Genomic DNA, 57671 nt, shown 5'->3' with positions numbered 1-57671 from the left:
ACGGCCTCCAGGATCCGGCGCTCCCGCTGGCCGATGTCGAGACCGTCCACCCCGGGCAGAGCGGCCCCGACCGCGTCGAGCGACACGGTGCGGCCCGCCGAGCGCAGGCTGCTGCGGTAGCCGTTCACGACCGAGCGGTACGCGTAGGGCGCCGGGTCCTCGATGCTCTCCCACCGCACGCAGAGCCGCGTCAGCACATCGCCGACGACGTCCTCCGCCTCGGCCCTGGTGGCACCGAGCCGCATGACCGTGTAGACCAGCTTCGGGTATTCGGCACGGAAGAACTCCGCGAAGTCCTTACGCCCATCGTCTGCTTCCTCCATCAGCTGCGCACTGCCTTCTCCGTCGGCGGGCATGGTGTCCAGAGCGGAGGGGGCGATCCCCGCGAGGCCGGCCTCCGCCACCACCGCGGCCGCCGGGTCGTGCCTGCCGGAGAGCAGGTACGCCCCGGCCAGCACGGCGGCCACCGCTCCGCCGACCCCGGTCAGCCACAGCGAGCTGGTGGCCGCGTACATCCCGGCGAGCCCGACCAGAGCCACGTTGAAGATCCCGACCGCCCCGACCACATCGGACCGCCGCGACCGCGGCGCCTCCTCGACAGTCATGTCGCCTCCCGCCTTCTGCTCCAGCTCCGGACACGAACGTCACGCGCCAGACCCCAGAGGCGTGCAAACACGATTTCCGGCCACCACGGATCGGAGTAATCGTGGCCCACGCCGGCCAGCGCGGATAGGCGCTGATAGAGGAGTTCCCCTCCCTGCCGGTGTCTCATGGGCGACACCGGGGTGCGGGCGGCGACCACCGGCGAGGGCGGCGGAGCGGCAGGGCCGGCCGTCGGCGGTCCTCGGCGCCGAGAGCGGGACGGTTCGGACGACGTGGGTGTCGCCTCTCCACTGTCGGCGACACTCGGGCGGGGCCGTCCCGCCGGTCCAGGCGTGGCCCGCTCAGCGTCACCTGCCGACAGCGGGGCAGGATGGGCACGTGGACATCGAGCCGGTCGACGCCGCACCCGGGCAGGCGTTCCCGCGGACGTTCCTGCGGCAGCGCTGGGACGATCTCACGTTCCTGCACTGGGCGGTCGCGCCGGAGCGCGTCGCGCCGCTGCTGCCCGCGGGAACGCGTCCCGACACGCTTGACGGGGTCAGCTACGTCGGGCTGATCGGCTTCCGGATGGTGGGGCTGGGCCTCGGCCGGGGGCCGGGGGTGCCGTACTTCGGCAGCTTCTGGGAAACCAACGTCCGGCTCTACTCGGTCGACGACACCGGCCGGCGTGCCGTGGTGTTCCGTTCCCTCGACGCGTCGCGGCTGGTCCCGGTGCTGGTCGCCCGGGCCACCCTGCGACTGCCGTACCTGTGGTCGGCGATGCGGCTGGAGCGCGACGGCGACCGCTACACCTACCGGTGCCGGCGCCGCTGGCCCGGCCCGGCCGGTGCGACGAGCCGGATGGTGGTGCGGGTGGGGGAGCCCATCGCCGAGCCGACCCCGCTGGAGCACTTCGTCACCGCGCGGTGGGGCCTGCACACCCGGGCGTACGGGCGGACGCTGCACCTGCCGAACTGGCATCCCCGCTGGCCGCTGCACCGCGCGGAGCTGTTGCACCTGGACGACGAGCTGGTCGGAGCCGCCGGGCTGCCGTCGCCGGTCGGGGCGCCGGCCAGCGTGCTGTACTCACCGGGCGTCCCGGTCCGGTTCGGTCCGCCGGTCACGCTGCGCCGGGCGCGTCCTGCCTGAGCCAGGCACCTACCGGTCAGGTGCGGGCGGGCGCCCAGCCGGCGGGAACGAGCCGGGCGGCGTCGCCGCCCTCGCCCTGGAAGAGGGGTCCGTCCCCGTCCGCCGCCAGGATCCGGTCGACGTAGACGCCCCGCCCCTGGCTGGAAGCGTCGGTGGCGCTGCTGAAGCGCAGGTGGGTGGCCCCGTCGGGCAACTCGACCGAGACCTGCCACCAGACCCGGCCGCCGAAGCCGGTGACCGTGCCGTCACTGGTCCACCGCTGGTCGGCGTGGCGCAGCAGCATCCGTCCCGGCGCCCAGGTCGCACCCCCGTCGGTGGAGACCTCGAACCGGGCGCTGTCGTAGCGGGGCTCGGTGTCGTACCAGAGCAGGAAGCTCGCCGTGCCGCCCCGCGCGGCCCGCCGCAGCGGGGCGGTGAGGGTGGCCGTCGCGGCATCGCGCGGTCCGGCCCGCCAGGCCTCGCGGGACCGGGGTCGCACCGGCATCGCCTCGGCGAGTTCGCGCGCGACGGCGCGCCGGGCGACGTTGTTGCCGCCCCAGCCGCGGTCGGGGTGGACCCGGTTGCTGAGCAGGACGACGAACGAGTGGGAGAGCGGGTCGACGACGATCGACGTCCCGGTGAAACCGGTGTGCCCGAACGCCACGGGGGAGGAGAGCCCCATCATGTACCAGTGCTTGTCGAGCTCGAAGCCCAGCCCGCGGTCGCTCTCCGGGTAGGCCTGCTCCAGCGGGGCGTTCTGGTTGACCAGCATCGCGCGCACGGTGTCGGGGCGCAGGATCCGCCGCCCGCCGTACTCGCCGCCGTTGAGCAGTGCCTGGCAGAGCACCGCCAGGTCCGCCGCGGTGGAGAACACCCCCGCGTGCCCGGCCACGCCGCCGAGCGACCACGCGTTCTCGTCGTGCACCTCACCCCAGACCATGCCCCGACCGGCGTACGGCTGGTACTCGGTCGCGGCGATCCGCGAGCGCCGCTCCGGTCCCGGGTTGTAGCCGGTGTCGGTCATGCCCAGCGGCGCGGTGACGCCGTCGGAGACGAGCGTGGCCAACGGCCGGCCGGTCACCCGTTCCACCAGCACGCCGAGCGCGATGAGCCCGAGGTCGGAGTACACGTAGCGGGTACCGGGCCGTGCCCCGGGCGCGAGCGGCGTGGCGAGTGCGGCGGCGAACCGCTCCGCCGGCGTCGGGTACCTGCTCCACAGGGGCGTGAAGGCGGGCAGGCCGGAGGTGTGGGTGAGCAGCATCCGTACGGTGACCGCCTCCTTGCCGCCGGCCGCGAACTCCGGGACGTACCGGGCGACCGGCGCGTCGAGGTCCACCCGTCCCCGCTCGACCTGCTGCATGGTCACGATGGCGGTGAACAGCTTCGACACCGAGGCCAGGTCGAAGATGGTGTCGGGCCGCATCGGGATCTGCCGGTCGGCGGGGAGTTCCACCCCGACCAGCCCGGGCGGCGGGCCGACGGCGGCGTACTTCACCGCGGAGCCCACCGCGGCGTGCTGCACGACCACGCCGTCCTTGGCCGCCAGGACCACGGCGCCCGCGTACGTGGGATGGCCGGGGTGATCCGGTGTCGGTTCGAGGTACGCCGCCAGGTCGGCGGGCAGGCGGTCCACGCGTTCGGGGAGCAGACCGACCTCGTCGGCGTGGCCGGGCCGCAGCGTGTCATGGCGGAAGTGGATGTCGGCGGGGGTGACGACCGGCGGCGCCGATCCTGCCGGCGGCGGCGCGGCCCCGGCCCCGGTGGCCGGAAGGGCGGCGCCCAGGACGGCCACGACCAGGCCGAGCGCGAGGGGACGGAGCGCGGGCGGGCGGTGCCGACGCAGCGACGACATGGTGGGTTGCCTCCTACCAGCTCATGCCGTGGCCGTAGGGGTAGAGCACGGTGCCCGCGCCCTCGGCCGTGGGGATCGTGACGGGAAGCCGTCCCCGGGGGGACAACTCGCCGTGCAGCGCGCGGACGAGGGCGTCCATCGCCGCCCGGGTGTACGAGTAGGTCGCCAGGTAGGTGGTCACGCCCGGCAGGTACGCGACGTCGTAGGGATCCCGGACCGCCGCCACCACCACGGGCCTCCCGGTGGCGAGCAGCGCGGCGACGAGCCGCCGCTGGGTGCCGCGGGGATCGGTGACGGTGGTGTCCCACGCCTTGTTGGTCAGCACGACGGTGAGATCGTGCTCGGCCGCCAGGGCGGCCGTCGTGGCGATCGCCTGATCCGACGGCAGGGTGGCGGGCCGGGCGGTGGCCCGGGCGCCGCGGGCGGTGAACCCGCCGGCAACCGCCTCGACCGGTGCGAAGGCGGCGCTGTTCCAGCCGGTGACCAGCACCGACCGCCTGCCCGGGCCCAGCGGCAGCAGCCCCGCGTCGTTGCGGACCGCGGTGAGGGTCGGGTCGGTGACCCGCGCCACGGCGGCGAGGTGCGCGGGCGCTCCGACCGTGCGTACGGCCTGCTCGACGTCGACCAGCGGCGAGCGGGCCAGGCCCTGCCGGTACTTCATGGCGAGGATGCGCCGGACCGACTCGTCGATGCGCCCCTCGGTCAGCTCGCCGGTGGCGACGGCCCGCAGCACCGCGTCCCGGGCCAACCGCAGGTCCGGCGGCATCAGGAGCTGGTCGGCGCCGGCCTTGAGCGCGAGCACGGGCACCCGCTCGTCGCCGTACTTGCGCCGCACGCCGGCCATGTTCAGCGCGTCGGTGACGATGACTCCCCGGAAACCGAGCTCGCCGCGCAGCACGCCGGTGAGGATCGTCGGCGACAGCGTCGCCGGGTCGCCGGAGGGGTCGAGCGCGGGCACCACGATGTGCGCCGTCATGATCGATTCGACGCCCGCGCTGATCGCCCGCCGGAACGGTGGCGCGTCGATCCGGTCCCACTCCTGCCGGCTGTGGTCGATGACCGGCAGGTCGGTGTGGCTGTCGGTCGCCGTGTCACCGTGCCCGGGGAAGTGCTTCGCCACCGCGGTGACGCCGGCGCCGTCCTGGAACCCGGCGACCTGGGCGGCGGTCAGCTCGGCCACCAGGGTGGGGTCGGCGCCGAAGGACCGTACGCCGATCACGGGGTTGCCGGGGTCGACGTTGACGTCGGCGATCGGCGCGTACGGCTGATGGATGCCCACCGCGCGCAGCTCGCGCCCGGTGATCTCCGCGGCCTCGTGCGCGGCCCGGGCCGACCGCCCGGCACCCAGGGCCATCGACCCGGGGAACTGCGCGGCGGGGGCGGGCATGCGTAGCACCACGCCCTGCTCCTGGTCGGTGGAGATGAGCAGGGGCACCCGCCCCTTCGTGCCGTCGCCGACGGCGGCCCGCTGCAACCCGTTGGAGAGGGTGGCGATCTGGCGGGGGCTGTCCAGGTTGTGCGACCACGAGAAGTAGCAGACGCCGCCCAGGTGGAACTGGTCGACGACCTCGGCCGGCGTCTCGACACCGAACGCCGCGCGGTTGGCGGCGCGGTCGGCGGCGGAGGGCCCGGTGGCGTCAGCGCCGTAGACGTACGTGGCGAAGAGTTGGCCGACCTTCTGCGCCAGGCTCATGTGCCGCAACGTGGAGGTGACCCAGCCGTGCTCACCGGCGGGCGGGCGCTCGGGCGCGGCGGAGGCCCGGACGGGCAGCGGCGCGAGGGTGGTCGACAGGGCGGCAACCAGGACGGAAGCGGTAACGAGTCGGGCCTTCATAGACGACGACCTCTCAGTCCGGATGCGCTGAAACTTAGCTACGCATCGATGAATCGTCAAGAAGGTTTGCTACATGTCCGGCGGAGGTCCGTCCCGGGCGCCGGCCGGCGGAAGGATGTCGGCCGGGCGCGACGGCTCCCGCACGCCGTGGAACCCGCAGGGCGCGGGCGGTGTCATGAAGGTGTCCCCACCGGAGGTTCCCCTGAACGACGAAGACCTCGTCACCCGCGCCAGGGCGGGCGACCTGGCGGCGTACGAGCTCCTGGTCGCCCGGCACACCGCATCCGCACACCGGACGGCGGTGCTGCTCGGCGCGGGTCCGGACGCGGAGGACGTCATCCAGGAGGCGTTCGTGAAGGGCCACCGGCAGATCTCCCGCTATCGGGGGGAGTCGTCGTTCCGGTCGTGGCTGTTGGCGATCGTGGCCAACGAGACCCGCAACCTGCACCGGTCGCGCAGCCGGCGCGACGGGCTCGTCCTGCGCGCGGCCGTGGCGAACCCGCCTTCGGAGACCGGCGAGGACGCCGCCGTCGAGACCGTCCTCGCCGGGGAACGCCGCGCCGCGCTGCTGCGGGCCCTGCGCCTGCTGCCGGTGAAGGACCGCGAGGTGATCGTGTGCCGGTTCTTCCTCGACCTCACCGAGGACGAGACGGTGACCATGCTGGGCTGGCCGCGCGGCACGGTGAAGTCGCGGACCTCCCGCGCGCTGACGAAGCTCCGCGGCCTGCTCGACGTCGCGGAGGTGCGCCGTGGATGACCTCGAACGCGAACTGCGTGATCTCTCCGCCTGGCTGGAGACGCCCGACCCGCCCCACGTGGCCGCCCGGGTACGCGCCCGGCTCGCCGCACCCGCGCCGAGGCCCCGCCGGTGGCGTCACCTCCTCGCTGCGGCGCTGACCGTCGCGGTCGTGGCGGTGCTGCCGCCGGGACGCGCCGCCCTCGCCGACGCCGCCGCCGGGCTGCTGCGCTTCGCCGGGATCACGATCGCGACGACGCCCGATCCGGCGCTGCCCACCGGCGCCGCGTCGGCACTGCCGTCGCAGCGACCCGCCACCGTGGTCGAGGCGCAGCGGAAGGTGCGCTTCCCCATCCGCACGCCGACCAGGCTGGGCCCGCCCGAGCAGGTGCTGGTCGCCGACCCGGACGGCGCGGGCTTCTGCCGGGTGGCGACGCTGCTCTACCGCGGCGGCGCGCTGCGCATCGACGCCTTCGACGGCCGCCTCGACCTGGCCTTCCACAAGGGGGCCAGCACGCCCGGAGCCACGTGGGTCCGGGTCAACGCCGACTTCGCCGTCTGGATCGGCGCCCCGCACGCCGTGTCCTACGTGGACCGCGAAGGCACCGTCCGGAGGGAGACCGCGCGGCTGGCCGCCTCGACCCTGATCTGGCAGCAGGCCGGCGTCAGCTACCGGATCGAGGGCGAGCTCACCAGGCCCGAGGCGATCGAGATCGCCAGTTCGCTGGGCTAGTGGTACGTCGCTCACGTGGCGATCCGCTCGTGGTCTCGCTGGGCTGGCACACCACCAGGCGCGGCGCGTGCCGGTGCGCCCGGGCGCGGCCGGCCGCCCGGAGGGCCCGGGTCGGGAACCCGGGGGAGCCCGCCGGTGTCCTGACAGTGGAAATGCACGAGCGGGTCATCGGGAGGCGTGAGATGGGTTCAGGGCGCAGGGTGTTGCTGGGGGCGGTGGTCCTGTTGGCCGGCTGCACGACAGCGGGGCGGCCGGCCCCGCAGGCCGCCTATCCGGCCGCCCCGCAGGCCGCCTCTCCGGCCGCCACGGCGTCGGCGACCGCGGCGTCCGCCCCGCAGGCCGCCTCGGCGTCGGCGAGCGCGGCGTCGGGTCCCACCGCCGGCTGCGGCTCCCGGGTCGAGACGGGGCCGCTGCCCGACTGGGCGGACGCCGGGTTCAGCGGGAGCACCCGGATGCCGCACGTCCTGGGCGCGCGCGGCCAGATCGTCGCGGTGCTGTTCGGGCACCCGCTGGCGCAGGCCAGGGAGGGCAGGCCGACCAACAAGATCCTCTGGGTCGCACGCCCCGCCACGGCACCCTCCGACGCCACCGTCCCGCAGGCCCTGCGGATCACCGCGACCCTGCACGGCACCGGCACCCGGGTGACCCGGGAGGTCGCCGGCGGGCCGGGCCCGTCGATCGTCGACATGCCGCGGGCCGGCTGCTGGCGCCTCGAACTGCGCTGGTCGGGGCGCACCGACTCGATGGACCTCGTCTACGCCGACAGCTAGTACGGCAGCCGCCGTTCGGGGCCTCGCCGCTCGTCGGCGTACGGGTCGACGTGCGCAACCAGGGGCAGCTGGACGCCCCACCGCCGCGCGGACGGCGCAGGCGCGCCCGAGCCTCCGACCGCGGCGATCCGGCCGGCGGATTCGACGAGACCCCACAGGAACGCACGGGCGGTCATGGTGATGTTCTGTCACCGGCGGGCCGGTATCGACCTATGGTGTCCGCCACTGCCGAATGGACACGGTCAGCGTTTGCGAGTCTCCCAGACCGGCTCCTGAGGCTCGTCGTTGTGCACGATGATGTCGACGTGATCGGTCGGGCGGACCGTAGCGAAGTACAGTTGCTGGGAGGGGATGTAACGCTCGCGCCAGCGCCGTTCGACCTCAGCCCGGGATGACGCCCCGCGCTCTCGGACCACGGCACGATCCACTGTCTTCTCGAGCGCGGTTGACACGAAGATGCGCAGATCCCACCTGTCGATCAGCTCCGGGCGCATGAGGAAGACGCCGTCGAAGACCAGCACGGCGTCGGCGGTGGCAGTGGTGGCCGGCGGGGACAGCGCAGTATCCGTTGTGCGGTCGTAGACCGCGCATCGATAGCTTCGATTTCCGCCCGGGCCGAGCGGATCAAGAAGAACCCGGTTGAGCGAGTCGTAGTCGTGGGTGTCGAAGTAGCAACCTTCGGCCGAGTACTCGCCGCGGGGATAGCGCTGTGCCCGGGGGAAGAGGAAGTCGTCGATCGTCGCGCGGATGACGTCGCGGCCCTGGTCGCGCAGGATGACGGCCAGCTCGTCGGCGAGGGTGGTCTTGCCGGCGGCGGGCGGTCCGTCGATGGCGACCCGCGTCGGGTGTGCGACAGTGATGGACCCGACGGCCTCAGCCAGGCGGCCGAGCACCTCGTTGCGGCTGCCTTGGCTCATGTCCTGTCCCGTCCTGTTCTCGCGGAGGTCGCCGTCTCGAGTCGACCTCATGCGCGTCGGCCTTTCCGCGCCCGCCACTCCCCGGTCGAGCGAGACTGCCGCGTGCGCAGGTGGCCGCGGTCGCGGCGCAAGGGGCAGCAGGACGCGGTCTGGACGACACCCTCATCCGCCGCGATCCGCGCGGCAGCCCGGACGGCGGCTGCCGTACCAGGCCCTCGAACACCGACGCCACGGCGAGGGCGGCCGGGTCGACCGGGGCGGGCGGCGGCGTCGCCGCTGCCCGCCCTGGGTCGACGGGCGTCCTCGCCGTGGCGCGGTGCATGTGCAAGGGGCTGCGGTCAGGGGGCGCAGCCGGCGAGTTCGGGGCTGGAGGGAGTGCCGGTGGAGGGTCCGAAGAAGAGCAGCGCGCAGGCGCTGAAGAAGGTCGGGTTCTCCTCGGGGATCCAGTGGCCGGTGTCGGGGGCCACGACGGTGCGGACGTCGCTGGCCACCTGCTGGTAGGAGGCGGCGACGGCCGGCCCGAAGACGGACTGGGCGCCCATGGCCATCACGGGAATGGTCAGGCGCTTCGCCTGCGCGTGGGCCTGGTTGTCGGCGGCGTCGGCCTTGAGCGCCCGGTAGTACTCGTATCCGGCCGTCCGCCTGACGGGGTCGGAATACGCGCGGTAGTAGACGCTACGGTCGATCGCCTCCGGGTGCTGCGAACGGTCGAAGAGCATTCCCAGATAGGTCGGGACGTCCTCGTTGTCCATGATGCGTTCCGGGATCGGCGCGGGGGAGGCGTTGAAGAGGAAGTGCCAGCTGACCCCGTAGAAGTTCTCCAGACCGAATCCTGGCAGCGGGCTCTCCACGACGCCGATCCGGGTGACCTCGGTGGGGAAGTCGCGGGCGTAGTTGTACGCGACCATGGCGCCGAGGTCGTGACCGATCAGGGCCACCTGGGTGAAGCCGAGCTGGTTGACCGCCTGCCGGATCCGTCGCGCCGTGGTGGCCTTGTCGTAGCCGCCGGTCGGGACGGCGGAGCCGCCCAGGCCCGGCAGGTCGAACGTGATCACGGTGTGCTGCTGGGCGAGGGCGGGCAGCACCTTCTGCCACGCCCACGACGTCTGCGGCCACCCGTGCAGCAGCACCAGCGGCGAGCCGCTCCCGGTGCTGGTGTAGCGCAGGGTCGCGCCGTCGACCGTGACGCTGCCCTGCCGTACGGTCTGGACGCCGACGGTCGCCCCGGCCGGCTCCGGCGCCGGCGCGACGGCCGCGGCACCGGCGCCCGCCCCGCCCACGAGTGCCACACCGAGCGCGGCCACGACGGCGATCCGCCTGCCCCGACGACGCGAATCACGGCCGACAGCTGTCTTCACCGCAGAACTCAACGCAGACAATTGCATGGACACTTCGCTTTCCGTGAGTTGGCGACCGCTTCGGGCGGTCGGATCAAACAAAGCGGAAACGGCGGCGTTCGCAAGCGCGCCTCGGATGCCGATCGAGCGGCTTCGAAAATGTTACAACGGATGTCAAGACGTCGATCGATTGTGACTTTCCGGGGAAACGCTCCGGTCCGTGTCGCCGTCGAGAACGTCGATGTCCGCCTCCACCGTGGACGTCCTGCGGTGACGGTCGCGAACCAACCGTGCCGCCGGGGCGCGCCAGGGGGCGCAGTCGAGGGTTAGGGCAGCTTTGCCGGGGCATTGGAGCGCGTGGCAGGATATCGACCATGACAAGCGACGAGCAGGTGAAAGCCAGCCACCGCAACACCCCCACGAGCGACGCATTCCGCGCTTTCATCGCCTCCGGTTGGGCCACTCCGGATGCGGCACCTGTCCCGCGCGCGGAGGTCGCGGACCACGCGGCCCGTCGCCGGGCGGCCTTGTCACGGCGGTTCCCGGGCGAGCGCCTCATCATCCCCGCCGGCGGGCTCAAGGTGCGCAGCAACGACACGGACTACACCTTCCGCCCGCACACGGCCTTCGCCTGGCTGACCGGTCTCGGGTTCGACACCGAGCCCGACAGCGTCCTGGTGATGGACCCGAAGCCCGAGGGCCACGAGGCGATCCTGTTCTTCCGGCCGCTCGCCCCGCGCGACAGCGAGGAGTTCTTCGCGGACTCCCGGTTCGGTGAGTTCTGGGTCGGCCCCCGCCCGACGATGGGCGAGCTCGAGCAGCGGCTGGGCCTCGCCACCCGGCACATCGACTCGCTTCCGGACGTCCTGGCCAAGGACGCCGGTGCGACCGTGGTGCGCGTCGTGCGGGGGGCCGACGGCGAGCTCGCCCGGCTCGTCGACGAGACCCGGGCCCAGGCGGCGACGTCCGCGTCGGTCACGCAGCAGCACGAGGCGGACGAGGAGCTGGCCCGCCATCTCTCGGGGATGCGACTGTGCAAGGACGAGTGGGAGGTGGGCGAGATGCGCAAGGCGATCGCCGCCACCCACCGGGGCTTCGAGGCGATCATCGCCGGGCTGCGCGAGGCCGTCGGCAAGGAGCGCGGCGAGCGGTGGGTCGAGGGCCTCTTCGGCCTGTACGCCCGCCACGACGGCAACGGGATCGGCTACGAGACCATCTGCGCGTCCGGCGACCACGCCAACACCATCCACTGGACGAAGAACACCGGGCCGGTCCGCGAGGGCGACCTCATCCTGGTGGACGCCGGTGTCGAGGTCGACTCCCTCTACACCGCCGACATCACGCGCACCCTCCCGGTGACCGGTCGCTTCACCGACGTGCAGCGCAAGATCTACGAAGCGGTCCTGGAGGCGCAGGAGGCCGGCCTGGCGGCGGTGAAGCCGGGCAACAAGTTCAGCGACATCCACGCCGCCGCGAACGTCGTCATCGCCCGGCGGCTGCACGAGTGGGGGCTGCTGCCGGAGGGGGTGACCCTGGAGCAGACCCTCGACCGCGAGCGTGGCGGCTGGCACCGCCGTTGGATGGTCCACGGCACGTCCCACCACCTCGGCATGGACGTGCACGACTGCCAGATGCTGCTGCGTCAGGACTACATGGACGGCGAGCTGAAGCCGGGCATGATCCTCACCGTCGAGCCCGGCCTGTACTTCAAGGCGGACGACCTGCTGGCACCGGAGGAGTTCCGCGGCATCGGCGTCCGCATCGAGGACAACGTGCTGGTCACCGAGGACGGTCACGAGAACCTGTCGTCGGCCATGCCGCGTACCGCCGACGACGTCGAGGCCTGGATCGACCGGGTGCGGTCCGGCGCGGGCGCCTGAGCGCGCCCGCACGTGCCGGCCCCTGCGGTCGGCGTGTCCCGCTGCCACCTGCCGGGCACCGGATCCCGGTGCCCGGCAGGTGGCGGTACGGGCGCGCCGGCTGACCGCCGCCTCCGCCACCCGCCCACGGGGTCGACGGCGGGCGCTCAGCCGCCGTGGAAGGTGCAGCCGATCTTCGCGCCGCCGGCCATGCTGACCACCCCGACGCCGGGGTCGGTGCTGCCGCGCACGAGGCAGCCGGCGTACCCGTCCTCGTCGACGACGTCGCGGTCGGCCAGGTAGACACCCCAGTTGAGGTAGAGGTCCTGCACGCCGCCGGCCCCGTCGGGGAACGGCTCGGCGGCGGGCCGCACCCGGCGTTGCAGCACGAACGGGCCGCCCACCGCGGCGTCGAGCCGGGCCTGCCACTCGTCCCCGCCCACCGTCCAGCCGGCGAGGACGCCGTTGCCGCCGTGCAGCAGCGTCGGCTTCAGGATCAGCTCCTCCTGCCGGGCCCGGGCGTAGGCGAGCAGGTCGACCTCGGCCCCCTCGGGGTCGGTGCCGCGCGGGCGTACGTGCCGGGTCCATGGCAGGATCCGGTCGAGGCAGGCCAGCTCGTCGGCGTCGAACAGGCCCCGGTGCCGGTCGTCGGAGAGCATGGCCAGGGTGCCCTTGTTGCCGTAGAGCTCGGCGTCCAGGCGGCTGAACAGCCCGACCTTCCCCTGCTCCGCCGCGACCAGCAGGGGCTCCACCTGGGCCGCCGCCGCCGGGTCGGCCAGGTCCTCGGGCAGGAAGTACCGCAGGACGACGTCGACGGCGCGGCCCGCCACGGTCGGCCGGCCCTGCGGGTACGTGAACTGGCCGAGGTGGCAGCCGATGCCCTCGATCCCGTAGCCGGCCAGCATCTCGGCGAGCACCTCGAGCCGGGAACCCACGATCGGGAAGTTCTCGATCGTGTCGACCACGGCGACGACGGGCGGCCGGTCCGCGGGGATCATCGCGGCGCACTCCGCGTACATGGTCCGCACGATGCAGCCCAGCGTGTCCCGGTACCGGAGCCGGTGCTCGTCGGCGAACTCCCGCAGCGGCGGGTACGCCAGCATGGCCCGGTTGATGTCGGCGCTCTCGAAGCCGCCGAGCGCGCTGGTGATGTTGAACTCGAGCAGGCGGAAGCCCGCGCCGTCGTGGTAGAGGTCGGCGCGGCCCAGTGGGGCGAGCGACCCGGCGCGGGCGCCGCGCGTGATCAGCGCCGTCTGGAGGGGATCCATGCCGACGGCCTGCGCCAGCGCGGTGAGGTCGCCGTCGAACACCCGCTCCGGCAGGGCGCGCAGCAGGTCGTAGACGGTGCGCAGGTCCCGGGCGACGGACCGGCTCTCGGCCGCACCGAGGAAGGCGGGGCCGTTCATGAGCCGGTCCCGGTACGGCTCGAGGGTGGCCGACTTTCGGACGGCGGCGACCGTCATCCGTCGCCGAGCGAGCTGTGCCGGCGGCGCGGCCGACGAATCATTCCGTACCCTTTTCGCTCTGCCGCTCCACCGTCGCCGACAATTCGACCGGACCGTCCGAAAATGTCAGCACGGTGGAGCCGAGGAAGATAGTCGCAAATGGTCGTGGCGGCGTCGACGGCGCAGTGCCGGCGGTGCGGCACGGCGGATCCGACGACCCGCCGGAGGGCGGCGCGGGTCGGGCGGGAAGGGCGCCGGAACGACCTCACGGACAACGCGCCCGAAGGTGTGCCAAAGCGCAGTAACCCGGCCGACCGGTGCCGCGCCACGGTGGGTCGCCGGGATTTCTGTGACAGTTCACACTCCAGCGTGGACTGTCGTGAGAGCGACGCAACAGCCGGGTCCACTCGGCGTGGCCATCTGATAGCTTCGATGCCGGCGGAGCGCTGCGGCTGACGGAAGCGCAACGGCCGCATTGACTGTCGTGCATGTAGACGGGGGCTCTTTCGGTTATTGCGTCGAGACTTCTGAGATCCAGCTATATGTCCGATTGTCGCTCGACGGCGCGGCAATTCCGGCCGACCGGAATCCGCCGAACGACTCCCGGTCACGACGTGTCCCGACATCCGCCCGGCACCCCCGCCGCCCGGCGACCCACCGACCGCGACGCCCAGAGGGCAGCCGCGTCGCCGTGGGCGTCGCGCGTGTCGTCGGGGCACCCGCGGCCGGGGCCGGCGCGGCCGGACGGCGACGTCCGGGACGCCGACCCTGGGCAGCCGGTTCCCGTGGTGCCGCGGGGTCCGGTCGGGCCGCTACCGGTGGTGCGCACATCGAATGGTGAGGACGACGTACATGAGAACCTACGACCCGGATTCCGCGAGCCACGCGATCCGCGACCCCCGACCCCTCGCCCGGCGGTCGTGGATCGGCCGGCTCCGGTGCCCTGGAGGCACGCCTTGACTCTCACAGCGGACGTGACCGACGCCGATGTCCGCGTCGTCGAGCCCGCCACCGTCGCCGTCATCGGCACCGGGGCGATCGGCCAGGACCTGATCAGCAAGATCCACCGTTCTCCGCTGCTGGACTGCCGGCTGGTGGCCGGGCGCAACCCGGCCTCGGCGGGGCTGCGGCACGCCGAGCGGTTCGGCTACCCCGTCACCGCCGACGGGATCGACGCCGTGCTGGCGGCGGGGGACGCGTTCGACGTCGTGTTCGACGCCACCAACGCGGCGTCGCACCTGCGGCACTGGTCGCTGCTGGAGCCGCTGGGCACCCTGGTGGTCGACCTGACGCCCAGCAGGGTGGGGCGGATGGTGGTGCCGACCGTCACCGGGGTGGAGGCGACGACCGGGCGCAACATCAACCTGATCAGCTGCGGCGGTCAGGCGTCGATCCCGGTCGCGCACGCGCTCGCGGCCCGCTTCCCGGTGAGCTACGTCGAGGTCGTCTCGACGGTGGCCAGCGACGTCGCCGGCCGTGGCACCCGGCTGAACCTCGACGAGTACGTGGCGACCACCCGGCACGCCATCACGACGTTCTCCGGCGTGCCCCACGTCAAGGCGATCCTCAACATCAGTCCGGCGGTGCCGCCGGCGACCTTCCGGACGGCCGTCCACGCGCGGATTCCCGGCGCCGACGTCGCCGCGGTGCGCGCGGCGGTCGACGAGGTGGCCGAGCAGGTGCGTTCGTTCGCCCCCGGCTACGCGGTGACCGCCTGCACGGTGGTCGAGGACCGGGTGACGGTCGCCCTCCAGGTCACCGCGCACAGCGACGTCCTGCCCCGGTACGCCGGCAACCTCGACATCATCAACTCGGCCGCCATCCTGGTCGCCGAGCAGCACGCGGCCCGGCTGGGCCGGACCGCCCGGACGGAGGCGGCCCGATGAGGAACGTCGTGATCCACGACCCGACGTTGCGCGACGGCCAGCACGCGGTCCGCCACCAGCTCGGGGCGGTCGCCCTGCGCCGGTACGCGGAAGCGGCGGACGCGGCGCGGATCCCGGTCGTGGAGGTCGGCCACGGCAACGGCCTCGGCGCGTCGTCCATGCAGGTCGGTCAGGCCGCGGTGAGCGACGACGAGATGCTGTCGACGGTCCGGGAGGCGCTGCGGCACAGCCGGATGGGCGTGTTCATGCTGCCCGGCTGGGGCACCTCCGACGACCTGCGGCGGGCGATCGACCACGGTGCCGACGTGGTGCGCATCGGTGTGCACGCCACCGAGACGTCGCTGGCCGAGCGTCACCTGGGCGTGCTGCGGGAGGCCGGCGCCGAGGCGCACTGCGTGCTGATGATGAGTCACATGGCGTCCCCGGGCGAGCTGGCCGAGCACGCCGCGCAGGCGGTCGGGTACGGTGCGCAGGCGGTCGGGATCATGGACTCGGCGGGCCACTTCCTGCCCGCCGACGTCACCGCGCGGATCGGCGCGATGGTGGAGGCCGTCGACACGCCGGTGATCTTCCACGGCCACGACAACCTCGGCATGGCCGTCGCCAACTCGGTGGCCGCGGCGGAGGCCGGCGCCGGCATCATCGACGGTTGCGCGCGGGGCTTCGGCGCCGGGGCGGGCAACACCCAGCTCGAGGTGCTCGTCCCCGTGCTGGAGCGCAGCGGGTTCGCGACCGGCATCGACCTGTACGCGCTCCTCGACGCCGCCGACCTCGCGGAGCGCGAACTCATGCCCGCGCCTCCGGTGACCGCCTCGATGTCCATCGTGAGCGGGCTGGCCGGGGTGTTCTCGGGGTTCAAGCACCGGGTGGTCGAGCTGTCCAGCCGCGCCGGCGTCGACGCGCGTGACGTGTTCTTCGAACTCGGCAGGCGGCAGGCCATCGCGGGCCAGGAGGACCTGATCGTGGACGTGGTGGCGGAGCTGAGCGCCCGCAGGGCCACCACGTGACCGGCCGCGGACCGCGGCCCTCAGCAGTGAGGAAAGGCGACATGGGAGTTCCGGACGCAGTGTCCAACGCGAACGGGTCGGCGGGTGTCCCCGTGGCCCGGATGACGTTCGACGAGTTCATGGCCGTCGGCCCCGGCGGGCTGTTCAAGGCCGACGTGCCCGTGGTGATCGCGCTGCCGGGTGACGTGCAGGGGCTCGGCCGGGAGGGCGTGGCGAGCCGGCTGGCCGACATGACCGTCACCCTGTTCACCGAGCCGGGCGACAAGAACCACCCGGGGCGCTGGGAGACGCGCGACATCAAGCTCCGCGACTTCTTCGCCGACGAGCGCCACCTGACCACCCCGGGCACCTGGCACCGGGTGGTGTCGAACATCCGCAACAGCCCGGCCGACGTCAACGCCGTCATCGGCTTCGACGCGGACAGGTTCTTCGGCTACGGCGACTCGCTCTACGCGGCGAACCTGTGGATCAGCCACCAGGGCGTGTTCACCAAGAACCACTTCGACGAGTTCGAGAACTTCAACATCGCGCTGGAGGGCCGCAAGCGCTTCATCATCGCCCCGCCCGGCTCCCGCGAGTACTACCCGCGCTCGGTGCTGCGCGGGTTCGGCGACAAGTCCCAGGTGTTCGACCTGGACAACGTCGACCTGGCGCGTTTCCCGCGGCTGGCGCCCAAGCTCGCCCAGCGTCGCGACTTCGTCCTCGAACCGGGCCACATGCTCTACCTGCCGCTCGGCTGGTGGCACCAGGCCGAGTCGCTGGACGAGATGAACATCAACGTCAATTTCTGGCTGAAGTCGAAGAAGATCCTCCGCAGGCCGCACGCGCTCGGCGTCGCGCTGTACACGTACGCCTACCGGAGGGTCAAGGGTGTCTACAGCTACAAGCCCACCGAGGTGAACTCCTGATGAGCGAGCGCAAGACCATCACCCCCACCCACCGCTACCGCAACAACGACAAGCTCATCGGCGTGGGGAACACGTTCTGGAACATGTCGGAGGAACACGGGGTCGCCGGCATCGTCGGCGACCTCTCCGACGGTGTGTTCCGGATGGCCGACGGCCACGAGTTCGTGAACTTCACCGTCTGCTCGTACCTGGACCTGGACACCCATCCCAAGGTGATCGACGGGGCCGTCGAGGCGCTGCGCCGCTTCGGCGTGCTGGACCACTGCATCCCGCGTACCCGCGTGCAGACGTCGGTGCTGCTGGAGCTGGAGGAGTCGCTGGGCGAGCTGTTCGACGCGATGGTGATCAGCGCGATCTCCACGGCGGCGGCCAGCACCGGCCTGCTGCCGCTGATCGCGTCGGGACACCTCGGCAACGGCACCCGCCCGCTGATGGTCTTCGACAAGAACGCCCACGTGTCGATGGCCAACGCCAAGCCGAGCTGCGCCGACGAGACCGAGGTCGTCACCTGCCGCCACCACGACCTCGACTACCTCGAGGACATGTGCCGCACCTACGAGCGCGTCTGCTACGTCGTGGACGGTTCCGACAGCCTCGGCGGCTACGCGCCCGTCGAGGAACTGGCCGTGTTGCAGGACAAGTACAACCTCCTGGTCTTCTACGACGACTCGCACTCGCTGTCGGCGTACGGCGAGCGCGGCATCGGCTACGTCCGCTCGCACTGCCCCGTGCGGGACGACCGGACCATCACCGTCGCGACCCTGAGCAAGGGTTTCGGGGCGGGCGGCACGGCCATCCTGCTCGACGGCTTCCCCAAGGAGACGCGGCGGATCATCGAGCGCTTCGCGGGCCCCCTGGGCTACTCGCAGAAGATGAACGCCGCCGCGGTGGGCGCCGCGCTCGCCTCGGCCGAGATCCACCGTACCGAGGAGCTGACCCGGCTGCAGGGCCGGCTGCGGTCCAACATCGCGCTGTTCGACTCGCTGCTCGCCACCGAGCAGTCCGGCAGCACGTACCCGATCCGGGTGGTGCCGATGAGCGACGAGACCGTCGTCGAGGCGGCCCAGCGGGTCTTCGCGGCCGGGTTCTACACCTCGCCGGTGTTCTTCCCGATCGTCGCCCGCGGCACCGCCGGCCTGCGGGTCATGCTGCGCGCGGGCCAGACCGAGGAACAGATCACCAGGCTGTGCTCCGTGCTCGTCGAGGCGGGCGCCCGCCCGGCCGCCGCGCTGCCCGAGCCGGTGGCCCCGTGACCGGCGCCGCGCGGGCGATCCCGCGCAGCATCCTCTACACCCCGGCGCTGTCGCTGGACCGGGTCGTGAAGGCCTGGTCCTACGACGCGGACGTCCACCTGATCGACCTGGAGGACTCCGTGCCGGCGGCCGAGAAGCCGGCCGCGCGCACCGTGTGCCGGGCCGCGCTGGAGAAGGCGCCACGGCCGGAGAACGTCGCGGTCCGCATCAACCAGCTGGGCAGCGTCGCGGCGGTGCAGGACCTGGTGGCCCTCACGGAGTGTTCGGTGCGGCCCGGCATCGTCATGATGACGATGGTGACCTCGGCGGCCGAGGTGGCCCTGCTGCGTCAGATCCTGGCCAGTGCGGACGCGCATCCGGAGATCTACGTGACGGTGGAGACCGTGGAGGCGGTCGCGGAGATCGACGCCATCGCCGGGGCGAGCGACGGGCTCGTCCTCGGCTCGGCGGACCTGGCTGCCACGCTCGGGGTCGAGATCAGCTGGGAGGCCATGCTCGCCGCCCGGCAGGCGATGGCGCTGGCCTGCGCGCGGCACGGCACCGCCTGCATCGACACCGCCAACTTCCGCCTCGCCGAGCCGGCCGTCCTGGCGCAGGAGACCGCCCGGGTGCGGGCGCTCGGCTTCCACGGCAAGGCGACGGTGCACCCGGGCGAACTCGACGAGATCAACCGGGTGCTGCGTCCCCAGGCCGACGACCTGCGCCTCGCGCGCAGGGTGGCCGAGGCCGTACGGACGGCCAGCGGTGGGATAGCCGTGCTGGACGGGAACATGGTCGGCCCGCCGTTCGCCCGGATGGCCCGCGCCACCGTGGCGCGCGAGGACGCCTGGGCGGCCCGGTTCAGCACCAGCGGAGCTGCCGGGTGACCGGGCCGGTGACGGTCGGCGCGGCGCAGATGGCGGGCACGCCGCAGCTGATCCGGGTGATCGACGCGCTGGGCGAGATGTTCGCGGACCTGGCCGCCGGCCGGACCGACTCCCCGGCGCGCACCGTCATCGAGCACGGTCCCCAGCGGGTCCTGCTGGTCAGCCCCGCGGTCTGGGAGCGGCGCGGGGTGGGCAGCGTCAAGATCACCACGCTCACCCCCGACAACCCCGGGCGCGGGTTGCCGCTGATCCACGGGATCGTCGCGCTCACGGACCTGACCACCGGGCAGATCACGGCCCTGCTGGACGGCGCGGAGCTGACCGCCGTCCGCACCGGCGCGGTCGCCGCCCTGGCGACCCGCTGGTGCACCGCCGACGACGCCGAGGACCTCGCGGTCATCGGCGCGGGGGTGCAGGCGCGGGCCCTGGTGCGCGCGGTGGCGGCGGTGCGCCGCATCCGCACCGTCCGGGTGTTCTCCCGGACCCGGAGCAGGGCCGAGCAGTTCGCCGACTGGGTGCGCGACGCCGTGCCCCACCCGGTGCACGCGAGCGTCTGCGACAGCGCGAAGGCCGCCGTCGCCGACGCGGCGGTCATCTGCACGGCGACCTCGACCAGCGACAACGCGCCGCTGGTCGAGGCGGACTGGGTGGCGCCCGGCGCGCACGTCAACGTGATCGGCGGCACCCACCCGGACGCGATCGAGCTCGACCCCGCCCTCCTGGCCGACGCCGTGGCCGTGGTCGAGGAGCGGACCGCGGCGCTGGAGGGCGCCGGCGAGGTGCGGGCCGCACTCGCGGCCGGTCTGCTCGGCGTCGACGACCTGTGCGAGCTGGGCGCGCTGGTCACCGGCGGGGTCCGCGTCGGCGGCCGCACCTCCGTCCTGCGTACCGTCGGAATGGCCATCGAGGACACCGCCGCCGCGGTGGCGCTGCACGAGGGGGCGGTGGCCGTGGCGTAGGTCAGGAGGAGCTCTCCCGGCAGCGGACCATGAACGAGCGCTCGAAGACGATGACGGTCTCGCCGGTGGACTTCGTGCCCGTCGTCTCCACCGTGATGATGCCCTGGCCGGGCCGGGACCGACTCAGGCGCTTGTCGAGGATCCGGCTGGTGGCGTACAGCGTGTCCCCGACGAACACCGGCTCCCGCAGGCGGACCTTGTCCCAGCCGAGGTTGGCCACCGCCCGCGCCGACAGGGCCTGCACGGTCATGCCGCCGATCAGGCACAGGGTGATCCCGCTGTTGACGAGCACCCGCCCGTACTCGCTGCCCGCGCCGTAGTGCTCGTCGAAGTGCAGCGGGTGCTGGTTCATGGTGAGCAGGGTCAGCCAGGTGTTGTCGGTCTCGGAGATGGTGCGGCCCGGCCAGTGCCGGATCACCATGCCGGGCTCGAAGTCCTCGTAGTCCCCGCCGTGCTCTTCGCGGTACTCGTTGCCCTGGACGTGACGCAGTGTCATCGGCAGCCCTTCCGTGTCGCGTGTGGACGGATCGGCGCGGTCCACGTCGGACGTGAATGTTAGTCTATGTCGATCATCGTTTCGGAGATACCGGCCCGCGGCGAGCACGCTCCGGCGCCCGGCCCGACGTGCAACTCCGGGGGAGCGTCAGATGACCGTGCGCGAGGACGTCAGCAGTACGGGGCCGGCCGGGCATCCGTGGTTCGGCACCCACCGCCTCACGCCGGCCGCGCCGGCGGAGACGATCCGCGGGATGCTCCGCCACGAGTTGCGCGACACGGGCTGGCCCTACCAGCGGCTGCTGCCCGCGGCGCCGATAGCCATTCCGCGCGCGTCCTACGCGGAGATCTTCCGGGCGGCCGCCGCGCTGGTCGACCTGCTCCGCCGCACCGCCCTCGAGACGGCCCCCACCACCGAGGGCCGGCTGGCGGCCTACCGCATGCCGCAGAGCGAGAACCAGCTGTTCGTGCGGGACCCGTTCGTCGAGGAGCGCTACCCGGACTGCGTCGTACGGCCGGACGTCGTCATCGGCCCGGACGGGCCCCGGTTCCTGGAGTTCAACGTCAGCGGCGCGCTCGGCGGCGTGGTGGAGACGCGCAGCCGCCTCGAGGTGTGGCGCAAGCTCCACGCCGACGCCGAGGGCAGGACCCCGTTCAGCTACCCGGACCCGTTCGCCGTGCGCGCCGAGATGTACCGGTCGCTCTGCACCGAGCTGGGGCTGGCGCCGCGGGTGGCCATCGTCGGCAGCGCCCGGGTCTACGGCGTGCAGAGCCGCTACTTCCAGCTCGAGGCCGACTACCTCAACAACCACGGCCTCACCGCGCGGTTCTTCGAGCCGGAGGAGCTGCCGGAGGCGTGGGACTGCCCACCCCACCTGCGCTACCCGATCGGGCTGCGCAACTTCACCATCCCGGACTGGCTCGACGCCGGCCTCGACACCAGCTACGTGCAGGACGCGCTGGACAACGGCTGCCTGCTCGTGGGCACCCAGACGTCGACCTTCATGCACAGCAAGCTGACCATGGGCCTGCTGTCGGAGGGCCGGCCGTGGATGAGCGCGGCCGACCGGAGCCTCGTCGACAGGTACGTGCCGTGGACGCGGATCCTCTCGGACCGCAGGACCACCCGCGAGGGCCGCGAGGTCGAGCTGCTCCCGTTCGTCCTGGCGAACCGGGACCTGCTGGTGCTCAAGGCAGGCCTGGGCGAGAGCGGCAAGCAGGTGGTCATCGGCGGCGAGGTCGACCAGGCGACGTGGGAGTCCGCCGTCGCCGAGGCCGCGGCCGACGGCACCAGCGTGGTGCAGGACTTCGTGACGCCGCGGACCTGCCGGGTCGCGCTCGTCGCCGACGGTGCCGACGAACCCCACGACGTCGAGGTCGCCCCGGTGATCGGGCCGCTGCTGTTCGGCGGCCGCCCGGCGGGCCTGTTCTGCCGCTACTACGGCGACGGCTCCGCCGGGATCGTCAGCGCCCGGGGGCGCGACAGCGGCTCCGACAACTGCATGGTGGCGGTCTGACCGCGGCCGTGCTCCGGGAGGCCGACCCCGGCCCGGGGGCCTGACCGCCGGGCCGCGCGTCAGGTGCCCGGCCGCCGGGGCGCGTCGTCGTCCGGCGACGGGCCGCGACGCCACGAGGGGCCGCGACGATAGGGGTTCGCGCCACGAATGAGGTGTTGTCGCGCCCCGGGCCCCGTGTCACGATCGCTGCCACCGGAAGCCCCCTGCCGCCCGACCCCGCCGTCGGCCGGCGAGCTGTCGGCCGCGCCGCCGTCGAACGGAAGGACCCGCCATGCCTGCCGACTCCGAGGTGCACGGACGGCCGGCCGGGTGGGATCCCGCCCGGGCGGTGCCCGCGCTGATCTGGGCCGCCGCGCCGCGTGCCGGCCAGCGGACGGCCGTCGTCGGCGCGGACGCGACACTGAGCTACACCGAGCTGCGGCACGCCGTCGCCGGCCTCGCCGACCTGCTGCGGCGCCACGGGGCGGCAGCGGCCCCGGTGGCCGTCCTGGCCCACCGGGGCGCCGCGCAGTTGGTGGCCTGCCTGGCCGGGCTGCACGCCGGGGCCGGCTACGCCTGCGTGGACGCCAACCAGCCCCGGGCCCGGATCGAGAGCCAGCTGCGCGGCTGCGGGGCCGCCGTCGTGGTGACGGATCGCGACGACGCGCCGGTGACCGGGCTGGTGGTGCTTCCCGTCGACCTGGCCGGCTGGATCGCCGCGGGGGCGGCCGCCGAGCGCGCCGGGGCGCTGCCCGCCCCGCTGCCGGTGACCGGGGACCAGCTCGCCTACACCGTGTTCACGTCCGGCTCCACCGGCGTACCCAAGGTCGTCGAGATCCCCCACGCGGCCCTGGCCAACTACGCGGCCTTCGTCGCCCGGCTGGTCGGGCCGGAGCGCACCGACGGCGAACAGCTGCGCTTCGCGTCGGTGACCAGCCTCGCGACCGACCTCGGGCACACCGCGGTCTTCCCGGCGCTGGTCCAGGGAGACACGGTCCACCTGGTGCCCACCGAGACCGCGACGGATCCCGACGACTTCGCCGACTACCAGGACGCGCACGCCATCGACGTCCTGAAGATCACCCCCTCGCACCTGGCGGCGCTGCTCGACGAGGCCGAGGAGCGGGTCCTGCCCCGCCGCATGCTGATCGTCGGTGGCGAGGTGTGCCGCTGGGAGCTGGTGGACCAGGTCCGCGAGCTGTCGGACGTGCGCATGGTCAACCACTACGGTCCGACCGAGACCACCGTCGGCGCGCTCACCTTCGAGGTGCCGGCCGACCCGGCGGCGCGCCCGCGGACCGCCACGGTGCCGATCGGCCGGCCGATCGACAACGCGCGGGTCGCCGTCGTCGACGCCGACCTCCGGCCGGTCGCGCCGGGCGTCGAGGGGGAGTTGCTGATCTTCGGGGCAGGGCTCGCCCGGGGCTACCGCGACGACGCCGGGCTGACCGGCGAGATGTTCCCCACCGGGCACCCCGAGGGCCGCTGCTACCGCACGGGCGACCTGGTGACCCGGCATCCCGACGGCCTGGTGGAGTTCCACGGCCGCCGGGACGGCCAGGTCAAGATCCGCGGCCACCGCGTCGAGTTGGGCGAGGTGGAACAGGCGGTACGGCGGTGTGCCGGGGTGCGCCGGGCGGCCGTGGTGCCGGTCGGCGGGACCGGCTCCGCCCCGCGCCTGGTGGCGTACGTCGTGCCGAACACGCCGCCCGGTCCGACCGCCCGCGAGCTGCGCGACCAGCTCCGCGAGACGCTGCCCGACTACCTGCTGCCCGGCGCCGTGGTGTGCCTGGACGAGCTGCCCCGCACGCCGAGCGGGAAGCTGGACGTGCGGGCGCTGCCGGCGCCCGGCCGGCCCGGCGCGGCCCCCGCCGCGCGGTGACGGTCCCACCGGGCCGGGGCACGTGTTCGCCACGGAGTCCCGTCGCGCCTTGTGGTGCGGCGCTGGACGCACCCGACGCGGGGCGCTAGCGCGGTTCTACCCGGGGCACGGGAACCCGGACACCAGCCTCAGGACGACGCTGGGTGCCGGTGACGAACGTGCCACCAGCCCGCCAAATCGTTGATCTTGCTTCGGGGTGGTGCGCGGCGGGTGGCGGGGTGCTCAGGATGATCGCTGGCGAGCCGATCCTCCGCCCGTGGGACGAGCCGCGCGTCGAGCCCGACCGGCCGCCCGCAACGTCTTCCGACACACGGCCCAGCCGTCGCGTAGGACCTGGTGCCGAGGAGATCGGAACGGACGTCAGTGCGCCGGGAGCAGGTCGGTGAGCAGGGCGTCGATGCGGGTTTTGATCTCGTCGCGGATGGGGCGGACGGCTTCGATGCCCTTGCCGGCGGGGTCCTCGAGTTTCCAGTCCTCGTAGCGTTTGCCGGGGAAGACGGGGCAGACGTCGCCGCAGCCCATGGTGATGACGACGTCGGAGGTTTCGACGGTGTCGTATTCGAGGAGCTTGGGGGTCTGGTCGGTGATGTCGATGCCGATCTCGCGCATGGCTTCGACGGCGGCGGGGTTGATCGTTTCGGCGGGGGCGGAGCCGGCGGAGCGGACCTCGACGCGGTCGCCGGCGAGGTGGCGTAACCAGCCGGCGGCCATCTGGGAGCGGCCGGCGTTGTGCACGCAGACGAACAGCACGCTGGGCTTGTCAGACACGAGAGCTTTCCCTTATCGGTCGGTGTGGTGGTCGGTGAGGTCGGCGAGCAGGGCCCGCACGCGGGTGTCGATGTCGTCGCGCACGGCGCGTACGGTGTCGAGGTCGTTGCCGGCGGGGTCTGCCAGGTTCCAGTCGAGGTAGCGTGTGCCGCTGATGACGGGGCAGGCGTCGCCGCAGCCCATGGTGACCACGACGTCGGCGGCGCGCAGCACATCGTCGGTCAGCGGTTTGGGGAACGCGTCGTCGAGGTCGATGCCGACCTCGGCGAGGACCGTGGCGGCGGACGCGGACACCGTGGCACCGGGTGCGGAGCCGGCGGAGCGGACGTTGACCCGGCCCTGGGCGTGGTGGGCCAGGAGCGCGGCGGCCATCTGGGAGCGGCCGGCGTTGTGCACGCAGAGGAACAGCACTTCGGGCACGGGCTTGCCGATGGCGCCCTTGGCTTGCGCGAGGGCGGTGAGCCGGTCGGTGGCGAAGCGTTCGGTCAGCGCGGGCAGGTGGTGGTCGAGTCGGGCGGTGCGGTAGAGCGCGACGTAGGACTCGTTGACGTAGCGGCTGATGGTCTCGGGGTTGAAGACGCCGGAGAACTTGTCGGCCAAGGCGGCGGCCACCCTTTCCAACACGGCGTCGACGTCGAGCAGGGTCGGCATCTGGTTCATCATCGACTCCCGGAGCTGAGGGCGGGCCGGGCGGTGGCTCCGGCCGGGAACAGGCGCCGACGCAGGGCGAGGCTGACGTAGACCAGGCCGACCAGGACGGGCACCTCGATGAGCGGGCCGACGACACCGGCGAGGGCCTGGCCGCTGGTGACGCCGAACGTGCCGATGGCCACGGCGATGGCGAGTTCGAAGTTGTTGCCGGCGGCGGTGAACGCGAGGGTGGTGGTGCGCTCGTAGTTCAAGCCGATGGCCCGGCCGAGGGCGTAGGAGCCGGCCCACATGATCGCGAAGTAGGCCAGCAGCGGCACGGCGATCAGGACCACGTCCCAGGGCCGCGACGTGATGGCGTCGCCCTGCAGGGCGAACAGGATGACGATGGTGAACAGCAGCCCGTAGAGGGCGACCGGTCCGATCTTCGGCAGGAAACGGCTCTCGTACCAGCTGCGGCCCTTGGCCCTCTCGCCGAGACGGCGGGTGAGGTAGCCGGCGAGCAGGGGGACGCCGAGGAAGATCAGCACGTTGACGGCGATGTCCCAACCGGACACCTGCAACCGGGCTCCGGAGAGGTTCAGCCAGTCCGGCAGCACGGACAGGTAGAACCAGCCGAGCATGCCGAACGCCAGGACCTGGAACACCGAGTTGAGGGCGACCAGGACGGCGGCGGCTTCGCGGTCGCCGCAGGCCAGGTCGTTCCAGATGATGACCATGGCGATGCAGCGGGCCAGGCCGACGATGATCAGGCCGGTGCGGTACTCGGCGTGGTCGGCGAGGAAGATCCAGGCGAGGGCGAACATGAGGGCCGGGCCGAGGATCCAGTTGAGCAGCAACGAGGACAGCAGCAGCCGCCTGTCGCCGGTGACGGTGTCGAGCCGGTCGTAGCGGACCTTGGCCAGCACCGGGTACATCATGATCAGCAAGCCAAGGGCGATCGGCAGGGAGATGCCGCCGATCGTGACCGCTTCCAGGGCGGTGTTCAGGCCGGGGATGAGCCGCCCGAGCAGCAGCCCGGCGGCCATGGCCAGACCGATCCACAGCGGGAGGAACTGGTCGAGGCGCGACAGGCGCGCGACGACCGCCGGCGGTGCGTCGCCGGCGGTGGCGGTGTTCGTCATGTCAGCAGGTCCTGAAGTTCTCGGAGTGGGCCCGTGCCTGCGCGGCGAGGTCGGCCAGGTGCAGTGCCGCTCCCTGCAGGGCGTCGGGGATGAGCCGGTAGTAGGTGAAGCGCCCGCGCGGCTCGGCGGTCACGACGCCGGCTTCGCGTAGCAGCTTGAGGTGTCCGGACACGTTGGGCTGCTTTGCTCCGGTGTCCGCGACCAGGTGCGACGTCGTCGCCGGGCCAGCGGCGAGGATCCGCACGATCTGCGCCCGCAGCGGGTCCGCCAACAACCGCACCACATCAGGATCAGCTGATATCACCGCGTCCTGATGTGACTCGGCGCGGGTACGGACCACCAGCGAGCCCACTGCGGATTCGGGTTCAGGCATCACGTCAGCGCTGCCCGTCAGCAGATTGCCGAGCATGCTCAGCGCCTCCGCGCGCACCCGGTAGTAGACCCAGGTGCCGCGACGCTCGCAGTCGACCATGCCGGTCTCGCGCAGCACCCGCAAGTGGTGCGAGATGGTCGCCCCGGTGACGTCGAACGCGTCGGTCAGGTCGCAGACGCAGACCTCCGTGGTGGAGGCGATCAGTGACAGCAGGCGCAGCCTGATCGGGTCGCCCAACGCCTTGAACAGCGGCGCTATCTCGCTGGCGACCTGTGGCGCGAGGGCCTGTGCCGACAGGGGAGGGCAACAGCCCTGCGCCACCGTGGTGTCCAGCACGGGTAGAACCGACATGCGTCTAGCTTGACGGATGTCTAGCTGTGATGCAAGGCGGGGCGTCCGGTTCGACGAGAATCGAGACACCGATCAGTGGGCGTTGATGTCACCCGGTGCGAAGCGGACCCGGGGGCGCCGGCCGACCCGCGTGGCCGAGTCGGGCGCTGTGTCCGGCGACGCGTGTTTACCCACGTCAGAGAAGCAACAGGGGGAGTCGTCCCATGAGCGAGGACCAAGCCGCCGTACCGTGCTGCGGCACCGCGCAGGCCGCCGGGCAGGCCGACGCCTGCTGTGACCCGGCTGCGAGGACCGAGGCGGTAGCTGCCGGCGCGAGCCGCTGCGGCATTACCGGCGCATCAGTGGAAAGTGATGACAGGATGGTTGCGTAGCCGGTCGAGGCGGCTGGCTACGCGTGGGCAGGCTCATGCGGGTTCTCCGTGGGAGCGGTCGGCGGTGCCAATAATCAGGGCTCGGCCAGCAGGCCGCGGCGTTCGTAGTAGCGCAGCGTCTGCAGGTTGACCCCGGCTGCGGCGGCGACCTGGCTGCTGCGCAGCCTGGTCACGCCGCCGCCGTCGCGACCGCGCGGGCGGTGAGCGCGTCGAGGACATCGACGTGCGCGACCGGCACCTCGACCTCCAGTTGCAGTGCCCCGCCGTTCGCCGAGAAGGTGAAGGAGAAAAAGGAACAGCAGGTGCTCTCCCGGCCGGTCAGGTTCCGGGCTTTTGCCTCGGCGGCCGGGTCGAGACGCCATCGCAGCGCCGTCGGCGAGAGCCGCTGTTGCGCGCGCAGGGCGGTGGCTAACAGGCCGTCGAACTCGGCCAGCCGTAGCGGCCGGTCCACGGTCGGCAGGGTGCACACCTCGGGCACCCACGCCAGGTCGTCGCTGGTCATGCCATGACGGTAAGCCTGTACCCGAGTACAGGACGCAAGTCGTCTCGTGGGCGGTCGCCACCGTACCGAGGGCCGACCGCCGGCATCGGCTGCCCGGGCAGGAACGGGGGAGGGCCGGACCGGCCGGCCGCACCCTCCGGTCCGGCCCCCGGCCCCGGGGCGGTCGGTTCTCCTCGCCGCTCGTATCCGGTCTCCCAGTCGGCAGGTCGGTGCTCAGTCGGCGAACGGGTCGAGCCCGAGCGCGACCCGCCCGATGAACGGGTAGCCGTCCAGGGACCCGAACGGCTGCATGAAGCCGCCCGCGCGCGCGTCCCGGTACAGCCGCGACAGGGGGTGCCGGCTGCTGAACGAGGCCCCGCCGCAGATCGTCATGGCCCGGTCGACCGTGCTCACCGCCGTACGGTTCGCCAGCAGCTTCGCGGCCTGCCAGCCCCGTACGACGTCCCGGACGGCGGTCTCGGACCGCTCCGCCGGGTCGGCGGCGAAGTGGGCGTCCACCAGGCGCCCGGAGCGCTCCAGCACCCCCCGGGCGGCAGCCAGGTCGAGCTCCATCGTGGCGATCTCCCGCTGCACGGACGGGTGGTGCGCCGGCGCCGCCCGGCCGGGCTGGCGCGGCGTCCTGGTGGCGTGCTCCACGGCGATCTGGTAGGCCGCCTCGGCGATCCCGAGCGAGGCGCCCAGCAGGGGGAAGTTGACCGCGCAGGAGCGCGTCAGGTCCTCCGACGTCGGCGGGCCGAACGGCTCGCCGACGGTGACCCGGTCGGCGGGGACGACGCACTCCTCCAGCAGGATCCCGTGGCTGCCGGAGCCGCGCATGCCCAGCGCGTCCCAGTCGCCCAGCACGGTCAGCCCGGGCGTGCCGGCCAGGACGACGGCCTCGGCGTGCCGCCACCCGCCGTCGGAATCGGCGACCCGCACGGAGATGTTGAACGAGTCGGCGACGGCCGAGTTGGTGACGAACGTCTTGCGCCCGGTGATGACGTACTCGTCGCCCTTGCGGACGGCCTCGGTGAGCGCGGCGTTCCACGACGCGCCCGGTTCGGTGGAGGCGCCCGCCATGATCAGGTCGGAGCCGCCCAACGCCTCCAGGATCGCGTCCAGCTGTGCGGCCCCGACCCGGTCGCCGGCCGCCTCGGCCCGCTCCCATCGGCGGACCTGTCCCCACACCGAGGCCATGTGCATGTTCGCGCAGATGGCCGTCGACCCGCAGCCCCGGGCCAGCCGGGAGACGGCCACCAGCACGTCGTACAGGGAGCGGACGCCCAGCCCGCCGTGCCGGGTCGGGGCGCAGGCGGAGAGCACCCCGCTGTCCCGCAGGTCGGCGAAGTTGTCGGCGACGAACGTGTTCTCCCGGTCGTGCCGGCCGGCCCGCTCGGCGAGGGTGCCGACGTGGCCCTCGGCGAGGGAGACCAGGTCCCGGCCGGCGGCGGTCGTGGCGGTGAGTTCTCCGAACACCTACAGCATCCTCAGGATGGCGAGGAACTCCTCGGCGCGTTCCGCGTGGGGTTGCTGCGGACCGTCGAACCGGGAGCCGGCCTCGGTCGGCACCGGCGTCGGCAGCACCCTCGGGAACAGCGGGCCGCCGATGGGGTCACCGGGCCGCAGGCCGTGCTCCCACAGCAGCGGCAGCACGGCGTGTTGCGGCTGGAAGGTGACGCCGTCGCCCACCCACCGGGAGACGAACGCCCGCCGCTGCCGCTCGGGCCCGGTGCCGGTGGCGCCGTGCAGCGCGGCGGGGTGGAACAGCACGATGTCGCCGGGCGTCAGGTCCCAGCTGAGGATCTCGTGCTCGGACACGTCCGGCACCGCCTCGAGTTCCTCCCGCTGGCCCAGGTGGGAGGCGCCCGGGGTGATCGGCACGTAGCGCCGGCCCCAGCGGTGCGAACCGCGCACCACCTGGAGCGCGGCGGTGTCGGGCGTGCACGGGTCGAGGGGGATCCACATCGCGCACACCTGGTCGCCGGCGATCGGCCAGGAGCTGACGTCCTCGTGGAACGGCGTCGGCGCGCCCGACCCGGCCGGCTTGGCGAAGATCTGGTCGTAGAAGGCGGTGATCGCGGTGGAGCCGAACAGTTGCTGCGCGATGCGCGCCGCGGGGGAGAAGAACATGAAGTCGCGGAAGCCGTCGTGGGTCTTCCACATGAAGGCGTCCCCGGCGAAACCGCCGCCACCCAGCAACGCGGTGGCCTGCGCCAGCACGGTCGGGTTGGCGAGCAGGTACTCCACGCCTTCGGCGATCCGGCCGAGCCACCTGTCGTCGATCATGCCGGACAGCCGGACCACGCCGTCGGTGTGGAAGGCGTCGATCTCGGCGGGCGTCAGGTCACGCGGCGGCGCCTCGGGAGGGCTGATGTCCATGTGTCGGTCTCCGTCAGGGGAAGCGCCGCCAGTGGGCGCCGAAGAGGGTCTCCTCGTCCGGCACGCTGAGCGGCAGGGGGTGTGAGACGTAGGTGTAGTTGAGGAAGTCGCGCCAGGTCACGTTCTCCGACCGGGAGCAGCCGCCCCAGCTGCCACTGGCGATGACCTGGGTGAACGGCATCCCGTTGTCGAAGCTGCCGCTGTTGCCCACGGCGGTCGACTGGTTGACCATGACCCGTCCGGCGCGGGCCCGCTCGGCGAGCCTGGCCACGTGGTCGGGTCGCGCGGTGTGGATGCCGCAGCTGTGGCCCTGCCCGATGCGGCTCAGCAGCGTCTCCACCGCGACCAGTGCGTCGTCGAAGTCGCCGAACGTGCACACGGTGAAGACCGGCGCCAGCTTCTCGCCGAGCATCGGGTCGTCGAGCGCCGGGACGCCGCCGGGCGCCAGGGGCGGCAGTTGGGCCACCAGGGCGGTGGTCTTGGTCGGCTCGGCCAGGTCGATCCCGGCGGCGGCGGCGAGCGCCGCGGCGGGTCGCCCGACCGCGTCCCGGTTGAGCGACCGCCCGTCCGGCCACAGCAGCGTACGCAGCCGCGCCGTCTCGGCCGGGTCGCACAGGTGGGCGCCCTGCCGGGCCAGCTGGTCGCGGAAGGCGGGCGCGATCGTGGCGTCCACCAGCACGTTGCTCTCCGACGAGCAGGAGGTGCCGTTGTTGAAGCTGCCCCCCAGCACGATCAGTTCCGCCGCGGCGGCCACGTCCGCGGAGGCGTCCACGATCACCGCCGGGTTGCCGACGCCCGCGCTGATCGCCGGCGTGCCGCTGCGGTACGCCCGGCGTACCGTGCCGGGTCCGCCGGCGGCGATCACCAGGTCGGCGGCGGCCATCAGGGCCTCGGTGGTCTGCCGGTCGGTGACCGGCAGGCACTGGATGAGGTCCGGCGGGGCACCGACCGACTCCAGGCCGCGACGCAGCAGGTCGACGGTGCGGGCCGCGGAGTGCCGGGCCCGGGGGTTGGGGGTGATGACCACGGCGTTGCGGGTCTTGAGCATCGGCAGGGCGTTGCCGACGACCCCGGAGCAGGGCGCGGTGGCGGGGCTGGCCACCGCGATCACCCCGATCGGCTTGGCCAGCTTGCGCAGGCCACGCTCCGGCAGCTCCTCGATGACGCCGGTGGTGACGACACCGTGCAGGTCACGCAGCGTGCCGAGGACCCGGCGCCGGTAGAGCGTGAACAGGTGCTCCGGGTCGCCGAGGCCGGTCTCGCGGTAGGCGAGGTCGGCCAGCGACCGGGCGGTGTCCTCCTGGTAGGCCGCCCACCCGATGGCCGCGACCAGGTCGTCGATGCGTTCCTGCGGCCAGAACTCGACCTCCGCCTGGGCCCGGCGGGCGCGGGCCATGGTGGCCTCGACGTCGGGTCGGGTCCCCGCGGAAGGCACGGCGCCGGCCGGCGCCTCGTCCTGGCGCCCGGCGGCCGACCCGCCCGGCGCGACCGTGAGCGTCGCCGCCGCGTCGGCCTCGCGGCGGTCACCGCTGGACACTGGCGTGCTTCCGGTTCGCGGGGTGCGCCGAGCGCAGTCGACCGATGGTCTCCTCCAGCATGTCGTCGGTGACGGTGAGGGAGAGCCGCAGGTAGCCCGGCGCGCCCATCACCGAGGCCGGCAGCACCAGGAGGCCGAGCTCCTCGAGCAGGGCCGCGTGTGCCCAGTCGTCGGCGTCCGGCACCCGGGCCAGCAGGTAGAAGGTTCCCTCGCTCGGCTGGACCTCGTACCCGGCCTCGCGCAGGGCGTCGACCAGCAGGTCGCGCCGCTGCTCGATCGGCTTGACCTGGAGCGCGTGCTGTTCCAGCTCGGGCAGGGCGAAGAGCAGCGAGTTGTTGGGGAACGCCCAGCCGGTGGTCAGGCGGGCCACGGTCAGGGCCCGGCGGAGCACCGCCGGATCGGGCATGGTCGGCGGGATGGCCACGTAGCCGACGCGCTCCCCGGGCAGCAGCAGCGTCTTGGTGTAGGTGTGCACCAGGAACGTGAACGGGTAGTGCGTCGCCGGGCTCGGGCACGGCCGCCCACCGAACACGATGCGCCGGTACGCCTCGTCGGACAGCAGGTACACGGGCCGGCCGTTGCGGGCGGAGGCCGCGCGCAGCACCTCGGCGAGGGCGGCGAACTCGTCGTCGGTGTAGACGGCGCCGGTCGGGTTGTTCGGGCTGTTGACGATGACGGCGCTGGTCCGCGGCGTGATCGCCGCCGCGACGAGTTCCGGGTCGAGTCGCCAGGAGCCGGGGGTCAGCGCCACCGGTCGGGGGACCGCACCGACCGAGGCGATGATCGGCTCGTAGTAGAACCAGGCGGGGTCGAGGTAGATCACCTCGTCGCCCGGGTCGCAGACGCTGCGCAGGCAGATGGTCAGCCCGGCGAACGCCCCGTTGGTCAGCGCGACGTCGTCGGCGGTGAACGGCAGGCCGAGTTCCCGGCTCAGGCTGGCCGCCACCGACTCCTGGGCCGGCGGGTGGTCGCGGGTGTAGGCGAACCAGTCGGTGTGCTGCGGACTCAGGTGTCGCTGCAGGACCTCGACCAGGGCCGGCGCGGGGAACTCGTGCGGGTCGCCGAAGGCGAGGTCGATCACGCCCGGACCGCCGCGCAGCCGCGAGTAGGACGACTGCTCGAGGTAGGCCCCCAGCCGCCGGCCGTACGCGTCGGTGGCGTCGGTCATCTGCCGACTTATCCGGTGCTCCATCCTGCTCCGATCTCCACCCTGGTCCGTGGCCGGCGATGTCGCCGGGTTCACACCGTGGCGGGTTGTGCGTCGGGGACTCTTGCGGGCAGCTGCCGTACGGACCGCGCGCAGAAGGTCGCGACGGTCACCAGAGCGAGCACCCCGCCTGCGATGACCAGCGTCTGGGCGACGCCGATCCGGTCCGCCACCGGGCCGACGACGGCCAGGCAGAGCGGGCCCAGCACGAACGAGCCCATGGCGTCGTACGAGCTGATCCGCGACAGCGCCTCGTTCGGCACGTGGTTCTGCAGGGCGGTGTCCCACAGCACCTCGAAGATGTCGACGCAGACGCCGTTGACGAGCATCGAGGCCGCGATCAGCCAGACCGGCGCGCCGGCGGCGATCAGCGCGAACGGCGGAAGGAAGCCGAAGGTCGCGAGCACCGCCACCCGCATCGGCCGACGGGGGCGGATCCGCATCGCCACGAGGCTGCCGCCGACCAGGCCCACCGCCTGCGCGGTGACGATCACCGACCAGGCCGTGGCGCCACCCAGCTGTTCCTTGGCGGTCAGCGGGCCGAGCACGTGGATCGCCGAGAAGCAGCCGTTGACGAACGCGAACTGCACGACCACCAGCCAGACCCAGGACCGGGAGCTGAACTCCCGCCAACCCTCCCGCAGGTCCGCGAGGATGGTGCTGGTGGCGGCCCGGCCGGGGTGGGACACCCGGACACCGGCGAGCAGCAGCGCCGAGCCGAGGAAGGTGGCCGCGGGCACCGCCAGCGCCCAGCCGGCGCCGAGGGCGGCCACGAGCACTCCGGCCAGGGCCGCGCCGCCGATGGTGGTGCTGTTGCGCGACAGCCGCAGCAGCGCGTTGGCCGACTGGAGCTGCTCCTGGGCCACCACCTGCGGCACGACGCCGCGGGAGGCCGGCAGGAACAGCGCGGCGGCGGCGCCGTTGACGGCGGACAACGCGATCACGACCGGCAGGGAGGGCCGGCCGCTGACGAACACCACGGTCAGCACCGCCTGCGCGGCGAAGGCCAGCAGGTCGGAGCCCACCATGAGGCGGAAGCGGTTCATCCGGTCGGCGAGGACACCGCCGAACAGCAACAGCGCGACCTGCGCCAGCGACCGGGCGGCGAGCACGAGGCCGAGGTCGGTGGCGGAGCCGCCCGGCGCGTCGAGGATGGCGAAGGCCAGCGCCACCGGGATCACGGCGCTGCCCAGCAGCGACAGCGTGCGGGCCAGGAACAGCATCCGGTACGACCGGTCGGCCAGGATCCGGAGGTCGTCGCGCACCTGGCATCACCTCCGGTCGGCCGGTCGAACGGGTCGCGTGCTGGCACCGGCGGCGTCGCAGCCGTGCCCATCATGTGGCAGGGAAACGGCTTGCCCAACCCCTAGGACTCGGAAGCGATGTCGTGAATTGTGAGGTCAAACCCCTATAACCGCCCCGTTCGCTGACCGTTCGGTCAGTCAGCTGGTAAAGATCGATGATCGGCACCCGCATCGGTGCGGCGCACGCATCCGGCTGAGGCCCCGGAGCGCGGACCGGATCACCGACGGACAACGGAGGACCAGTGGGACGGCAGGAGCATCCGGTCGCGAGTGACGTCACGCAACGCGTGGCGCGGCTGTCCAGTTCGGCGCGGGCACTGCTCGACGAGCGGCTGCGCGCCGGCCGCTCCGATCCGGCGCCCGGCACCGCCGCCATCCCCCGCCTGGACGCCGCCGAGGCACCCCTGTCCTTCGCCCAGGAGCGGCTCTGGTTCATCGAGCGCCTGGAGGACGACGCCGTCCACCACAACGACGCCACGCTGCTGATCCTGACCGGCTCGCTGGACCAGGTCGCGCTGCGGCGCGGCATCGAGGAGGTCGTCCGCCGCCACGAGATCCTCCGTACCGCCTTCCGCCAGCTCGGCGAGCGGGTCGTGCAGGCCGTCACGCCGCCCGCCCCGCTGACCCTCGACGTGGTCGACCTGCCCGGCGCCACCGCGCGCCCCGACGACGCGGTCCTGCGGGCCGCCGTCGAGCGGGAGATGCGGGTCCCACTCGACCTGGCCGCGGGCCAGACCATCCGGGCGGTGCTCTACCGGATCGCGCCGGACGTGCACGTCCTCGGGGTCACGGTGCACCACCTCGTCTGCGACCTGTGGTCGTTCACCATCTTCTGCCGCGAGCTGGCCGCCACGTACGCCGCGTTCGCCTCGGGCACCGCGGCGCCGGACCTGCCCGAGCTGCCGATCCAGTACGCCGACTACGCCGCCTGGCAGCGCACCGCGGTCGGCGAGGAGCGGATGGCGGCGCACCTGCGCGAGCGGGTCGACGAACTCGCCGGCGTGCCACCCCTGCTCACCCTGCCCACCCGGGGCCCGCGACCGGCGGTCCAGCAGTTCGTCGGCGCGTCCGAGTGGTTCCGGATCGGCGTCGCCGACGCGGACCGGATCCGCTCCCTCGGGCAGAGCCAGGGCGCGACCATGTTCATGACCCTGCTCGCCGCCTTCACCGTGCTGCTCGCCAGGCACAGCGGCCAGCGGGACATGGTCGTCGCCAGCCCCATCGCCACCCGCGAGCAGGACGAGCTGGAGCACCTGATCGGCTGCTTCCTCAACATGATCGTGGTGCGGGCCGACCTGTCCGGCGACCCGACCTTCACCGAGCTGCTGGCCCGGGTCAAGGCGGCCTCCCTGGACGCGTTCCGGCACCGCGACGTGCCGTTCGAACGTCTCGTCGCCGCGGTGCAGCCGGAGCGCAGCCGCAGCCACCAGCCGCTCGCGCAGGTCGCCTTCGTGCTGCAGAACGTGCCCACCAGCCGGCTGGACCTGCCGCAGCTGCGGGTCGACGTGCACCAGATGGAGACCGGCCGCTCCCGGATGGACCTGTCGATGAGGATCACCGAGACGGCCGACGGGCTGGTCGGCGAGATCGAGTACGACACCGGCCTCTTCACCGGCGAGGCGATCCGCGCCCTGGCCCGGCAGTTCGAGCTGCTGCTCGTCGAGGCGGCGCGGCGGCCCGACACGTGCGTGTGGCGGCTGCCGCTGCTCGACGACGCGCAGCGCCACCGGATCCTGCACGAGTGGAACGACACCGCCGTCGACCTCGGCCCCGAGGCGCTCGTCCACCGCCTGGTCGAGGCGCAGGCGCGACGTACCCCGGACGCGGTGGCGGTCGTCGAGGGCAACGTCCGCACGACGTACCGCGAACTCGACGAGCGGGCCAACCGCCTGGCGCACCACCTGCGCGACCTCGGTGTCGGCGTGGAGGACCCGGTGGCGGTGTGCCTGCCGCGCTGCACCGCCGAGGTGGTGGCGATCCTGGCGGTGCTCAAGGCCGGCGGTTATCACCTGCCGGTCAACCCGCGCGACCCGCAGGCCCGCCGCGACGCGCTGCTCGGGCAGGTCCGCCCGGCGGTCGCGATCTCCGCCGGGGACCTGTGCGACGAGGTGTGGAGCCCCGGCCGGCGGATCATCGACCTGGACGGGGAGGCGTCGCTGACCGCCACCTGCCCCGCCACCGACCCCGCCGTGCCGCTGCACCCGGACAACCTCGCCTACACGCTGTTCACCTCCGGCTCCACCGGACAGCCCAAGGGCGTCCAGGTCACCCACCGCGGGTTCACCAACCGGATGCTGTGGGCGCAGCGCAACTTCCCGCTCGGCCAGGACGACCGGGTGCTGCGCAAGGCGGCCTGCACCTTCGACGTCTCGCTGGACGAGCTGTTCCGGGCCCTGTTCAACGGCGCGGCCAGCGTGCTGATGCCCGAGACGGCGACCTTCGACCCGCGCCGGCTGGCGGGGGTGATCGCCCGGCACGGGGTGACCGACGCCGACTTCGCGCCGACCGCCCTGCGCGAGGTGCTGCTCACCGCCGACGCCGCGGACCTGACGTCGCTGCGGCGGATCGTCTCGGGCGTGGAGGAACTCACCCCCGAGACGCAACGGCTGGTCTTCGACCGGCTCGACGTCACCATGTTCAACCTGTATGGCCCGACCGAGGTGTCGGTGTCCTGCACCGCCTGGCCGTGCGACCCCGACGACGAGCGTCCCTTCGTCCCGATCGGCCGCCCGATGGCCAACGTCCGGGTGTACGTGCTCGACGAGGCGATGGAGCCCGTACCGCCGGGCGTGGCGGGGGAGGTTTACGTCGGCGGCGCCGGGCTGGCCCGGGGCTACCTCGACAACTCCGCCCTGACCGCGGAACGGTTCCTGCCCGACCCGTTCGCCGGCACGCCCGGCGCCCGCGTCTACCGCACCGGCGACCTGGCCCGGTTCGGGCCGGACGGCGTCCTGGAGTTCCTCGGCCGGGGCGACGGGCAGCTCAACCTGCGCGGCTACCGCATCGAGCCGGGCGAGGTGGAGTCCGCGCTGCGCCGCCACCCGGCGGTCCGCGAGGCCGCCGTCGTCGTGCGCCGGGACCCGCCCGGCAGGGACGCCCGGCTGGTCGGCTACGTCGTCGGCGACGACCTGCCGGGCACCGCGGACCTGCGCACGCACCTGCGCCGGCGGCTGCCGGACTACCTGGTTCCGGCCGCCTTCGTCAGGCTGCCCCGCCTGCCGCTGACCAACCACGGGAAGCTCGACGTCGCGGCGCTGCCGCCACCGGGCCAGGACGAGCCCGGCGCCGCCGGCACCGACGGCCCGCGCGACGAGCGTGAGCGGGTGCTCCTGGACATCTGGTGCGACGTGCTCGGCCGCGAGGGCATCGGCATCCACGACGACTTCTTCGACCTTGGCGGCGACTCCCTCACGGCCACCCGGATCGTGGCCCTGGCCGGCGCGAAGCTGGGGGCGGACGTCGAGGTGGCGGTCATCTTCGACGCGCCGACGGTCGCCGAGTTGGCCGCCCGGCTCGCGCCCGGGCAGCCGTGACATCCGGTCCGACCCCTGTGCAGCGAGTGGAGAGCCTGATGACCGACCACACCGGCGCGTTGACCCACGAGGCGACGGACGTCGTCAACCTGGGCGCCGCCCTGTCCCACCAGGCGCGGGTCCAGCCCGACAGTCCCGCCCTGCACCTGGTGGCCGAGGACGGCTCGGCCGACACGGTGGACTACGCGACGCTCGACGCCCGGGCCCGCCGGGTCGGCGCGGCCCTGGCCGGGCACTGCCGTCCCGGGGACCGGGTGCTGATGCTCGTCGGGGCGGGCGTCGACTTCCTCGCCGGCTTCTTCGGCTGCCTCTACGCCGGCACCGTGCCGGTGCCGCTGGCCGCGCGGCTCAACCGGGCCAGCGCCCCGGTCGTCGGGCGCATCCTCGACGACGCGCAGGCCACCGCCGTGCTGGCGGCCCGCGCGGTCACCAGCGCGGTCGACCTGGGCACGCTCATGCCCGGTCGCCGGCTGCCGGTCCTGGAGATCGAGTCCCTCGACGCCGCCCCCACCGGCTGGCAGCCGGCGGTGGCCGAGGGCGGGCTGGCGTTCCTCCAGTACACCTCGGGCACCACCAGCACCCCCAAGGGCGTGATGGTCAGCCACGCGAACCTGCTGGAGAACCTGCGGGCCATCCGCCGCTCCTTCGGCTTCGAGGACGCGACGGTGATGGCTTCCTGGCTGCCGCCGCACCACGACATGGGCCTGATCGGCACCCTGCTCACCCCCGTCTACCTCGGGGTGCCGACGGTGCTGATGGACCCGGCGACGTTCATCCGCACGCCGGTGCGCTGGCTCCAGGCGATCAGCCGGTACCGGGCCACCATCAGCGGCGGCCCCAACTTCGCCTACGACCTGTGCGTGCGCAAGGTCGCCGAGGCCGACCGCGCCGCCCTGGACCTCAGCTCCTGGCGGGTGGCCTTCAACGGCGCCGAGCCGGTACGCGCGGCGACCCTGCGCGCCTTCGCCGCGGCGTTCGCCCCGCACGGGTTCGACGAGCGGGCCTTCCTGCCCTGCTACGGCCTGGCCGAGGCGACGCTGCTGGTCGCCGGGCGGGCCCGCCCGCAGCGGCCCGTCGTGACCACGGTGGCCGACCCGGAACCCGGGCGCCCCGGCACGGAGGTGGTCGGCTGCGAGATCCTGCCCGAGGCGGAGGTCCGGATCGTCGACCCGGCCGGCCACCCCGTCCCCGACGGCACCGCCGGCGAGATCTGGGTCCGCGGTGGCAGCGTCGTCGACGGCTACTGGAACCGGCCGGAGGAGTCCGCGCGGACCCTGCGCGCCACCCTCGGCGGCGACCCCGCCGACGGCCCCTACCTGCGCACCGGCGACCTCGGCTTCCGCCAGGAGGGTCACCTGTACGTGCGTGGCCGGATCAAGGAGACGGTGGTCGTCCGCGGCCAGAACCACTACCCGGACGACATCGAGCAGACCGTCCGCGCCGCCTGCCCCCGCCTGGGCGGGCGGATCGCCGCGTTCGCCGTGGACGTCGCCGACGACGGCCACGGCGTCGGCGAGGCCGTGGTCCTGTGGTACGAGACCCGCTCCGAGAAGGCCGCGGACGAGGCGACGGCGATCGCCGAGGCGGCCCGCCGGGCCGTGGTGACCGTCCACGGCCTCGACCTGCACCGGGTGCTCGCCGTGCCGCCCGGCACCATCCCAGTCACCACCAGCGGCAAGACCCGGCGCGGCGACTGCGCGCGGGCGTACGCCGCGGGCAGCGCGACGATCGTCGCCGACGACCCCCTGCGCCCGGCGCGTCCCGCCCCGGCCGCCGCGCCGGCGCAGGCGCGGCGGCTGCGCGCCCTGGCCGGCGGGCTGCTCGACGTCGACCCCCAGCGGATCGACCCGGACCGTTCCCTGCCGGAGCTCGGGTTCGACTCGCTGCGGGCCGTGGAGCTGCAACACCTGATCGAGGGGGAGTGGGGCGTCCGCCCGGCCCTGACCGACCTGCTGGGCGACAGCACGGTGGCCGAACTGGCCGCCGCGCTGCCGTCCGCGCCCGCCCCGGCCGACCCGCCGGCCGCCCCGGCCGCCGCCGACCGGCCCTACCCGCTGTCGTACGGCCAGCGCGCGATCTGGTTCCAGGGCGCCCTCGCCGAGGACCCGGCCAACCTCAACCTGGGCCGGGCGGTGACCGTCGACGGCGAGCTGGACACCGCCGCGCTGGCCCGCGCCGTCCGCGACCTCGGCGTCCGGCACCCGGCCCTGCTCACCCGGTACGACGACGCCGGCGCCGAGGTGACCCAGCGGGTGGCCGACGACGCCGAGGTCACGCTGGAGGTGCGCGACGCCGCGGACTGGCCGGCGGGCCGCCTCGACGAGGAGATCGAGGCGGAGCTCGGGGTCGGCTTCGACGGCCCGCCCCTGCTGCGCGCCCTGCTGTTCCGGCACGCGGCGGAGCGCCACACGCTGCTGCTCTGCACCCACCACAGCGTCATGGACGTGTGGTCGCTGGCGGTGCTGGTCGAGGACCTGGCGACCGGCTACGGCCGGCACGCCGCCGGGGACGACGCGGCGCCGCCCGCGCCCACCGCCCACCCGGCCGAGTTCGTCGCCTGGCAGCGCTCCTTCCTGGACGGTCCCGCCGGCCGGGAGCTGACCGCGACGTGCCAGGCCCAGGTCGCCGACCTCGTGCCGTTGGACCTGCCGACCGACCGGCCCCGCCCGTCGGTGCGCACGTTCCGGGGCGCCGCCCACGCCTTCCGGCTCGATGCCGAGCTGTGCGCCGGCATCGACGCGCTCGCCGCCTCGCACGGGGTCAGCCGCACCGCCGTGCTCTTCGCCGGCTACGCGGCGGTGCTGTCGCGCTACGCCGGCCAGGCGACGTTCCCGCTCGGGTTCGTGCACGCCGGCCGGGTCCGCGGCCGCTTCGCCGACCTGGTCAGCTACCTGGTCAACCCGCTGCCGGTGCCGGTGGACCTGTCCGCCGACCCGGAGTTCGGCGCCCTGGCCCGGGCGGCGCACGACGCGGTACTGGCCGCCTCCGACCGCGCCGAGGTGCCGTTCGGGCGGATCGTCGAAGGGCTCGGGCAGGCCGCCGACGCCAGCCGCGGCACGCTGATCAGCGCGGCGTTCGCCTACCAGCACGGGCGCGGCACCGACCGGCTCGGGCTCACGCCGATGGTGCTCAACCACGAGGGGGCGCTGGGGGACTGGGCCGGGCTGCGGGTGCGCAGCCGGCCGGTGCGGCAGCGGGCCACCTACTACGACCTCTCCCTCTACCTGGGCGAGCACGGCGGCGAGCTGCTGGGCACCTTCGACTACAGCACCGACCTGTTCGACGCCGACACCATGGGCGTGCTGGCGGAGGCGCTGACCGCGCTGCTGTCCGCGGCCGTCGCGGCGCCGGCGACCCCGGTCGGCGCACTGCCCCTGCTCGGCGCCGAGCGGCACCGGCAGGTGCTCGTGGAGTGGAACGACACCACGGCCGACTACGACACCGACCGGTGCGTGCCGGAGATCGTCGCCGAGCAGGCCCGGCGCACCCCGGACGCGCCGGCCGCGATCGACGACATTGCCCGGCTCAGCTACGCCGAGCTCAACGCGGCGGCGAACCGGCTGGCCCACCGGCTGATCGGGCGGGGCGCCGGCCGGGGCACCCGCGTCGGCCTGCTGGTGCCGCGCTCCACCGTCAGCCTCACCGCCGTGCTGGCGATCCTCAAGACCGGCGCCGCCTACGTGCCGCTCGACCCGTCGTACCCGGTGGAGCGGCTGCGGTTCATGCTCGCCGACTCCGGGGCCCGGCTGCTGGTCGCCGCCCCCGACGCGGCCGTCGACCTCCCGGACGTCGAGGTGGTCGACCCGGCCGACCCGACGCTCGCGGCCGAGGACGACCACGACCCGCGGCCGACGGCCCACCCCGACGACGTGGCCTACGTCGTCTACACCTCCGGGTCCACCGGCACCCCGCAGGGCGTCCTCGGCCTGCACCGGGGCATCGTCAACCGGCAACGGTGGATCATGGACCGCTTCCCGATGGGGCCGGACGAGGTGGGCAGCCACAAGACCTCGCTGAGCTTCTTCGACTCCGGCGGCGAGATGTTCCTGCCGCTCTTCGCCGGCGCTCCGGTCGTCGTGGTGCCCGAGGACGTCGGACGCGACCCGGTCCGCCTGGTCGACCTGCTCGGCCGGCACCGGGTCACCCGCCTGGTGGCCGTACCGTCGCTGCTGCGGGCCATCCTCGACGGCGTCGACGACGCCGGGGAACGGCTGTCGGCGCTGCGCTACTGCCACTCCAGCGGGGAGGCGCTCACCCCGGACCTGGCCGGGCGGTGGCTGGCGGCCCTGCCCGGCTGCGTCCTGGTCGACCTCTACGGCTCGTCGGAGATCTCCGCCGACGTGACCCTGGACGTGGTCACCGGACCGGAGCGGGTCGGCAGCGTCGGGCGGCCCATCGGCAACACCCGGATCTACGTGCTCGACGAGGCCATGCGGCCGGTGCCGCCCCGCTTCGCCGGCGAGGTGTACGTCGGCGGGGCCGGCCTGGCCCGCGGCTACCTCGACCAGCCGGCGTTGACCGCGGCGCGGTTCCTTCCCGACCCGTACGGGGACGGTGGGCGGCTGTTCCGCACCGGCGACCGGGGCCGGTGGAGCCACGACGGCCGGCTGGAGTTCCTGGGCCGGGCCGACCACCAGGTGAAGGTCCGCGGGTTCCGGATCGAGCTGGGCGAGATCGAGGCGACGCTGCGGGCCCACCCCGGGGTCGCCGCCGCCGTGGCCGCGCTCGCCGAGGCTCCCGGCGGCGGGGAACAGCGGATCGTCGCGGCGGTCGTGCCCCGCGGCCGGGGCGGCTCGTCCGCGCCCACGCCGGCGGGGTCCGACCCGGGCGGGGCGCCCGCCACCACCCGGGTCTCCGACTGGCGGCTGCTCTACGACCGGATGTACACCGACGCCGGCCCCGCCGAGGAGGCCCAGCAGGCGATCTGGACCAGCAGCTACACGGGTGCGCCGTTCACCGACGTCGAGATGGGCGAGTGGATCGACCAGGCGGTCCGGCGGATCCGGGACCTGCGTCCCCGCCGGCTGCTGGAGCTGGGCTGCGGCACGGGCAACCTGACCCTGGCGCTGGCGCCGGAGTGCGAGGCGTACGTCGGCACGGACTTCTCCGCCGCCGGCCTCAAGGTGCTCGAACAGCGGCTCGACGCCGAGGGGGTGGACCGGGACACGGTCACGCTGCTGCTGCGCGAGGCCGACGACCTCAGCGGCATCGAGGCCGGCAGCTTCGACACCGTGGTGCTGCACTCGGTGACCCAGTACTTCCCGAACCACGACTACCTGCGCGGGGTGCTGCGCGCGGCGGTCACCGCGGCCTCGCCGGGCGGGCGGATCTACCTCGGCGACGTGCGCGACCTGGACCTGCTGGAGGTGTTCCACGCCTCGGTGGAGCTGGGCGCCGAGCCGGAACCGGGCCTGACCGTCGCCGAGCTGCGCCGCCGCGTCGCCGCCCGGGTGCTCGCCGACGACGAGCTGGTGCTGGCCCCCGACCTGTTCCTCACCGCGCCGGACTGGCTGCCGGGGGTGACCGGGGTGGAGCTGCACCTCAAGCGCGGCCGGCAGGCCAACGAGCTGAGCGCGTTCCGCTACGACGTCGTCCTGCACGTGGGCACCGCCCCCGACCTCTGCGCCGCCGAGCCGGTCGAGCCGCTGCGGCTGGACTGGGCACGCGACGGACTGGACGTCGCCCGGCTGCGGACCCTGCTGCGCGGCAACCGCAACCGGCCGGTGGAGGTGCGCGACGTGCCGAACGCGCGGCTGGTCACGGTCGCCGGCCCCGTACGCCGGCTGGCCGGCCTCGCCGACTCCGACCTTGTGACGCGCCCGGTGGACGAGCTGCCGCCCGGGGTCGACCCGGAGGACTGCTGGAGCATCGGCGAGGCGCTGGGCCGGCGGACCGCCGTGGTGCCGTCGACCGCACGCGAGGAGTACACGATGGACCTGCGGTTCTGGCCGGCGGCCCGACCGGACGACGCGGTCGGCTGGACCCCGCCCCGGGTGCGGCGCGCCGACTGGCCGGAGCTGGCCAACGACCCGCTGGGCGCCACCGCGCGGCGGGACCTGCTGCACGACCTGCGCACCCACCTGCGGCAGCGGCTGCCGGAGTTCATGGTGCCGCTGCTGCACCTCGTCGACGAGCTGCCCACCACGGCGACGGGCAAGGTGAGCCGACGCGCCGTCGCGGCCGACGCCACCGAGGCGATGGCCCGGCTCGGCGTGGGCGCGACGGCCCGGCCGCTCGCGGCGGCGGCCGGCGGGCTCCAGGCCCAGGTCACCGAGATCTGGCTGGACGTCCTCGGCGTCGGCGCCGTCGGGCTCGACGACAACTTCTTCGACGTGGGCGGCAACTCCCTGAGCCTGGTCCAGGTGCACATCCGACTCCAGGAACTCCTCGGCCGGCAGTTCCCGCTGGTCGACCTCTACGAGCACACCACCGTGCGCAAGCTCGCCGAGCACCTCGGTGAGCCCGCGCGCCCGGCGGCGGAACCGCCCGTCGACCCGGGGCCCGACCGCACCGAGCAGGTGGCGAACCGCCGCCGGCTGATGCGCCAGCGTATCCAGGAAGTGGGAAGCCGATGAGCAGCGAGATGGACATCGCCGTCGTGGGGATGAGCGGACGGTTCCCGGGCGCGGCGGACGTCGCCGAGTTCTGGGAGCTGCTCCGCTCCGGCGTCGACGCCGGCCGCCAGCTGACCGCCGCCGAGCTGGACGCCGTCCCGGCCGCGGAACGCACCGACCCGGCGTACGTGCCGGTGTGGTCCGGGATCGAGGGCGCCGACCGGTTCGACGCGCAGTTCTTCGGCTACTCGCCGACGGACGCGACGCTCATCGACCCGCAGCACCGGATCCTGCTGGAGTGCGCCTGGGAGGCGCTGGAGGACGCCGGCTACGACAGCCGCCGCTTCCCCGGCGACATCGCCGTGTACGCGGGGTGCGGCCTGAACCAGTACCTGCTCTACCACCTGCTGCCCCAGCAGGAGCTGGTCGACTCCGCTGGCCGCCTGGGCATGGCCGTCGCCAGCGACAAGGACAACCTGGCCACCCGCATCTCGTACAAGCTCGACCTGACCGGGCCCAGCATGACGGTGCAGACCAACTGCTCCTCGGCGCTGGTCGGGCTGCACCACGCGATCAGCAGCCTGCTCGACTACCAGTGCGACATGGCGATCGTGGGCGCGGTCAGCGTCAAGAACCCGGTGCCCCGCGGCTACCGGCACGAGGCCGACGGCATCAACTCGCCCGACGGCCGCTGCCGCGCCTTCGACGCCGAGGCCGCCGGCTACCACCTGGGCGACGGCGCCGGCGTGGTGGTGCTGCGCCGCCGCGAGGACGCCGAGGACGCCGGCGACCGGATCTACGCCCTGGTGAAGGGCTCGGCGGTGAACAACGACGGCGCCGGCAAGGTGAGCTTCGTGGCGCCCGGCCGGTCGGGCCAGGTGCGGGTGATCCGCCGGGCGCTGCGGGTCGCCGACGTCGAGCCGAGCTCCATCCAGTACGTCGAGGCCAACGGCAGCGGCACCCTGATGGGTGACTCGATCGAGGTGTCCGCCCTGGAGGAGGCGTACGGCGCCGCCAGCGGCCCGGGCGCCGGGTGGGCGATCGGCTCGGTCAAGCCGAACGTCGGCAACCTCGACACCGCCTCCGGCGTGACCTCGCTGATCAAGGCGGTCCTCGCCATCCACCACGGCGAGCTGCCGCCGTCGATCCACTACCGCAAGCCCAACCCGCAGACCTCCCTCGACCGGGGGCCGTTCCGCGTCAACGACATGCTGCGCGACTGGCCCGAGGTGTCCGGGCCGCGCCGGGCGGCGGTCAGCTCGTTCGGTGTCGGCGGCACGAACGCGCACGTCATCCTCGAAGAGGCGCCGCCGCCCGCGCCGCCGGGGCCGAACCCGCCGGCCGTGCTGCTCACCGTCTCCGCGGCCGGCGCCGAGGCGCTGACCGCCGCCGCCGGCCGGCTCGCCGCGCACATCGGGCGCCACCCCGAGCAGGCCCTCGCCGACGTCGCCTACACCAGCCAGGTCGGCCGCCGGGCGTTGCGCCACCGGGCCTTCGTGGTGGCCGCCGATCCCGACGAGGCGGTGCGCGCGCTCTCCGCCGTCGGCGCGGGGGAGGCGTCGCCGGAGGCCGCCACGGTGGCGTACGCGTTCCCCGCCACCTGCCCCGACCTGGCCCCGCTCCGCGACACGCTGCCCCGGCTGCGGGCGGAGTTCGACCGGGTGGCCGGTGAGCTGGGCGTCGACCCGGGCGCGGCGGGGTCCGACGCCGCCACCGTCACCGGGCAGCTCGCGCTCGCCCGGCTGCTGGCCGCCTGCGGCGTGTCCCCGGTCGCCGCCCACGGCGAGGGCCCGGGCGCCGTGACCGCCGCCGTCGTCGACGGCCGTTGGACGGCGGCGGAGGCCGGGCGCGCGCTGCGCGCCGGCACCCGCCCGCCCGCGCCGGCCGCAGCGCCGGCCGAGGCCGACCTGACCCTGGTCGTCGGCCCGGCCGAGGCGTCGGCGTCCGCCCTGCTCGACGAGGCCGGCAGCCTCCGTGCGCTGCTCGGCGCCCTCGGCGAGCTGTGGCGCCGGGGCGTCGAGGTGGACTGGGCGGCCCTGCACGAGGGCGCGTCGCGGCGTCGCGTCGGCCTGCCGACGTACCCGTTCCAGCGCTCGCGGCACTGGGTCGACCCGGTGGCCGTGGCGCCCGTGACCGGCCCGACGCCGGCCGCCCCGGCCGCCGACGCCCCGCCGGCCACCGGCTCGGTCCTGGAGGAGGCGGTGGCCGCCGTGTGGCGACGCCGGCTCGGGGTGGACCGGATCGGGCCGCACGACTCGCTGCTGATGCTCGGCGCGGACTCGCTCAGCGCCGCCCGGACGCTGCGGGACCTCGCGCAGGCCTTCCACGTCGAGCTGCAACTCGGCGTGTTCCTGCAGACCCCCACCGTCGCCGCGCTCGCCGAGGTGATCGACGGCAAGCTGCGCGAGGCGCAGGAGATCCGGGCCGCGCTCGCCGCGGTCACCGAAGAGGGAGCGTGAGGCCGTGCCCGACGTCAGCTTCATCACCGTGGTGCCCCGGGTCCGGGACCTGACCGCGTACGCGGACACGGCGATGTCCGTCATCCGCCGCACCGACGCGGCCGACCTCGACGGGGTGCTCATCTTCACCGGCAGCGGCGCGGTGCTGGACCCCTGGGTCCTGGCGACCGCCGCGGCGGCCGGCACCACCCGGCTCAGCCCGCTGGTGGCGGTGAACCCCGTCTACCAGCACCCGTTCACCGCGGCCCGGATGGTCGCCTCGCTCGGCCTGCTCTACCAGCGGCGCATCGACCTCAACCTGATCACCGGCACCGCCGTGAGCGACCTGGACGCGCTCGGCGACCGGCTGGACCACGACGACCGGTACGCGCGCCTCGCCGAGTACGTCGAGATCATGATGGGGGTGCTGGGCAGCCGCCGCCCGTTCAGCTTCGACGGGCGGTTCTACCAGGTGTCCCGGTTGCAGCTCACGCCCGGGCTGCCCGCGCACCTGCTGCCCCGGCTGTTCGTCGCGGGACAGTCCCCGGCGGCCCGGGAGGTGGCCGGGCGGGTGGGCGCCACCAGCATCCAGATGCTGACGGCGGCCCGGCCCGACGCCGACGCGGCGCCCCCCGGCGCGCTGAACTTCGGGCTGCTGACCCGGGCGACGGCCCAGGAGACCGAGCGGGCCGCCGAGGCCCGCTTCCCGGAGGACCCGGACGGCGCGAAGATCACCGCGGTCACCATGGCCAACACCGACTCGGTCTGGAAGCGGCGGCTCTTCGCCGAGGCGGAGGCCGGCCACGGCGGCGTGACCGTCGACCCGGCGTACCGGCTCGCGCCGTTCCGCTCCGGGCAGGCGGACGGGCCGTACCTGGTGGCCGACCACGCCGGCGCCGTCGACCGGCTGCTGGCCATGATCCGCTCCGGGGTGCACACCTTCGTGCTGGACACCCCCGCCGACGACGAAGACTTCCACCACCTCGCACAGGTCGTCCGGACCGTCCGTGACCGACTGCGGGTAGACCCGACCGGGGGAGAGCGATGAACCAGCCTTTCGCCAGCCACGACCTCGTCCACGCCCGGCCCAACCTGGCGCTGGAGCCGCTGATCCACCGGTACTACGCCTGGCTGAACCTGGTCTCGCCGGTGCCGGCGGCGATGAACTTCGCCAAGCTGCACGTGCCGCTGCTGCGCTCCTTCCTCGACGCGCCGGCGCTGCACCGCCGCTCGGCCCGCGACCCGAAGCTGCGCGGCGGCATGTTCGTCGACCTCGAGGACGACCAGCTCGACGGGGTGTCCGACCTGGCGACCCGGCTCGCCGAAGGGCCGATGCCGGAGCTCTCGGCGGCGATGGACGAGCTGACGGTCAACCTGGAGAAGCTCGCCGACGGGTTCGACCTGACGCCCCGCTACGGCGAGATCCCGCCGGCGCTGCGCGGCTACGTCGAGCTGGTCTACGACCTCAACGACCACGCCCGGATCCGGCTCGCGGAGCGGATGCTCTACCGCTCGCGCCACTTCGACGAGACCGCCCACTCGGTGGACCTGTCGCTGGCCACCGGCGACGAGCGGCCCTTCGCGATGACCACCCCCCGGTTTGCCGGCAACGGGCACGTGCAGGCCACCATGCCGCTGCGGGACCCCCGCATCGACCTGCTCTTCTCCACCATGACCACGGCCCGGCCCTTCGGCGAGCTGCGGGAGGCGTTCGACGTCTCCGACGCCCACCTGGCCACCTTCAGCGGGTTGTTCTCGGCCGAGCCGGGCGGGAGCCCGGACCGCAACCTGGACGGACCGGGGCTGCGGGTGCGCTACTTCGGGCACGCCTGCGTGGTGGTGCAGTCCGGCCCGGTCACCGTGATGACCGACCCGTTCCTGTCCGACGCCCTGGGCGACGGCGACCGGTACGCGTACGCCGACCTGCCCGACGTCATCGACTACGTGCTGATCACGCACGGGCACCAGGACCACCTCGAACTGGCCACCCTGCTGAAGCTGCGGCACCGCATCGGCACGGTGGTCGTGCCGAAGACCGCCGCCGGGGCGTTGCAGGACCCGTCGTTGCGGCTGTGCCTGGAGGCGCTCGGCTTCCCCAACGTCATCGACGTGGAGCCGGGCGAGACCATCGAGCTGCCCGACGGCCAGATCGTGGTCTGCCCGTTCGTCGGCGAGCACTGCGACCTCGACATCGCCGCGAAGGTGACGTACTCGGTGCGTACCGGCGGGAAGAACCTCTACTTCGGCGCGGACAACCGCTGCGTGGACCCGGCGCTGTTCGGCCACATCCACGACATGATCGGCGACGTCGACATGGCGTTCCTCGGCATGGAGTGCGACGGCGCCCCGCTGTCCTGGATGTACGGCCCGCTCTTCTCCCGCCGGATCGACCAGAAGATGAGCCGCAGCCGCAAGCTCAACGGCTCCGACGCCGTCGAGGCGATGGGCATCGTGCGGCGGCTGCGGGCCCGGCAGGCGTACGTGTACGCGATGGGCCGGGAGCCCTGGCTGGTGTTCGTCATGGCGACGAACTACACCGACGAGTCGTACCAGCTCAAGCAGATGGCGGAGTTCTTCCAACGCTGCGCCGACGTCGGGGTGCCGGCGCGGGAGCTCTACGGACGGGCCGACCTGGCATGAGCCGCGGCTGGACCTGTCACTCCCGGTACGTGGCGACGCGCGACGGCACCCGGCTGGCCGCGTACGTCTTCCGGCCGGTCGGCCAGCGCGACCCCGCGCCGGTCGTCTGGGCCCACGACCGCTACCACCAGGTGTCGCCGCGCCCGGGCCGGGACGACTTCCTGGCCGTGGTGCGGGCCGAGCTGGCCGACGTCGACCTCACCGACATCGAGGACCTCGGGGTGGCCGAGGTGGCCCCCGGGGAGGTGACGCTGCGGGCCTTCCCGGTCGCGCAGCGCCTGCTGGCCCGGGGCTACGTCGTGGTGGTGGTGGACAGCCGGGGCAGCGGCGCGTCGTTCGGCACCAGCGACGGTCCGTTCGGCACGGCCGAGGCGACCGACACGTACGACGTCACCGAGTGGATCGCCGCCCAGCCCTGGTGCGACGGCCGGGTCGGCATGTTCGGCCGCTCCTACCTCGGGGTGTCGCAGTACCTGGCGGCGAGCACGGCCCCGCCGCACCTGGTGGCGATCTTCCCGCAGATGGCGCTGTTCGACCTGTACCGCTTCGCCTGGGACGGCGGGGTGTTCCGGGACGACTTCGCCCGCGCCTGGGGCGAGGACGTGCGCGAGCTCGACCTGCGCGGCCCGGTCGCGCCCCTCGACGACGACCCGGACGGTCTCCTGCTGGCCGCCGCCCGCGCCCAGCACGTGGCGAACCGGGACGTCCGGACGATGTTCGCCGGCCTGCCCGGACGCGAGTCGCGGCTGGCCGACACCGGCGAGGCGGCGTACCTGACCCGCAGCCCGTCGGCGCTGCTGGAGGCGATCAACGCCTCCGGGGTCGCCGTCTACCACCTGGGCGGTTGGCACGACGTCTGGGCGCGCGACGCGACCGAGTGGGCCCGCCGGCTGACCGTGCCGCACCGGGTGGTCATCGGCCCCTGGGCGCACACCGGGGGCGTGCTGGGCGGCGCCGGCTACAACCTGGCCGACGAGCACCTGCGCTGGTTCGACCACTGGTTGCGGGGCAGGGACACCGGGATCATGGACGGCCCGGCCGTCCGGTACCACGTACTGGGCGCCGACGCGTGGCGCACCGCCCGGTCCTGGCCGCCACAGCCGGCGACGACCGGCACGTGGCACCTCGGGCCGACCGGCGAGCTGGGGCGGGAACCCCGGGCCGGCGAGGCCCGCCGGTACGAGGTCGACTACACCACCACGTCCGGCAAGACCAGCCGGTGGGCCAGCGGCTACGGCTCGCCCTTCCACCGACCGGACATGACCGACAACGACACCCGGGCGCTGTGCTGGACCTCCCCGCCGCTGAGAGAGGCGGTCGAGCTGGTCGGCGCCCCGGTGCTGCGCCTGGCGGCCAGCGCCAGCGACGGCCCGGCGGACGTCTTCGCCTTCCTGGAGTCGGTCGCCCCCGACGGCACCTCGCTGTACGTCACCGAGGGCTGCGGCCAGCTCCAGGGTGGGCCCGACGACTCCCGCCTGGAGATCGAGCTGCACCCGATCGCGTACCGCTTCGCGGCGGGCGACCGGATCCGGCTGGCGATCACCGGGGCGGACGCCGACAACGCGCTGACCGTGGTGCGGGACGTCGCGCCGGTGCTGACGGTGCGGCACGACGCCGACGCCGCCCCGACGCTGGAGCTGCCCCACGCGGTGGCGCCCGAACGGCGGGACGACGACGCCGGACCCGACGACGTCACGGCCCCGCTCTCGGTCGCGCAGCGGGCGATTTGGCTGGCCGAGCAGGCCGGCACGAGCGGGGCGGCGTACCACCTCGACGCGGCGGTGGAACTGACCGGACCGGTGGACACCGGCGCGTTGCACGCGGCGGTCGACGAGATCGTCCGACGGCACGAGGCGCTGCGGACCACCATCGTCGAGATCGACGAGGAGCCGGTCCAGCGGATCCACCCGGCGGCGCCGCTGACTATCGCGCGGCTGGACCTCACGGACGGGCCCGTGGACGGCTGGGCGAGCGACGAGCGGGTGACCGGTTTCCGGGACCGCCGCTGGGACCTCGGCCGGGAGTGGCCGATCCGGGTCGCGACCGTGCTGCTGCCCGCCGGCCGGACGGCGTTGCTGCTGGTGGTCCACCACGTCGCGGCCGACCCGACCGCGGCGGAGATCTTCTTCGCCGAACTGGCCCGGCTCTACCCCTCCTACGCGCAGGGCGAGCCGGTCCGGTTGCCGGGCGTGCCGGGCCGGTACGCCGACGTGGCCCGCCGACAGCAGGCCGAGCTGGCCGGGCCCGGCACGGCCGACCAGCTCGCCCGGTGGCGGCGGTACCTGGACGGGGCCCCACAGGTGATCACCCTGCCGACGGACCGGCCCCGGCCGCCGGTGCTCGACCACCGGGGCGGATCGGTGCGCTTCACCGTCGACGACGCCCTCGCCGCCCGGCTGGTGGCGGCCGCCGCCGCCGCGCGGACCAGCCCGTTCACCCTGCTGACCGCCGCGTTCGCCCGCACCCTGAGCGCGTACGGCGCGGGCGACGACCTGCTGATCGGCACGCCGAGCCTGCAACGCGACGACCCCGCGACCCGCGATCTGATCGGCTGCCTGGTCAACCTGCTGCCGCTGCGGATCCGGGTCGACCGGGACGCCACCGTGGCCCAGTTCCTGCACGACGTACGCGGCTCCGTGCTGACCGCGCTGGAGCTGCGCCGGGTGCCCTTCGACACGCTGGTCGGCGAGCTGCGCCCGCGCCGCGACCCGGCGGTCTCCGCGCTGGTGCAGGTGTCCGTCCGGTTCGGCCGGGCGGTGCCGGACCGGTTCCGGCTCGGCGAGGTCGAGGCGGTCCGGCTGGAACCGCCGGAGTGGACCTCGGCGAAGTACGACCTGGCGCTGGCCGTCAACCAGGTCGGCGAGGACCGGATGGTGGGCAGCCTCGACTTCCGGCTCGCCCTGTTCGACCGGGCCACCGTCCAGCGGATCCGCGACTCGCTGCTGACCGTGCTCGACCAGCTCGTCTCCGACCAGGAGCGGCGGGTGGGCGAGCTGTCCGTCATGCCCCGGCGGGAGCTGCGCGCCGTGCTCGACGGCTGGAACCCGGCGCGGCTGCCGGACGAGCTGGCCGGGCGCGACGGCCTGCCGTCCGTGGCCCGCTGCTACGTGCTCGACGACCGCGCCCGGCCCGTGCCGGTCAACACCGCCGGCCGGCTCTGGGTCAGCGGCGCCGGCGACGTCGACGACCCGTTCGCCGGGACGCCGGGCGCGCGGATGCGGGACACCGGCGCGACCGTGCGGTGGAGCACGGCGGGCCGGCTGGAACTGGTGCCCGCCGTCACCGTTCCCGGGCAGTCGGCCGCCACCCCGCAGGCCGTCCCGGACGCGGCACAGCCGACCGCCGCGCCGTCCGGCCCGGCGGGCGACGACGACCGCGCCGAGGTGCTCGAGCAGGTCGGGCGGATCTGGGCCGCCCTGCTCCAGGTCGACGCCGTCGATCCCGCCGACGACTTCTTCGACCTGGGTGGCGACTCGCTCTTCGCGATCCGCCTGATCAGCCGCATCCGCAAGGCGTACCAGGTCCGGCTCTCCCTGCAGGACGTCTTCGCCGCGCCGACGCTGGGCGAGCAGGTCGACCTGGTCCGCGAACGGCGGGCGTCGTGACCGGGCCCGTCTTCTACCCCTGGTCCGCCCAGGAGGAGATCGACCCGGTCCGCGTCGCCGGCGGCGCGGGCAGCTGGTTCTGGGACGACCAGGGCAACCGGTGGCTCGACCTGCACGCCCAGATGGGCAATCTGCACCTCGGGCACCAGCACCCGGCCCTCGTCGCGGCGGTGACCGAGCAGGCGGGGCGGATGTGCACGATCGCGCCGTCGTTCGCGGTCGACATCCGCGACGAGGCGGCCCGGGCGATCGTCGACGTGGCACCGGGGGACCTGGAGACGGTCCTGTTCACCACCGGCGGCGCGGAGGCCGTGGAGCACGCGGTGCGGATGGCGCGGGTGGTCACGGGGCGGCCGAAGGTGCTCGCTGCCTACCGGTCCTACCACGGTGCCACGGCGGGGGCGCTGGCGTTGACCGGTGACCCCCGCCGCTGGCCGGTGGACACCGCCAGCGGCGGCGCCGTGCACTTCATGGGCCCGTACCCGTACCGCAGCGAGTTCCACGCCGAGAACGCCGCGCAGGAGGGCGAACGGGCCCTGGAGCACCTGCGCCGGCTCGTCGGGTACGAGGGGCCCGACACCATCGCCGCGATCCTCGTCGAGCCGGTGGTGGGCAGCAACGGCGTGCTGGTCCCGCCGGACGGATACCTGGCCGGCGTCCGCCGGCTCTGCGACGAGTACGGGATCCTGCTGATCGCCGACGAGGTGATGACCGGCTTCGGTCGGTGCGGCCGCTGGTTCGCCGTCGACCTCTGGGGCGTGGTGCCCGACCTGATGACCTTCGCCAAGGGGGTCAACTCCGGCTACGTGCCGGTGGGCGGGGTGCTGCTGTCCCGCGCGGTGGCCGACCACTTCGCGCACCGCCGCTACCCCGGCGGGCTCACCTACTCCGGGCACCCGCTGGCCTGCGCGTCCATCGTGGCGGCGCTGCGCGCGCTGCGGGAGGAGAACCTGGTCGACCGGGCGGCCGCGCTCGGCCGGGACGTGGTGGGCCCGTCGCTGGCGGCGCTGGCCGAGCGCCACCCGGTCGTCGGCGACGTCCGCGGCGTCGGCCTGGCCTGGGCCGTCGAACTGGTCCGGGACCGCGCGACCCGCGAGCCGCTGGCGCCGTACGCGGCCCCGGGGGCGTTGGCGCCGGAGATGGCCGCCGTCCTGGCCGCGTGCAAGCGGCAGGGCGTCTGGCCCCTGGCGGCGGGCAACCGGCTGCACCTGTTCCCTCCGTTGACCATCACGGATGAGGAGCTGACCGCCGGGATCGCCGGGATCGACCGGGCCCTTACCGAGGTGTCCGGGGTGCGAGGAGGAGAACGATGAGCGTGGAACAGACCGAGCCGGCCGACGTCTGCCGGGTCGTGGTCAACGACGAGGAGCAGTACTCGGTCTGGCCGGACGGGCGGGAGATCCCGGCGGGCTGGCGGGAGGAGGGCTTCGTCGGGCCGCGCGCCCGGTGCCTGGAGCACATCGACTCGGTGTGGACGGACATGCGCCCGCTGAGCCTGCGCCGGGCGATGGCGGCCGAGGCGCGGTAGCGGACCGACGGGCCCGGCCGCGCGGGGCGTGACCGCCCGCCGGCCGGCCGTCCCGCGTGTCGCCCGACGGCGCACGCCCCCGCCTCCGGGGGCCGCCGGCTGCCGCCGGGCGGCCCCGTGCGCGCGGCACCCGCCGGGGCGGAGCGCCACCGCTCACCGAGCGTCCAGCGCCCGGGCCAGCCACCCGGCGATCCTCTCCACCGTGGGCCGGCGCAGCAGTGAGTAGTGGTCGCCCTCGTACTCGTGCACGGTGGTCCGGGCGCCGACGTACCGCTCCCAGCGCGGCTGCCAGCGCGGCGACGCGGAGGCCTGGACGACGGTCACCGGCAGCTCCGTGCCCTCCGGCCGGTAGCCGGCGACGGCGGTGACGTGCCGGGCGAAGGTCTCCACCCGGCGACGCACCTCGCGCACCGGCAGCGCCACCGGGGTCACCCCCGCGTCCACCAGCCATCGGCGCAGCAGCATCGTCTGTTCCTCGACCGGCAGCGCGGCGAGCGTCGCGGCCGTCGGCGCCGGGTGCTCCCGACCGAGCGACGCGGCCAGGTCCGCGGCGAACCGGGCCGCCGTCGCGGCATCGTCGGTACCGGCGTCGGCAGAGCGCGTCTGCCCGGGCGCGGTGTCCACGACCACCAGCAGGTCGACGCGACGCCCGGCCCGCACCAGCCGGCGGGACATCTCGTACGCCAGCAGGCCGCCCATCGACCAGCCGCACAGCCGGTACGGGCCGGCCGGCCAGCGGGCGACGACCTGGGCCAGGTACGCCTCGGCGAGCGCGTCGACCGAGTCCGCGGTGGCGTCGGCGCCCGACTCGATGCCGACCAGGTGGTGCCCGGGCAGCAGCCGGGCGAGTTCGGCGTACGCGCCGACCGTGCCGCTGACCGGGTGCGGCAGGACCAGCGGCGGACGGTCGGTCGGCCCGCCGAGGTGCACCAGCGTGCCGGACGCCGTTCCGCCCGGCCGGGTACGCGGCGACGGCGTCGGCTTCGCGGTCGGCGCGTCGGGGATCGGCGCCGGACGCCGCACGGGCAGCGCGTCGACGGTGACCTCCGGGTCGGCGGCGACCGCGCCCAGCAGCGCGGCGAAGTCGTCGGCGACGGCGGCCAGCTCCGCCGGGTCGAACAGCTCGTCGCGCCAGGTCCAGGCCGCCACGAGCCCGCCCGAGTCGTCCGTCAGGACGTCCAGCTGCACGTCGAACTTCGCCGTGCCGGTGTCGACGTCGATCCAGTCGGTGGTCAGGCCGGCGAGCCGGGGCGGGGGCGCCGGGCGGCCCTGCACGCTGAACGCGAACTGCGAGAACGGCATCCGACCCGGCACCCGCGCCGGCCGCACCTCGTCCACGATCCGCTCGAAGGGCACCGCCATGTGGGCGTACGCCCCGAGGGTCAGTTCCCGGACCCGGTCGACCACCTCGGCGAAGGTCGGGTTCCCCGCCAGGTCGCCGCGCAGCACCACGGTGTTGACGAAGTACCCGATCCGGCTCTCGTCGGCCTCGCTCGTCCTGCCCGTCGTCGGCGACAGCACGGCGACGTCGCTGCTGCCGGTACGCAGGGACAACAGCACCAGGTACGCGGCCAGCAGCGTCATGAACGGGGTGGCCCGTCGGGACCGGCCCAGCCGGGTCAGGGCGGTCGTCACGGCCCGGTCGAGCGGGACGTCCAACCGCCGCCCGGCGCTCAGCGCCCCGGACACCCGGTCGCGGACGCCCGGCAGGTCCAGGTCGGGCAGGCCGGCCAGCCGCTCGCGCCAGTAGGCCAGCGCCGCGTCCGGGTCCGCCGCGTCGTCTTCCTCGTCGTCCTCGTCGTCGGGCGTCGGCGGATCGAGGTCCGGCACCGTCCCCGCCCGCAGGGCGTCGTACGCCGTGGCGAGGTGCTCCCAGAAGACGGGGCGGGACCCGCCGTCGAAGACGATGTGGTGCACGGTGACCGCGAGCAGGTGCTCGGAGGCCCCGCACCGGATCAGCACCGCCCGCAGCAGCGGGCCGTCGGCGAGGTCGAACAGCTCGTCGTGGGCCTTCCTCAGTTCCTGCCGCACCCGCTCCTCGCGGGTCACGGCGTCCGTCGTGCCCAGGTCGACGACCGGTAGCGGCACCGGCGCGCAGGGACCGATCCGCACGACCACCTCGTCGTCGACCATCGCGAAGGTGGCCCGGAGCAGGTCGTGCCGGTCCGTGACCGCGGCGAGCGCGCCGCGCAGGGCCGGCAGGTCCAGCTCCCCGGTCATCCGCACCACCGTCAGGATGTGGTACGCGGTGCTGGTCGGCTCCAGCTGTTGCAGGAACCAGAGCTGACGCTGGGCCACGGTGGCGGGGCTGGTCGGCGCGGCGGGCAGCCGCTCGCGCAGCAGCCGTACCAGCAGCTGCCGGTGCTCCCGCGCCGGCCAGCCGGGCGGCGGTCGCAGCAGCGCGGCGACCGGATCGGGCGACGGGCCGCTCATCGCGGTGCTCCTGTCTGGTCGTACGGCTGGTCGGGCCGGGTGGCGGCGGCCAACGCTCGTCGGGCCTGGTCCTCGGTGAGCGCGGCGACAGCCTCGCGCATGCCGGCCACGGTGTCGACCCAGCCGGGCCGGCGCTCGACGCGGCGCAGCTCGTCGGCCAGACCGACGATCGTCGGGTCCCGGAACAGCGCCGCGACCGGCAGCTCGACCTCGAACGCGGCGGCGGCCTGCGCGGTGACCTGCGTGGCCAGCAGGGAGTGCCCGCCGAGGGCGAAGAAGTCGTCGCGGGCTCCGATGCCCACGACGGAGGTGCCCAGCACCGTCGCCCAGATCCCGGCGAGCTGCCGCTGCACGGCGTCGCCGGGCGGCGCGGAGCGGATCGTCGTGGGCTCCGGTGCGGGGAGGGCGTTGCGGTCGATCTTGCCGTTGCGGGTGAGGGGGAGGTGGGGCAG

Annotated in this window: 42 protein-coding genes and 1 pseudogene (1 of these 43 running past the window's edge); 21 read left to right on the top strand and 22 right to left on the bottom strand. The window is 73.9% G+C overall.

Features of this window, described 5'->3' with window-relative positions; translation table 11 throughout:
* Positions 1 to 605, bottom strand: the 5' portion of a protein-coding gene (locus ACSNN9_RS08065; protein WP_436672224.1) for an RNA polymerase sigma factor. Its footprint begins 169 nt before the window's first position; the window shows 605 of its 774 coding nt (coding positions 1-605); its start codon is at positions 603 to 605; the stop codon falls past the left edge of the window.
* Positions 606 to 981: 376 nt separating this feature from the next.
* Here ACSNN9_RS08065 and ACSNN9_RS08060 point away from each other — a divergent pair, with 376 nt between their 5' ends.
* Complete coding sequence (locus tag ACSNN9_RS08060; protein ID WP_436672222.1) at positions 982 to 1731, top strand: YqjF family protein; 750 nt, start codon at positions 982 to 984, stop codon at positions 1729 to 1731.
* A gap of 16 nt (positions 1732 to 1747) precedes the next feature.
* Here the strand turns inward: ACSNN9_RS08060 and ACSNN9_RS08055 are convergent, their stop codons facing one another.
* Both ACSNN9_RS08055 and ACSNN9_RS08050 read right to left on the bottom strand, forming a co-directional pair.
* Complete coding sequence (locus tag ACSNN9_RS08055; protein ID WP_436672221.1) at positions 1748 to 3562, bottom strand: serine hydrolase; 1815 nt, start codon at positions 3560 to 3562, stop codon at positions 1748 to 1750.
* 13 nt (positions 3563 to 3575) lie between these two features.
* Positions 3576 to 5396, bottom strand: a complete 1821-nt coding sequence (locus ACSNN9_RS08050) for a glycoside hydrolase family 3 protein (RefSeq protein ID WP_436672219.1) — start codon at positions 5394 to 5396, stop codon at positions 3576 to 3578.
* A 175-nt stretch (positions 5397 to 5571) separates the two neighbouring features.
* On the opposite strand from ACSNN9_RS08050, the gene ACSNN9_RS08045 reads away from it, so the two are divergent.
* The 3 genes from ACSNN9_RS08045 (at position 5572) to ACSNN9_RS08035 (ending at position 7635) form a co-directional block, all read left to right on the top strand.
* Positions 5572 to 6153 (top strand): RNA polymerase sigma factor, encoded by a 582-nt coding sequence (locus ACSNN9_RS08045; RefSeq protein ID WP_436672218.1) that lies wholly within the window; start codon positions 5572 to 5574, stop codon positions 6151 to 6153.
* The gene (locus tag ACSNN9_RS08040; protein WP_436672216.1) at positions 6146 to 6865 is read left to right on the top strand and encodes a hypothetical protein; all 720 of its coding nucleotides are present in this window, start codon (positions 6146 to 6148) and stop codon (positions 6863 to 6865) included. Before ACSNN9_RS08045 ends, ACSNN9_RS08040 begins: the two co-directional genes overlap by 8 nt.
* A 182-nt stretch (positions 6866 to 7047) precedes the next feature.
* A complete protein-coding gene (locus ACSNN9_RS08035; RefSeq protein WP_436672215.1) occupies positions 7048 to 7635 on the top strand; it encodes a hypothetical protein in 588 nt (195 codons plus the stop codon).
* Here ACSNN9_RS08035 and ACSNN9_RS08030 read toward each other — a convergent pair.
* The 3 genes from ACSNN9_RS08030 to ACSNN9_RS08020 form a co-directional block, all read right to left on the bottom strand.
* On the bottom strand, positions 7632 to 7811 hold the full coding sequence (locus ACSNN9_RS08030; RefSeq protein WP_436672214.1) for a hypothetical protein: 180 nt from the start codon (positions 7809 to 7811) through the stop codon (positions 7632 to 7634). The genes ACSNN9_RS08035 and ACSNN9_RS08030 overlap by 4 nt on opposite strands.
* A 66-nt stretch (positions 7812 to 7877) precedes the next feature.
* The gene (locus tag ACSNN9_RS08025; protein ID WP_436672213.1) at positions 7878 to 8552 is read right to left on the bottom strand and encodes a uridylate kinase; all 675 of its coding nucleotides are present in this window, start codon (positions 8550 to 8552) and stop codon (positions 7878 to 7880) included.
* 338 nt (positions 8553 to 8890) lie between these two features.
* A complete protein-coding gene (locus ACSNN9_RS08020; RefSeq protein ID WP_436672211.1) occupies positions 8891 to 9856 on the bottom strand; it encodes an alpha/beta fold hydrolase in 966 nt (321 codons plus the stop codon).
* Positions 9857 to 10263: 407 nt separating this feature from the next.
* Here ACSNN9_RS08020 and ACSNN9_RS08015 point away from each other — a divergent pair, with 407 nt between their 5' ends.
* On the top strand, positions 10264 to 11769 hold the full coding sequence (locus ACSNN9_RS08015) for an aminopeptidase P family protein (protein ID WP_436672210.1): 1506 nt from the start codon (positions 10264 to 10266) through the stop codon (positions 11767 to 11769).
* Positions 11770 to 11915: 146 nt separating this feature from the next.
* On the opposite strand, the gene ACSNN9_RS08010 is transcribed toward ACSNN9_RS08015, so the two are convergent.
* A complete protein-coding gene (locus ACSNN9_RS08010; RefSeq protein WP_436672209.1) occupies positions 11916 to 13211 on the bottom strand; it encodes a hypothetical protein in 1296 nt (431 codons plus the stop codon).
* 956 nt (positions 13212 to 14167) lie between these two features.
* Between ACSNN9_RS08010 and ACSNN9_RS08005 the strand changes: the two genes are divergently transcribed.
* The 6 genes from ACSNN9_RS08005 (at position 14168) to ACSNN9_RS07980 (ending at position 20072) form a co-directional block, all read left to right on the top strand.
* Positions 14168 to 15079 (top strand): acetaldehyde dehydrogenase (acetylating), encoded by a 912-nt coding sequence (locus ACSNN9_RS08005; RefSeq protein ID WP_436672207.1) that lies wholly within the window; start codon positions 14168 to 14170, stop codon positions 15077 to 15079.
* A complete protein-coding gene (gene dmpG, locus ACSNN9_RS08000) occupies positions 15076 to 16086 on the top strand; it encodes a 4-hydroxy-2-oxovalerate aldolase (RefSeq protein WP_436672206.1) in 1011 nt (336 codons plus the stop codon). The genes ACSNN9_RS08005 and dmpG overlap by 4 nt, the downstream gene beginning before the upstream one ends.
* Positions 16087 to 16187: 101 nt before the next feature.
* Positions 16188 to 16994, top strand: coding sequence for a cupin-like domain-containing protein (locus ACSNN9_RS07995; RefSeq protein ID WP_436672234.1), 807 nt, complete (start codon positions 16188 to 16190; stop codon positions 16992 to 16994).
* A complete protein-coding gene (locus tag ACSNN9_RS07990; protein ID WP_358090689.1) occupies positions 16994 to 18247 on the top strand; it encodes an aminotransferase class I/II-fold pyridoxal phosphate-dependent enzyme in 1254 nt (417 codons plus the stop codon). The genes ACSNN9_RS07995 and ACSNN9_RS07990 overlap by 1 nt, the downstream gene beginning before the upstream one ends.
* A complete protein-coding gene (locus tag ACSNN9_RS07985; protein ID WP_436672203.1) occupies positions 18244 to 19113 on the top strand; it encodes an HpcH/HpaI aldolase/citrate lyase family protein in 870 nt (289 codons plus the stop codon). Before ACSNN9_RS07990 ends, ACSNN9_RS07985 begins: the two co-directional genes overlap by 4 nt.
* Positions 19114 to 19142: 29 nt before the next feature.
* Entirely contained in the window at positions 19143 to 20072 is a 930-nt protein-coding gene (locus ACSNN9_RS07980; protein ID WP_436672233.1) for an ornithine cyclodeaminase family protein, read from the top strand.
* A gap of 1 nt (position 20073) precedes the next feature.
* Here the strand turns inward: ACSNN9_RS07980 and ACSNN9_RS07975 are convergent, their stop codons facing one another.
* On the bottom strand, positions 20074 to 20568 hold the full coding sequence (locus ACSNN9_RS07975) for a MaoC family dehydratase (protein ID WP_357873429.1): 495 nt from the start codon (positions 20566 to 20568) through the stop codon (positions 20074 to 20076).
* A gap of 151 nt (positions 20569 to 20719) precedes the next feature.
* Between ACSNN9_RS07975 and ACSNN9_RS07970 the strand changes: the two genes are divergently transcribed.
* A complete protein-coding gene (locus tag ACSNN9_RS07970) occupies positions 20720 to 22084 on the top strand; it encodes a hypothetical protein (protein WP_436672201.1) in 1365 nt (454 codons plus the stop codon).
* A gap of 271 nt (positions 22085 to 22355) precedes the next feature.
* Entirely contained in the window at positions 22356 to 23945 is a 1590-nt protein-coding gene (locus tag ACSNN9_RS07965) for an amino acid adenylation domain-containing protein (RefSeq protein WP_436672199.1), read from the top strand.
* Between the two features lie 360 nt (positions 23946 to 24305).
* Here the strand turns inward: ACSNN9_RS07965 and ACSNN9_RS07960 are convergent, their stop codons facing one another.
* The 12 genes and pseudogenes from ACSNN9_RS07960 to ACSNN9_RS07905 form a co-directional block, all read right to left on the bottom strand.
* Positions 24306 to 24713, bottom strand: coding sequence for an arsenate reductase ArsC (locus ACSNN9_RS07960; RefSeq protein ID WP_436672197.1), 408 nt, complete (start codon positions 24711 to 24713; stop codon positions 24306 to 24308).
* Positions 24714 to 24725: 12 nt separating this feature from the next.
* Positions 24726 to 25373 (bottom strand): three-helix bundle dimerization domain-containing protein, encoded by a 648-nt coding sequence (locus ACSNN9_RS07955; protein ID WP_436672196.1) that lies wholly within the window; start codon positions 25371 to 25373, stop codon positions 24726 to 24728.
* On the bottom strand, positions 25373 to 26485 hold the full coding sequence (gene arsB, locus ACSNN9_RS07950) for an ACR3 family arsenite efflux transporter (RefSeq protein WP_436672194.1): 1113 nt from the start codon (positions 26483 to 26485) through the stop codon (positions 25373 to 25375). The genes ACSNN9_RS07955 and arsB overlap by 1 nt, the downstream gene beginning before the upstream one ends.
* A 1-nt stretch (position 26486) precedes the next feature.
* Positions 26487 to 26894, bottom strand: coding sequence for an ArsR/SmtB family transcription factor (locus ACSNN9_RS07945; RefSeq protein WP_436672232.1), 408 nt, complete (start codon positions 26892 to 26894; stop codon positions 26487 to 26489).
* Positions 26877 to 27209 (bottom strand): annotated as a pseudogene (locus ACSNN9_RS07940) (ArsR/SmtB family transcription factor); the annotation flags it as partial. The pseudogene ACSNN9_RS07940 and the gene ACSNN9_RS07945, both read right to left, overlap by 18 nt.
* A gap of 445 nt (positions 27210 to 27654) precedes the next feature.
* On the bottom strand, positions 27655 to 27753 hold the full coding sequence (locus tag ACSNN9_RS07935) for a MerR family DNA-binding transcriptional regulator (RefSeq protein ID WP_436672193.1): 99 nt from the start codon (positions 27751 to 27753) through the stop codon (positions 27655 to 27657).
* The gene (locus ACSNN9_RS07930) at positions 27750 to 28082 is read right to left on the bottom strand and encodes a hypothetical protein (protein WP_436672192.1); all 333 of its coding nucleotides are present in this window, start codon (positions 28080 to 28082) and stop codon (positions 27750 to 27752) included. Before ACSNN9_RS07930 ends, ACSNN9_RS07935 begins: the two co-directional genes overlap by 4 nt.
* 213 nt (positions 28083 to 28295) lie before the next feature.
* The gene (locus ACSNN9_RS07925) at positions 28296 to 29537 is read right to left on the bottom strand and encodes an acyl-CoA dehydrogenase family protein (protein ID WP_436672191.1); all 1242 of its coding nucleotides are present in this window, start codon (positions 29535 to 29537) and stop codon (positions 28296 to 28298) included.
* Entirely contained in the window at positions 29538 to 30440 is a 903-nt protein-coding gene (locus ACSNN9_RS07920; protein ID WP_436672189.1) for a phytanoyl-CoA dioxygenase family protein, read from the bottom strand. It lies immediately after the preceding gene.
* A 13-nt stretch (positions 30441 to 30453) separates the two neighbouring features.
* Positions 30454 to 31977, bottom strand: a complete 1524-nt coding sequence (locus ACSNN9_RS07915; protein ID WP_436672187.1) for an aldehyde dehydrogenase family protein — start codon at positions 31975 to 31977, stop codon at positions 30454 to 30456.
* Complete coding sequence (locus tag ACSNN9_RS07910) at positions 31964 to 33145, bottom strand: aminotransferase class I/II-fold pyridoxal phosphate-dependent enzyme (RefSeq protein WP_436672186.1); 1182 nt, start codon at positions 33143 to 33145, stop codon at positions 31964 to 31966. The genes ACSNN9_RS07915 and ACSNN9_RS07910 overlap by 14 nt, the downstream gene beginning before the upstream one ends.
* 71 nt (positions 33146 to 33216) lie before the next feature.
* Positions 33217 to 34449 (bottom strand): MFS transporter, encoded by a 1233-nt coding sequence (locus tag ACSNN9_RS07905; RefSeq protein ID WP_436672185.1) that lies wholly within the window; start codon positions 34447 to 34449, stop codon positions 33217 to 33219.
* Between the two features lie 281 nt (positions 34450 to 34730).
* Here ACSNN9_RS07905 and ACSNN9_RS07900 point away from each other — a divergent pair, with 281 nt between their 5' ends.
* From ACSNN9_RS07900 to ACSNN9_RS07865, 8 genes are read left to right on the top strand one after another with little or no spacing between them, the layout of a single operon-like run.
* Positions 34731 to 38021, top strand: coding sequence for a non-ribosomal peptide synthetase (locus tag ACSNN9_RS07900; protein WP_436672184.1), 3291 nt, complete (start codon positions 34731 to 34733; stop codon positions 38019 to 38021).
* 38 nt (positions 38022 to 38059) lie between these two features.
* Positions 38060 to 44596, top strand: coding sequence for an amino acid adenylation domain-containing protein (locus ACSNN9_RS07895; protein WP_436672182.1), 6537 nt, complete (start codon positions 38060 to 38062; stop codon positions 44594 to 44596).
* Positions 44593 to 47034, top strand: coding sequence for a beta-ketoacyl synthase N-terminal-like domain-containing protein (locus tag ACSNN9_RS07890; RefSeq protein ID WP_436672180.1), 2442 nt, complete (start codon positions 44593 to 44595; stop codon positions 47032 to 47034). Before ACSNN9_RS07895 ends, ACSNN9_RS07890 begins: the two co-directional genes overlap by 4 nt.
* Before the next feature lie 4 nt (positions 47035 to 47038).
* Positions 47039 to 48061: an LLM class flavin-dependent oxidoreductase gene (locus ACSNN9_RS07885; protein ID WP_436672178.1), complete on the top strand. Its 1023-nt coding sequence runs from the start codon at positions 47039 to 47041 to the stop codon at positions 48059 to 48061.
* Entirely contained in the window at positions 48058 to 49653 is a 1596-nt protein-coding gene (locus ACSNN9_RS07880) for an MBL fold metallo-hydrolase (protein WP_436672177.1), read from the top strand. Before ACSNN9_RS07885 ends, ACSNN9_RS07880 begins: the two co-directional genes overlap by 4 nt.
* Positions 49650 to 53258, top strand: a complete 3609-nt coding sequence (locus tag ACSNN9_RS07875; protein ID WP_436672176.1) for a CocE/NonD family hydrolase — start codon at positions 49650 to 49652, stop codon at positions 53256 to 53258. The genes ACSNN9_RS07880 and ACSNN9_RS07875 overlap by 4 nt, the downstream gene beginning before the upstream one ends.
* Positions 53255 to 54571, top strand: a complete 1317-nt coding sequence (locus ACSNN9_RS07870; protein ID WP_436672175.1) for an aspartate aminotransferase family protein — start codon at positions 53255 to 53257, stop codon at positions 54569 to 54571. The genes ACSNN9_RS07875 and ACSNN9_RS07870 overlap by 4 nt, the downstream gene beginning before the upstream one ends.
* Before the next feature lie 2 nt (positions 54572 to 54573).
* Complete coding sequence (locus ACSNN9_RS07865; protein ID WP_436672230.1) at positions 54574 to 54786, top strand: MbtH family protein; 213 nt, start codon at positions 54574 to 54576, stop codon at positions 54784 to 54786.
* A gap of 153 nt (positions 54787 to 54939) precedes the next feature.
* Here the strand turns inward: ACSNN9_RS07865 and ACSNN9_RS07860 are convergent, their stop codons facing one another.
* Positions 54940 to 57219, bottom strand: coding sequence for a condensation domain-containing protein (locus tag ACSNN9_RS07860; protein ID WP_436672174.1), 2280 nt, complete (start codon positions 57217 to 57219; stop codon positions 54940 to 54942).
* Positions 57216 to 57671, bottom strand: a 456-nt coding sequence (locus ACSNN9_RS07855; protein ID WP_436672172.1) for a phosphopantetheine-binding protein, incomplete at its 5' end; no start/stop codon positions are given. The genes ACSNN9_RS07855 and ACSNN9_RS07860, both read right to left, overlap by 4 nt.

The organism is Micromonospora sp. URMC 107 (genome assembly GCF_051386315.1).
In the GTDB taxonomy this organism is placed as follows: Bacteria; Actinomycetota; Actinomycetes; order Mycobacteriales; family Micromonosporaceae; genus Micromonospora.
The sequence above is the reverse complement of the archived record's forward strand: the minus strand, read 5'-3'. Positions and strand labels throughout refer to the sequence as shown.

Bases quoted from the DNA above. Each gene is read 5' to 3' on its own strand.
- ACSNN9_RS07990 (WP_358090689.1), top strand. From the start codon at position 16,994: ATGAGCGAGCGCAAGACCATCACCCCCACCCACCGCTACCGCAACAAC.
- ACSNN9_RS07890 (WP_436672180.1), top strand. From the start codon at position 44,593: ATGAGCAGCGAGATGGACATCGCCGTCGTGGGGATGAGCGGACGGTTC.
- ACSNN9_RS08025 (WP_436672213.1), bottom strand. From the start codon at position 8,552: ATGAGCCAAGGCAGCCGCAACGAGGTGCTCGGCCGCCTGGCTGAGGCC.
- ACSNN9_RS07980 (WP_436672233.1), top strand. From the start codon at position 19,143: ATGGCGGGCACGCCGCAGCTGATCCGGGTGATCGACGCGCTGGGCGAG.
- ACSNN9_RS08030 (WP_436672214.1), bottom strand. From the start codon at position 7,811: ATGACCGCCCGTGCGTTCCTGTGGGGTCTCGTCGAATCCGCCGGCCGG.
- ACSNN9_RS07875 (WP_436672176.1), top strand. From the start codon at position 49,650: ATGAGCCGCGGCTGGACCTGTCACTCCCGGTACGTGGCGACGCGCGAC.
- ACSNN9_RS07955 (WP_436672196.1), bottom strand. From the start codon at position 25,373: ATGAACCAGATGCCGACCCTGCTCGACGTCGACGCCGTGTTGGAAAGG.
- arsB (WP_436672194.1), bottom strand. From the start codon at position 26,485: ATGACGAACACCGCCACCGCCGGCGACGCACCGCCGGCGGTCGTCGCG.
- ACSNN9_RS07860 (WP_436672174.1), bottom strand. From the start codon at position 57,219: ATGAGCGGCCCGTCGCCCGATCCGGTCGCCGCGCTGCTGCGACCGCCG.
- ACSNN9_RS08055 (WP_436672221.1), bottom strand. From the start codon at position 3,562: ATGTCGTCGCTGCGTCGGCACCGCCCGCCCGCGCTCCGTCCCCTCGCG.
- ACSNN9_RS08010 (WP_436672209.1), bottom strand. From the start codon at position 13,211: ATGACGGTCGCCGCCGTCCGAAAGTCGGCCACCCTCGAGCCGTACCGG.
- ACSNN9_RS08050 (WP_436672219.1), bottom strand. From the start codon at position 5,396: ATGAAGGCCCGACTCGTTACCGCTTCCGTCCTGGTTGCCGCCCTGTCG.
- ACSNN9_RS07930 (WP_436672192.1), bottom strand. From the start codon at position 28,082: ATGACCAGCGACGACCTGGCGTGGGTGCCCGAGGTGTGCACCCTGCCG.
- ACSNN9_RS07910 (WP_436672186.1), bottom strand. From the start codon at position 33,145: ATGACCGACGCCACCGACGCGTACGGCCGGCGGCTGGGGGCCTACCTC.
- ACSNN9_RS07965 (WP_436672199.1), top strand. From the start codon at position 22,356: ATGCCTGCCGACTCCGAGGTGCACGGACGGCCGGCCGGGTGGGATCCC.
- ACSNN9_RS07970 (WP_436672201.1), top strand. From the start codon at position 20,720: ATGACCGTGCGCGAGGACGTCAGCAGTACGGGGCCGGCCGGGCATCCG.
- ACSNN9_RS07895 (WP_436672182.1), top strand. From the start codon at position 38,060: ATGACCGACCACACCGGCGCGTTGACCCACGAGGCGACGGACGTCGTC.
- ACSNN9_RS08015 (WP_436672210.1), top strand. From the start codon at position 10,264: ATGACAAGCGACGAGCAGGTGAAAGCCAGCCACCGCAACACCCCCACG.
- ACSNN9_RS07975 (WP_357873429.1), bottom strand. From the start codon at position 20,568: ATGACACTGCGTCACGTCCAGGGCAACGAGTACCGCGAAGAGCACGGC.
- ACSNN9_RS07920 (WP_436672189.1), bottom strand. From the start codon at position 30,440: ATGGACATCAGCCCTCCCGAGGCGCCGCCGCGTGACCTGACGCCCGCC.
- ACSNN9_RS07995 (WP_436672234.1), top strand. From the start codon at position 16,188: ATGACGTTCGACGAGTTCATGGCCGTCGGCCCCGGCGGGCTGTTCAAG.
- dmpG (WP_436672206.1), top strand. From the start codon at position 15,076: ATGAGGAACGTCGTGATCCACGACCCGACGTTGCGCGACGGCCAGCAC.
- ACSNN9_RS08035 (WP_436672215.1), top strand. From the start codon at position 7,048: ATGGGTTCAGGGCGCAGGGTGTTGCTGGGGGCGGTGGTCCTGTTGGCC.
- ACSNN9_RS07880 (WP_436672177.1), top strand. From the start codon at position 48,058: ATGAACCAGCCTTTCGCCAGCCACGACCTCGTCCACGCCCGGCCCAAC.
- ACSNN9_RS07945 (WP_436672232.1), bottom strand. From the start codon at position 26,894: ATGCTCGGCAATCTGCTGACGGGCAGCGCTGACGTGATGCCTGAACCC.
- ACSNN9_RS08045 (WP_436672218.1), top strand. From the start codon at position 5,572: ATGAAGGTGTCCCCACCGGAGGTTCCCCTGAACGACGAAGACCTCGTC.